The 57086-nt window shown below is 69.5% G+C and carries 45 protein-coding genes, 1 tRNA gene and 6 pseudogenes; 33 read left to right on the top strand and 19 right to left on the bottom strand.

Annotation, left to right across the window (positions count from 1 at the left end; translation table 11 throughout):
• Positions 1–34: 34 nt before the first annotated feature.
• Both ACIP8W_RS04680 and ACIP8W_RS04685 read left to right on the top strand, forming a co-directional pair.
• Positions 35–433, top strand: a complete 399-nt coding sequence (locus ACIP8W_RS04680; protein WP_401952983.1) for a hypothetical protein — start codon at positions 35–37, stop codon at positions 431–433.
• Positions 434–501: 68 nt separating this feature from the next.
• Entirely contained in the window at positions 502–681 is a 180-nt protein-coding gene (locus ACIP8W_RS04685) for a hypothetical protein (RefSeq protein ID WP_401952984.1), read from the top strand.
• Here ACIP8W_RS04685 and ACIP8W_RS04690 read toward each other — a convergent pair.
• Positions 637–987: a hypothetical protein gene (locus ACIP8W_RS04690; protein ID WP_401953517.1), complete on the bottom strand. Its 351-nt coding sequence runs from the start codon at positions 985–987 to the stop codon at positions 637–639. The genes ACIP8W_RS04685 and ACIP8W_RS04690 overlap by 45 nt on opposite strands.
• On the opposite strand from ACIP8W_RS04690, the gene ACIP8W_RS04695 reads away from it, so the two are divergent.
• Positions 962–1135 carry a hypothetical protein gene (locus ACIP8W_RS04695; protein WP_402149673.1) on the top strand — a complete coding sequence of 58 codons (174 nt, stop codon included), beginning with the start codon at positions 962–964 and terminating at the stop codon, positions 1133–1135. The two genes, ACIP8W_RS04690 and ACIP8W_RS04695, sit on opposite strands and share 26 nt — an antisense overlap.
• On the opposite strand, the gene ACIP8W_RS04700 is transcribed toward ACIP8W_RS04695, so the two are convergent.
• Entirely contained in the window at positions 1102–1386 is a 285-nt protein-coding gene (locus ACIP8W_RS04700; protein ID WP_402149652.1) for a hypothetical protein, read from the bottom strand. The two genes, ACIP8W_RS04695 and ACIP8W_RS04700, sit on opposite strands and share 34 nt — an antisense overlap.
• A 680-nt stretch (positions 1387–2066) precedes the next feature.
• Between ACIP8W_RS04700 and ACIP8W_RS04705 the strand changes: the two genes are divergently transcribed.
• Positions 2067–3359: an ABC transporter substrate-binding protein gene (locus ACIP8W_RS04705; RefSeq protein ID WP_401952990.1), complete on the top strand. Its 1293-nt coding sequence runs from the start codon at positions 2067–2069 to the stop codon at positions 3357–3359.
• Positions 3360–3478: 119 nt separating this feature from the next.
• Here the strand turns inward: ACIP8W_RS04705 and ACIP8W_RS04710 are convergent.
• Positions 3479–3836, bottom strand: a pseudogene (locus ACIP8W_RS04710) (transcriptional regulator); the annotation flags it as partial.
• 131 nt (positions 3837–3967) lie between these two features.
• Between ACIP8W_RS04710 and ACIP8W_RS04715 the strand changes: the two are divergent.
• Positions 3968–4273 carry a 4a-hydroxytetrahydrobiopterin dehydratase gene (locus ACIP8W_RS04715; RefSeq protein WP_402149653.1) on the top strand — a complete coding sequence of 102 codons (306 nt, stop codon included), beginning with the start codon at positions 3968–3970 and terminating at the stop codon, positions 4271–4273.
• A gap of 63 nt (positions 4274–4336) precedes the next feature.
• Here ACIP8W_RS04715 and ACIP8W_RS04720 read toward each other — a convergent pair whose 3' ends face one another.
• From ACIP8W_RS04720 to ACIP8W_RS04730, 3 genes are all read right to left on the bottom strand, one after another.
• Positions 4337–5167, bottom strand: coding sequence for an aldo/keto reductase (locus tag ACIP8W_RS04720; RefSeq protein WP_402149655.1), 831 nt, complete (start codon positions 5165–5167; stop codon positions 4337–4339).
• Positions 5168–5248: 81 nt separating this feature from the next.
• Complete coding sequence (locus tag ACIP8W_RS04725; protein WP_401952998.1) at positions 5249–7072, bottom strand: AMP-dependent synthetase/ligase; 1824 nt, start codon at positions 7070–7072, stop codon at positions 5249–5251.
• 226 nt (positions 7073–7298) lie between these two features.
• Entirely contained in the window at positions 7299–8189 is an 891-nt protein-coding gene (locus tag ACIP8W_RS04730) for a LysR substrate-binding domain-containing protein (RefSeq protein ID WP_401953001.1), read from the bottom strand.
• A gap of 124 nt (positions 8190–8313) precedes the next feature.
• Between ACIP8W_RS04730 and ACIP8W_RS04735 the strand changes: the two genes are divergently transcribed.
• Positions 8314–9369 carry a bile acid:sodium symporter family protein gene (locus ACIP8W_RS04735; protein WP_401953003.1) on the top strand — a complete coding sequence of 352 codons (1056 nt, stop codon included), beginning with the start codon at positions 8314–8316 and terminating at the stop codon, positions 9367–9369.
• A gap of 307 nt (positions 9370–9676) precedes the next feature.
• Here ACIP8W_RS04735 and fdhD read toward each other — a convergent pair whose 3' ends face one another.
• The 3 genes and pseudogenes from fdhD to ACIP8W_RS04750 form a co-directional block, all read right to left on the bottom strand.
• The gene (fdhD, locus tag ACIP8W_RS04740) at positions 9677–10516 is read right to left on the bottom strand and encodes a formate dehydrogenase accessory sulfurtransferase FdhD (RefSeq protein ID WP_402149658.1); all 840 of its coding nucleotides are present in this window, start codon (positions 10514–10516) and stop codon (positions 9677–9679) included.
• Positions 10517–10567: 51 nt separating this feature from the next.
• A pseudogene (locus ACIP8W_RS04745) lies at positions 10568–10750 on the bottom strand (Fe-S-binding domain-containing protein); the annotation flags it as partial.
• Positions 10751–10957: 207 nt separating this feature from the next.
• Positions 10958–11065 (bottom strand): annotated as a pseudogene (locus ACIP8W_RS04750) (oxidoreductase); the annotation flags it as partial.
• A 53-nt stretch (positions 11066–11118) separates the two neighbouring features.
• Here ACIP8W_RS04750 and ACIP8W_RS04755 point away from each other — a divergent pair.
• The 3 genes and pseudogenes from ACIP8W_RS04755 to ACIP8W_RS04765 all read left to right on the top strand — a co-directional run.
• Positions 11119–11604, top strand: a pseudogene (locus ACIP8W_RS04755) (MFS transporter); the annotation flags it as partial.
• Between the two features lie 222 nt (positions 11605–11826).
• Complete coding sequence (locus ACIP8W_RS04760) at positions 11827–12774, top strand: beta-ketoacyl-ACP synthase III (RefSeq protein ID WP_401953009.1); 948 nt, start codon at positions 11827–11829, stop codon at positions 12772–12774.
• A gap of 96 nt (positions 12775–12870) precedes the next feature.
• The gene (locus ACIP8W_RS04765) at positions 12871–13548 is read left to right on the top strand and encodes a GntR family transcriptional regulator (RefSeq protein ID WP_401953011.1); all 678 of its coding nucleotides are present in this window, start codon (positions 12871–12873) and stop codon (positions 13546–13548) included.
• Between the two features lie 176 nt (positions 13549–13724).
• On the opposite strand, the gene ACIP8W_RS04770 is transcribed toward ACIP8W_RS04765, so the two are convergent.
• The gene (locus ACIP8W_RS04770; protein ID WP_402201937.1) at positions 13725–14903 is read right to left on the bottom strand and encodes an LLM class flavin-dependent oxidoreductase; all 1179 of its coding nucleotides are present in this window, start codon (positions 14901–14903) and stop codon (positions 13725–13727) included.
• Between the two features lie 256 nt (positions 14904–15159).
• Between ACIP8W_RS04770 and ACIP8W_RS04775 the strand changes: the two genes are divergently transcribed.
• The 15 genes and pseudogenes from ACIP8W_RS04775 to ACIP8W_RS04845 all read left to right on the top strand — a co-directional run bounded on the left by ACIP8W_RS04775 (position 15160) and on the right by ACIP8W_RS04845 (position 35107).
• Positions 15160–16341 (top strand): ROK family protein, encoded by a 1182-nt coding sequence (locus tag ACIP8W_RS04775; protein ID WP_401953016.1) that lies wholly within the window; start codon positions 15160–15162, stop codon positions 16339–16341.
• Between the two features lie 354 nt (positions 16342–16695).
• Complete coding sequence (locus ACIP8W_RS04780) at positions 16696–18231, top strand: sugar ABC transporter ATP-binding protein (protein WP_402149661.1); 1536 nt, start codon at positions 16696–16698, stop codon at positions 18229–18231.
• Positions 18228–19304, top strand: coding sequence for an ABC transporter permease (locus ACIP8W_RS04785; RefSeq protein ID WP_402201939.1), 1077 nt, complete (start codon positions 18228–18230; stop codon positions 19302–19304). Before ACIP8W_RS04780 ends, ACIP8W_RS04785 begins: the two co-directional genes overlap by 4 nt.
• A 64-nt stretch (positions 19305–19368) precedes the next feature.
• Positions 19369–20406, top strand: a complete 1038-nt coding sequence (locus ACIP8W_RS04790; protein WP_401953024.1) for a substrate-binding domain-containing protein — start codon at positions 19369–19371, stop codon at positions 20404–20406.
• Positions 20407–20525: 119 nt separating this feature from the next.
• Positions 20526–21683 carry a Gfo/Idh/MocA family protein gene (locus tag ACIP8W_RS04795; RefSeq protein WP_402202039.1) on the top strand — a complete coding sequence of 386 codons (1158 nt, stop codon included), beginning with the start codon at positions 20526–20528 and terminating at the stop codon, positions 21681–21683.
• An 11-nt stretch (positions 21684–21694) separates the two neighbouring features.
• Complete coding sequence (locus ACIP8W_RS04800) at positions 21695–22699, top strand: sugar phosphate isomerase/epimerase family protein (protein ID WP_402149666.1); 1005 nt, start codon at positions 21695–21697, stop codon at positions 22697–22699.
• A gap of 354 nt (positions 22700–23053) precedes the next feature.
• Positions 23054–26677, top strand: a complete 3624-nt coding sequence (locus tag ACIP8W_RS04805; protein WP_402202041.1) for a ThuA domain-containing protein — start codon at positions 23054–23056, stop codon at positions 26675–26677.
• Positions 26678–26767: 90 nt separating this feature from the next.
• Positions 26768–27919: an inositol-3-phosphate synthase gene (locus tag ACIP8W_RS04810; RefSeq protein WP_402201941.1), complete on the top strand. Its 1152-nt coding sequence runs from the start codon at positions 26768–26770 to the stop codon at positions 27917–27919.
• Positions 27916–28878 (top strand): SCO3242 family prenyltransferase, encoded by a 963-nt coding sequence (locus tag ACIP8W_RS04815; protein ID WP_402201943.1) that lies wholly within the window; start codon positions 27916–27918, stop codon positions 28876–28878. Before ACIP8W_RS04810 ends, ACIP8W_RS04815 begins: the two co-directional genes overlap by 4 nt.
• Positions 28875–29709, top strand: a pseudogene (locus ACIP8W_RS04820) (sugar phosphate isomerase/epimerase family protein); the annotation flags it as partial. The gene ACIP8W_RS04815 and the pseudogene ACIP8W_RS04820, both read left to right, overlap by 4 nt.
• Positions 29710–29816: 107 nt before the next feature.
• Positions 29817–30569, top strand: a complete 753-nt coding sequence (locus ACIP8W_RS04825; protein ID WP_402202043.1) for an EboA domain-containing protein — start codon at positions 29817–29819, stop codon at positions 30567–30569.
• Entirely contained in the window at positions 30569–31417 is an 849-nt protein-coding gene (locus tag ACIP8W_RS04830; protein WP_402149478.1) for a TatD family hydrolase, read from the top strand. Before ACIP8W_RS04825 ends, ACIP8W_RS04830 begins: the two co-directional genes overlap by 1 nt.
• Positions 31418–31420: 3 nt before the next feature.
• A complete protein-coding gene (gene eboE, locus ACIP8W_RS04835; RefSeq protein ID WP_402149477.1) occupies positions 31421–32590 on the top strand; it encodes a metabolite traffic protein EboE in 1170 nt (389 codons plus the stop codon).
• Positions 32587–34002, top strand: coding sequence for an alkaline phosphatase family protein (locus ACIP8W_RS04840; RefSeq protein ID WP_401953039.1), 1416 nt, complete (start codon positions 32587–32589; stop codon positions 34000–34002). Before eboE ends, ACIP8W_RS04840 begins: the two co-directional genes overlap by 4 nt.
• Positions 34003–34033: 31 nt before the next feature.
• The gene (locus ACIP8W_RS04845) at positions 34034–35107 is read left to right on the top strand and encodes a sugar phosphate isomerase/epimerase family protein (protein WP_402201946.1); all 1074 of its coding nucleotides are present in this window, start codon (positions 34034–34036) and stop codon (positions 35105–35107) included.
• 113 nt (positions 35108–35220) lie between these two features.
• On the opposite strand, the gene ACIP8W_RS04850 is transcribed toward ACIP8W_RS04845, so the two are convergent.
• The 5 genes from ACIP8W_RS04850 to ACIP8W_RS04870 all read right to left on the bottom strand — a co-directional run bounded on the left by ACIP8W_RS04850 (position 35221) and on the right by ACIP8W_RS04870 (position 43215).
• Positions 35221–36591 carry an OFA family MFS transporter gene (locus ACIP8W_RS04850; RefSeq protein ID WP_402149473.1) on the bottom strand — a complete coding sequence of 457 codons (1371 nt, stop codon included), beginning with the start codon at positions 36589–36591 and terminating at the stop codon, positions 35221–35223.
• A gap of 1 nt (position 36592) precedes the next feature.
• Entirely contained in the window at positions 36593–37981 is a 1389-nt protein-coding gene (locus ACIP8W_RS04855; RefSeq protein WP_401953047.1) for an OFA family MFS transporter, read from the bottom strand.
• Positions 37982–38122: 141 nt separating this feature from the next.
• Entirely contained in the window at positions 38123–40255 is a 2133-nt protein-coding gene (locus ACIP8W_RS04860; protein ID WP_401953528.1) for an acetate--CoA ligase family protein, read from the bottom strand.
• Positions 40256–40263: 8 nt separating this feature from the next.
• Positions 40264–41520, bottom strand: a complete 1257-nt coding sequence (gene frc, locus ACIP8W_RS04865) for a formyl-CoA transferase (protein ID WP_401953050.1) — start codon at positions 41518–41520, stop codon at positions 40264–40266.
• 12 nt (positions 41521–41532) lie between these two features.
• On the bottom strand, positions 41533–43215 hold the full coding sequence (locus ACIP8W_RS04870) for a thiamine pyrophosphate-binding protein (protein ID WP_401953052.1): 1683 nt from the start codon (positions 43213–43215) through the stop codon (positions 41533–41535).
• 145 nt (positions 43216–43360) lie between these two features.
• On the opposite strand from ACIP8W_RS04870, the pseudogene ACIP8W_RS04875 reads away from it, so the two are divergent.
• The 3 genes and pseudogenes from ACIP8W_RS04875 to ACIP8W_RS04885 form a co-directional block, all read left to right on the top strand.
• Positions 43361–44453 (top strand): annotated as a pseudogene (locus ACIP8W_RS04875) (ATP-grasp domain-containing protein); the annotation flags it as partial.
• 429 nt (positions 44454–44882) lie between these two features.
• Positions 44883–44970, top strand: a tRNA-Leu gene (locus ACIP8W_RS04880).
• 156 nt (positions 44971–45126) lie between these two features.
• Positions 45127–45372, top strand: a complete 246-nt coding sequence (locus tag ACIP8W_RS04885; RefSeq protein WP_402202054.1) for a hypothetical protein — start codon at positions 45127–45129, stop codon at positions 45370–45372.
• 274 nt (positions 45373–45646) lie between these two features.
• Here the strand turns inward: ACIP8W_RS04885 and ACIP8W_RS04890 are convergent, their stop codons facing one another.
• Positions 45647–45817 (bottom strand): hypothetical protein, encoded by a 171-nt coding sequence (locus tag ACIP8W_RS04890; RefSeq protein WP_401953055.1) that lies wholly within the window; start codon positions 45815–45817, stop codon positions 45647–45649.
• 771 nt (positions 45818–46588) lie between these two features.
• On the opposite strand from ACIP8W_RS04890, the gene ACIP8W_RS04895 reads away from it, so the two are divergent.
• The 5 genes from ACIP8W_RS04895 (at position 46589) to ACIP8W_RS04915 (ending at position 50997) form a co-directional block, all read left to right on the top strand.
• The gene (locus ACIP8W_RS04895) at positions 46589–47101 is read left to right on the top strand and encodes a flavin reductase family protein (RefSeq protein WP_401953058.1); all 513 of its coding nucleotides are present in this window, start codon (positions 46589–46591) and stop codon (positions 47099–47101) included.
• A 270-nt stretch (positions 47102–47371) separates the two neighbouring features.
• Positions 47372–47917, top strand: coding sequence for a nucleoside 2-deoxyribosyltransferase (locus ACIP8W_RS04900; protein WP_401953061.1), 546 nt, complete (start codon positions 47372–47374; stop codon positions 47915–47917).
• A 43-nt stretch (positions 47918–47960) separates the two neighbouring features.
• Entirely contained in the window at positions 47961–48824 is an 864-nt protein-coding gene (locus tag ACIP8W_RS04905) for a dihydroorotate dehydrogenase (RefSeq protein ID WP_401953064.1), read from the top strand.
• Complete coding sequence (locus ACIP8W_RS04910) at positions 48821–49687, top strand: creatininase family protein (RefSeq protein WP_402149469.1); 867 nt, start codon at positions 48821–48823, stop codon at positions 49685–49687. The genes ACIP8W_RS04905 and ACIP8W_RS04910 overlap by 4 nt, the downstream gene beginning before the upstream one ends.
• The gene (locus ACIP8W_RS04915) at positions 49684–50997 is read left to right on the top strand and encodes an NtaA/DmoA family FMN-dependent monooxygenase (protein ID WP_401953070.1); all 1314 of its coding nucleotides are present in this window, start codon (positions 49684–49686) and stop codon (positions 50995–50997) included. Before ACIP8W_RS04910 ends, ACIP8W_RS04915 begins: the two co-directional genes overlap by 4 nt.
• Positions 50998–51367: 370 nt before the next feature.
• Here the strand turns inward: ACIP8W_RS04915 and ACIP8W_RS04920 are convergent, their stop codons facing one another.
• Positions 51368–51769, bottom strand: coding sequence for a winged helix-turn-helix transcriptional regulator (locus ACIP8W_RS04920; RefSeq protein WP_401953073.1), 402 nt, complete (start codon positions 51767–51769; stop codon positions 51368–51370).
• Between the two features lie 89 nt (positions 51770–51858).
• On the opposite strand from ACIP8W_RS04920, the gene ACIP8W_RS04925 reads away from it, so the two are divergent.
• On the top strand, positions 51859–53403 hold the full coding sequence (locus ACIP8W_RS04925) for an MFS transporter (protein WP_401953076.1): 1545 nt from the start codon (positions 51859–51861) through the stop codon (positions 53401–53403).
• A 744-nt stretch (positions 53404–54147) separates the two neighbouring features.
• Here ACIP8W_RS04925 and ACIP8W_RS04930 read toward each other — a convergent pair.
• Positions 54148–54399, bottom strand: a complete 252-nt coding sequence (locus ACIP8W_RS04930; protein WP_401953081.1) for a hypothetical protein — start codon at positions 54397–54399, stop codon at positions 54148–54150.
• 140 nt (positions 54400–54539) lie between these two features.
• The gene (locus ACIP8W_RS04935) at positions 54540–56810 is read right to left on the bottom strand and encodes a LuxR C-terminal-related transcriptional regulator (RefSeq protein WP_402201951.1); all 2271 of its coding nucleotides are present in this window, start codon (positions 56808–56810) and stop codon (positions 54540–54542) included.
• Positions 56811–57086: the final 276 nt, after the last annotated feature.

Consider the following 57086-nt stretch of genomic DNA (forward strand, 5'->3'; position numbering starts at 1 on the left):
TGGGCAGGGGTCGCATGTCCAGGAGGTCGTGCCCATGCGCCGTACCGCTTCCGCACCCCCGTGCACCGCCGCGGCGGCCGCCCGCGCCGCGGGCGCACGCCGGGCCGCGCTGGCGGGCCTGCTGGCCCTGACCATCCTGCTCGGCCTGTCGCTGGAGTCCGGCGCCGCGCTCGCGTGGGGCGCGCAGCCCCCGCCGTCCGCGTCGGGCCCCTGCGACCCGGGGAGCGACGGCCGGGGCGAGATGCAGCGGGACACCCCCGAGACCGAAGAGGTGACCCCCGCCAGGACCGAGCGGCCGGGCCGGGCGCGGGTGGATGCCCCCGACCTCCTCTGCACGTACGGGCCGAGGCTCCCCCCGTACCCCGGCCGGTGTGTGCGGGACGCGCTCCCGGCGGCCCCCGGCGCCGCCCGCTGTGCGGTGCTGCGCTGCTGACAGGACCCTGCCCGGTCCCGTACGTCCAGCAGCCGATCCAGCACCGTCCCACAGTGAGGAACACCGCCATGCCCATCGACCTCTTCGCCGCCCTCAACGCCATGATCCGAGCCGAGGCCGCCCGTACCGACGAAGCTGCCACCCGGCTCCGCCCCCCGAGCAAGGGAAGGCCGGAACCGGTCACCGCGTCCGCGTCGTCCGTGTCATCGGACTCCGAGCCGGACGAGAGCGGTACGGCGGCGCGCTAGCCGCCCCCGGCCGGCCGCGCTCGCACGAGGGCGTGGCCGGCCGGACCACTTCACCCGCGCGCCGCCGCCGGGCTCCCGCGTTCGACCAGCGCCGGGAGCGGCAGCCGTACGGTCCCGCCGCCGCCGTCGGGCAGCGTGGCCGGCTCCCGCGCGGCGGTCCCGCCGCCCCGACCGGATCGCGGGAGAGGCCGTCAGCCCGGGGCGGACCGGTCGGCGCAGGGCGGAGTCCTCCCGGGAGACCACCGAGACATCGCCGGGTACGGAGAGACCGAGCCCGGCCATGACGGCCGTTCCGGCCACGGCCATCACGTCGTTGTCGTGGACCAGCGCGGTCGGCGGGCGCTCCTCCGCCGGCACCCCGGCGGGTCGCCGCCGTGCCCTGGGGGTCGGAGCGGTCGGTGGCCAGGACGCGGACCTCGGTCAGGCCGTACCGGTCGGCCTCGGCCCGCAGTGACCTGACGCGCCGTTCGGTGCGGGCGGGCGACGGCGGCCCCGCGACATGCGCGATCCGCCGGTGCCCAGCCCGTACAGCCTGCCGAGGACGGCCGCCATGGCACCCGCGTCGTCGGCCCGGACCTGCGAGAGCCCGGGGTGCGGCGCGCCGCCCTCGCCGGACGGCGCGCCGATGACGACGGCGGGCAGCCCCAGCTCGGCCAGGAGCGCGGACCCGAGGATCTGCGGTCCTCGGGTCCACGACGAGGACACCGTCGACCCGCTGCTCCGCCCACCAGCGGCGGTGGACCGCGCACTCCGCGCGCACATCCTCCACGACCTGGAACAACAGGACCAGTTGACGGTCTGGCAGGATCTCCTGGAACACGGAGACCGACGGGAGGAAGAACGAGTCGACGCCCAGGGTCGCGGCGGGCCCGGCCGGCATCAGCACCACGGTCGCGGCGCCCTCCCCGGAGAGCGCTCGGGCGGCGGCGCCGGGTCCCCGGCCCAGCTGTTCGGCCACTCGGCGGACCCGGTCGCGGGTCACCTCGCAGACCCCGGGCGGTCGTTGAGCGCGAAGGACACGGCGCTCTCCGACACCCCGGTGCGCCGGGCGATGTCTTCATCGTCGGAGGGCGCGCCGGGGTGCGCCCGGTCACCGGGGTCTCCCCGGCCGCCGGCGGTCCGCTGCCACCCGCGTACCTCTCGACAGGGGGGCATCACAGGGCTTTTCCGGTTGTACCGGACGAGCTGTGTGCAACCCCGGACCCATGCGCTTGAGGCGTCACGCCAAAGCACATGAGTCAACTGCCGCAAGAAAAGCGAAAAGCTGGCCCGAGCTGCCGCAAGGCGGGCGGGACAGGGGTTTCGCGCCAAGAGTCTGTTGACTTTCCAGCCAGCGCCTTGCAGGGTCTGCTGGGCATAAGCAACGAGCGAAGGAGCCGTTCACCGTGCGCATCTCCCGCAGAGCAGTCGCCGTAGCCACTGTTCTCGCCACCGTCCTGCCGCTCAGCGCCTGCGGCGGAGGATCGGACGACGAATCCTCCGACTCCTCCGGCGCGGTCGAGGGGCAGATCACCTTCCAGACCTGGAACCTCCAGGCCAATTTCAAGGACTACTTCAACGGAGTCATCAAGGACTTCGAGAAGAAGTACCCGGATACGGAGGTGAAGTGGGTCGACCGGCCCGCCGAGGGCTACGCCGACAAGCTCAGCGCGGACGCCGCCGGCGGCACCCTGCCCGACGTCGTCAACGTCTCCCCCGACCTGGTGGCCCCGCTGGCCAAGGCGGGGATCGCGCTCGACCTCGACAAGGACAAGACCGCGGCCTCCTACGGCAAGGAGTATCTGCCGGGCGCCTGGAAGAGCCATCGGATACCGGGCCTGGAGGGTACGTACGGCTTCCCCTGGTATCTGAACACCGGCCCGACGTTCTACAACAAGCGCCTGTTCAGCGAGGCCGGTCTCGACCCCGAGCAGCCGCCCACCACCTACGACCAGCTCTTCGAGGACGGTCTGAAGCTGGCCGAGCGGAGCGGTGGGAGGATCGCCGCCCTCGCCCAGGTGCCCACGATCGAGGACTTCGGCCGCTACGGCGTCCAGCTGATGAACGAGGAGGGTACGGGCTTCGCCTTCAACGACGCGAAGGGCGTCGAACTCCTCACCCGCTACAAGAAGTTGTTCGACAACAAGGCACTCGACTCGCAGGCGCTCACCGCGACCCCCGAGTCCGCGGGCACCAAGTTCCTCACCGAGTCCGTGGCCATGAACCCGGGCAGCGCGTTGGACCTGGAGAACTTCAAGAAGAAGGCCCCGAACCTCTACGAGAACATCGGGATCACGGACCAGATCAGCAACACCGGCAAGGCCAATATGTACGTCATGGGCGTCATGGTCAACTCCCGTACCAAGGAGAAGCCCGCGGCCGTGGAGTTCGCCCACTTCGTCACGGACGCGACGCGCCAGATGTCCTTCGCCAAGAAGGTCGCGATCTTCCCCAGCACCGAAGGCTCGCTGGACGACCCGTACTTCACCGAGGAGGACGGCACCGATGTGACCCGGGTCAGGGTCGCCGCCGCCAAGTCCCTGAAGAACGCGGTCAATTACATGCCCGTCCTGTTCAGTGAGCAGATGAAGACCGAGCTGCGCAACCAGGTGGCGAAGGCGCTTCAGGGGAAGCAGAGTCCGCAGGAGGCGCTCGACCAGGCCGTACGCGCCTGCGACCGGCTTCTCGAGCAGAGCTGAGAGCCGGGCCCCACGCGCCATGACAAGCCCCACCACCGGGCCGCACCGCCCGGCCGCCGCCTTGGCGGGGACCACGCACCGGAGCAGCCGCTCCGGCCGTGGTCCCCCGAGCGGCCGTGGGCGACGCCCCGGTCGGCGGACACCACGGTGCACGTCGCGTCGACGATCGGCGCCGGATACGGCTCGTACCCCCGCGGCAGCCGGTCGAGTGTCTCGCGCGGTGTGTCCATGGCCGGGTCGCCCAGCGCGGTCCCGGTGAACCGGGGCACGTAACCGGCTTCCGGCAGAAGGGAGTTGCGCTCCCGCGCCGGCACATCGAGATGCTCGGCCAGCCGTAGCACCATCTCCTCGACGGGTTGGTCTCGATGAAGCTGATGTGCCGCGCGGACGAGTCGGCCCGGAGCGCCGGCTCCAGCCGGCCCACCCGGCGCCAGTCCCACGCGGCAGGGGGCCGATCGTGGGAGTGGGAACCGTCATGGGAGGACCGTAGGGGAGCGGCCGGACAGGGTATTCGAGTGGTGTGTACGGTACGGCGTGTCGGTTCGGGGGTGGTGGTGCGGCGTAGGGTCGGCCGCGTTGTCGCCCGCACCAGCCGAGGAGCCCCGGCCATGGCCGCAGAGCCGCTGTCGCAGCACGAGACCGAGGACCGGCTGGGGGCGCTGCCCGGCTGGTCGCTGACGGACGGGCGCCTCGCCCGGACGTACCGGCTCGCCACCCACTTCGGCGCGGCCGCGATGACGGTCCATATCGCCCGGATCCAGGAGGAGTTGAACCACCACTCCGAGCTGACCCTCGGCTACTCCACGGTCGCGCTCGCCGTCAGCACCCATGACGCGGGCGGCGCCGTCACCGCGCTGGACTTCACTCTCGCCGCCCGCGTCGAGGAGATCGCCCCGGCCCACGGCGCGCGCTGACCACAGTGCCCTCGGTCCCGCGCGGGGATCCGAGGGCGCTGTGGTGTGTTCGGTGTGTCCCGGTCAGACGTTGAGCGTGGCCGGATCGGGGCCGATGCGCTTGCCCTCGTCGAGCGCGGTGAACGCCGCCAGGTCGTCGGCGTCCAGCTCGAAGTCGAAGACCTCGATGTTCTCCCGGATCCGCGCGGGGGTCACGGACTTCGGGATCACCACATTTCCCAGCTGGAGGTGCCAGCGCAGCACCACCTGGGCCGGGGTCCGCTCGTGCTTGCGCGCGATGGCGACCACGGTCGGCACCTCCAGGAGCCCCTTGCCCTGCCCCAGCGGGGACCACGCCTCGGTGGCGATGGAGTGGCGGGCGTGGAAGGCGCGGGACTCGGCCTGCTGGAGCTGCGGGTGCAGCTCGATCTGGTTGACGGCGGGGACCACGGAGGTCTCGCCGAACAGCCGCTCCAGGTGCTCGGGCAGGAAGTTCGACACGCCGATCGACCGGGCGCGGCCCTCCGAGAGGATCTTCTCGAACGCCTTGTACGTGTCGACATAGGTGTCGGCGGCCGGCCTGGGCCAGTGGATGAGGTACAGGTCGACATGGTCCAGGCCGAGCTTGGCCAGCGAGACGTCGAAGGCGCGCAGGGTCGAGTCGTAACCCTGCTCGCTGTTCCACAGCTTCGTCGTGACGAAAAGCTCCTCGCGGGCGATCCCGGACGCGGCGATGGCCTTGCCCGTGCCCTCTTCGTTGCCGTAGATGGCGGCGGTGTCGATGCTGCGGTAGCCGGCCTCCAGCGCCGCGCCGACGGCCTGCGCCGCTTCGTCGTCCGGCACCTGCCAGACGCCGTAGCCGAGCTGGGGCATCTTGATGCCGTTGTTGAGCGTGAGGGCGGGGACCTTGGTCACGAGCGCTCGATCCTAACGTTGCCGGTTGCTTCCTTGTGGTCCAACGATCGTGGAGGCGGCCGGATTCCCCGACCCGCCCGTTCAACGGTAGAGCGCGTCGACCTCGGCCGCGTAGGCGGCCTCTATCGCCTTGCGCTTCAGCTTCAACGACGGTGTGAGCAGCCCGTGTTCCTCGCTGAACGGATGCGCCAGGATCCGGAACGTACGAATCGACTCGGCCTGCGACACCGAGGTGTTCGCCGCCACCACCGCACGCCGGATCTCCGTCTCCAGATCCCGGTCCCGCACCAGCTCGGTCACCTTGAGCGGTGGTTTGCGCCGGATGGTCAGCCAGTGCTCGACGGCCTCCGGATCCATCGTGATCAGCGCGGCGATGTACGGCCGGTCGTTGCCGACCACGATGCACTGGGCGACCAGCGGATGTGCCCGTACCCGCTCCTCCAGCGCCGAGGGCGACACGGTCTTGCCGCTGGAGGTGACCAGGAGGTCCTTCTTCCGGCCGGTGATGGTCAGATAACCGTCCTCGTCGAGGCTCCCCAGATCGCCGGTGGCCAGCCAGCCGTCGTGCAGGACGGCGTCGGTGGCCTTCCGGTCGTTCAGATACCCGGCGAAGAGATGGCCGCCCCGGAGCCATATCTCGCCGTCCTCCGCGATGCGCACCGACGTCCCGGGGATCGGCTGCCCGACCGTGCCGTACCGGGTGCGCTCGGGCGGGTTGGCCGTGGCCGCCGCGCAGGACTCGGTCAGCCCGTACCCCTCGTACACATTGACCCCTGCGCCCGCGAAGAACAGTCCGAGCCGCCGGTCCATCGCGGAGCCGCCGGACACGGCGTGCCGCACCCGCCCGCCCAGCGCGTCGCGGACCTTGCCGTAGACGGCCTTCTCGAAGAACTGGTGCTGGATCCGCAGCCCGGCCGAGGGGCCGGGGCCGCTGCCGAAGGCCCGGTCCTCCAGCGCCTCGGCGTACCGCACCGCCACCTCGACGGCCCGGTCGAAGGCGGCGGCCCTGCCCTCGGCCTGCGCCCGTCTGCGCGCCGCGTGGTAGACCTTCTCGAACACATAGGGCACGGCCAGCACGAAGGTCGGCCGGAGTGCGGCGAGATCGGGCAGCAGGGCGCTCGCCTGGAGCACGGGCTGATGGCCCAGCTTGACCCGGCCGCGTACCGCCGCGACCTGGATCATCCGCCCGAAGACATGCGAAAGCGGCAGGAAGAGCAGGGTCGACGCCTCCACGTCCGCCCTGGCGCGGAAGACCGGCTCCCAGTGCTTCAGCAGGGTGTCCGTCTCGAACATGAAGTGCGCGTGGGTGAGCACACACCCCCTGGGGCGGCCGGTGGTGCCCGAGGTGTAGATCACCGTGGCGACCGAGCCGGGCGTCACGGCCCTGCGGTGGCGGTGCACCGTCTCGTCGTCGATCCCCGCGCCCGCCGCGCACAGCTCCGCCAGGGCACGGGCGTCCAGCTGCCAGAGCCGCCGCAGCCGGGGCAGCCGCCCGATCACGGAGCCCACCGTCATCGCGTGGTCCTCGTGCTCGACCACACAGGCCGAGACCTCGGCGTTGTGCAGCGTCCAGTAGACCTGCTCGGCCGAGGACGTCGGATAGACCGGTACGGGCTGGGCGCCGACGGTCCACAGCGCGAAGTCGAAGAGCGTCCACTCGTACCGCGTACGGGACATGATCGCGACCCGGTCGCCGAACCGCACGCCCTGCGCCAGCAACCCCTTGGCCAGCGCGAGCACCTCGTCACGGAAGTCCGCCGAGGTCACATCCCGCCAGCGCCCCTCCGCGTCCTTGCGGCACAGCGCGACCCTGTCCGGATCGGACCGGGCATGGTCGAACACCATGTCGGCGAGCCCACCGACCTGAGGGGCGGCCGGCAGAGGGGGGACGGTGAACTCGCGCAATGACTCGCTCCTTGTGGCGCTCCGCACCAGCGCCGGTGACGGTACCCCACCACGCGGCCTCGGGGCAGAGCCTGTACACAACCTGGACAGAGCCCCATCACCACAGGTCAGCAGGGTGAAAGACATGTAATCGGATGGCGGGAACCAGCCATCGGACCCCCGGGCGGGGGCTGTGCCGGGGAATCTCCACCGAATCCGTACGCCGCGATCACCACCGCTCTACCCCCTACCGCCATGGAACCGGACCCACCGGCTCCCGGAGCCGCTCGCCGCCCGCCAGCACCGCCGCCGCCAGCGCGTCCGCCGCCTCCCGCGTCGCGCCGTGCCCGGGGGCCCGGCCGTGCAGCAGGACGAAGTCCATCTCGCCCAGCTCCGGCAGCCCGGCCCGCGCGGGCACCGGCACCAGCCCCGGCGGGATCAGCTCCCGGGTGTGCGCCATCACCCCGAGCCCCGCGCGGGCCGCCGCGACCAGCCCGTTCAGGCTGGTGCTCGTACACGCGATCCGCCACCCCCGGCCGTGCGCCTCCAGCACCTCCAGCGCCCTGGCCCGGGTGAGCGCGGGCTGCGGGAAGACGACCAGCGGGACCGGTCGGCCGGGGTCCAGCCGCAGCCGCGGCGCGCCTATCCAGGTCAGGGCGGAGCGCCGGACCAGCTCGCCGTGGGTGTCCCCGGTGCGCCGCTTGGCGAGCACCAGGTCGAGCCGGCCGGCCGCCAGCCGTTCGTGCAGGGTGCCCGACAGCTCGACCGTCAGCTCCAGATCGACCTCCGGATGGTCCCGCTGGAACGACTCCAGGACCTCCGGCAGCAGGGTGAGGACGAAGTCCTCCGAGGCACCGAACCGCAGCCGCCCGCGCAGCCGGGTCCCCGCGAAGAAGGCCGCCGCGCGGCCGTGCGCCGCCAGGATCGTCCGGGCGAAACCGAGCATCGCCTCGCCGTCCTCGGTCAGCTCCACGCGGTGGGTGTCCCGGCTGAACAGCGGCCGCCCCGTCTCCCCCTCCAGCCTGCGGATGTGCTGGCTCACCGTGGACTGGCGCACCCCCAGCCGACGGGCCGCCTGCGTGAAACTCAGCGTCTGCGCCACGGCGAGGAAGGTGCGCAGCTGCCCCGGGTCGTACATGGGCGCCAGGCTATCGCGTAACGCGATGACAGTAAGAGCGGTATGCGGGATTCCCGATCAAGTCGCACAGGTGGACCATGGGGAGGCCCGATCCGTACCCCGAAGCGCGTCAGCAGTGGAGCACATGAACCGCCGCACGTCCCTCATACCGTCCTGGCTGCCCGTCGACCCGTACGTCCTCGCCCTCCTCGCCACCGTCGGACTCGCCGCCCTCCTCCCGGTCTCCGGCGCCGCCGCCGAGGCCGCGGGAGGCGCCTCGACCGGTGCGGTGGCGCTCCTGTTCTTCCTCTACGGCGCCAGGCTCTCCACCCGCGAGATCGTCGAAGGACTGAAGCACTGGCGGCTCCACCTCACCGTCCTGGCCTGCACCTTCGTCCTCTTCCCGGTCCTCGGGCTGGCCGCCCGGGGACTGGTGCCGTACCTCCTGACCCCCCAGCTCCACAGCGGGCTCCTCTTCCTCTGTCTGGTCCCGTCGACCGTCCAGTCGTCCATCGCCTTCACCTCCATCGCCCGCGGCAACGTCCCCGCCGCGATCTGCGCGGGCTCTTTCTCCAGCCTGGCCGGCATCGTGATCACTCCGCTCCTGGCGGCGCTCCTCATCGGCGGTACGACGGGCTTCTCCGCGGACTCCCTCGTCAAGATCGTCGCCCAGCTGCTGCTCCCCTTCGTCGCGGGCCAACTGCTGCGCCGCTGGCTCACCGGCTTCCTCACCCGGCACCGGAAGGCGCTGGGCCTGGTCGACCGGGGCTCGGTGCTGCTGGTCGTCTACACCGCGTTCAGCGAGGGCATGGTCACCGGCATCTGGCACCAGGTGACCCCCGCGAGGCTGGCCGCGCTGCTGGCGGTGGAGGCGGTGCTGCTCGCGGTGATGCTCTCCGTCAGCTGGTACGGAGGCAGGCGGCTCGGCTTCGACCGGGCGGACCGGGTCGCGATCCAGTTCGCGGGCTCGAAGAAGAGCCTGGCGGCGGGGCTCCCGATGGCGAGCGTCCTGTTCGGCGCCCACGCGAGCCTGGCGGTGCTGCCGCTGATGCTCTTCCACCAGATGCAGCTGATGGTCTGCGCGGTCCTGGCGAAGCGCCGGGCGAAGGACGAGGAGGCGCAGGAGGCGCAGCCGACCGGGACCCCGGATGCCCCGGTGCCCACCTCGGAACCTGCCGGGGTACCCACTCCCGGCCGGTGACCACCTGGGCCCGCCGACCCGGTGCCCCACCCCCGGCCGGTGACCATCTGGGTCCGTATCTCCGGTGTCCGCCCTCGCCCGGCGAGCGAGCCGAAGGGGCGCGTCGCTCTCAAAGGGAGGCCGTGCTCGATATGCGGCTCCGCCGGGTGGGCGGAGGTTTCCGAGGTACGAGGAAACCGAGCACGGTCGACCGTCGGCGCCGGCCGAGACGCCCCGGAGGCGAACCGAGCCCCCCAGAGAAGGGGCCCAGCCGGCGCAGGGGGCGCTTCCCGCCGGCCGGGCCCTGATCCCGTGCAGCGGGGGAGCGTCATACCCCGGTGGGCAGGGCGATGCGCTGGTCGCCCGCGTACACGTTCATGGAGGTGCCGCGCAGGAAGCCGACGAGGGTCAGTCCGGTTTCGGCGGCGAGGTCCACGGCGAGTGAGGAGGGTGCGGAGACGGCGGCGAGGACGGGGATGCCGGCCATGACGGCTTTCTGGGCGAGTTCGAAGGAGGCGCGGCCGGAGACGAGCAGGAGGGCGCGGGAGAGGGGGAGCAGGTCCTGCTGGAGGGCCCGGCCGACGAGTTTGTCGACGGCGTTGTGGCGGCCGACGTCCTCGCGGATGTCCAGCATGTCGCCGTCCTCGGTGAACAGCGCGGCGGCGTGGAGGCCGCCGGTCCGGTCGAAGACCTGTTGTGCGGCCCGGAGCCGGTCGGGGAGGGCGGCGAGCAGCGCGGGGTCGACCCGGACCGGGGGAGTGTCGGCGATCGGGTGGCGGGTGGCGGTGCGTACGGCGTCGAGGCTGGCTTTTCCGCAGAGGCCGCAGGAGGAGGTGGTGTAGACGTTGCGCTCAAGGGTGATGTCGGGGACGGGGACGCCGGGGGCGAGTTGTACGTCGACGACGTTGTAGGTGTTGGTGCCGTCGGCCCGGGCGCCCGCGCAGTACACGATGGACCGCAGGTCGGCGGCGGTGGCGAGGACGCCTTCGCTGACGAGGAAGCCCGCGGCGAGTGCGAAGTCGTCGCCGGGGGTGCGCATGGTGATGGCGAGGGGTTTGCCGTTGAGCCGGATTTCCAGCGGTTCCTCGGCCACCAGGGTGTCGGGGCGGGTGGTGACGACCCCGTCCCGGATGCGGATGGTGCGGCGGCGCTCGGTGACCCGTCCCATGGTGATCAGTCCTACTTGTCGAGTCGAGGGGCCCGGTCCGGGGAGCTGGGCCTAGTGCTGTTGTACGTGCTGGAACCCGAAGCGGCACTTGATGCAGAGGTTGCCGTGGGCCACCGGGTTGTCGTGCGGGGAGGTGGCCTTCACGACCTCATTGTCCTGTACGCGCAGGGTGAGGTTGCGGCCGACGCCGTAGTACGCGCAGATCGTGGTGGTCCCGGTCCGGGCGGGTTCGTTCCGGGTGGCCCGCTTCTCCATGCGCTTCACGATGCGTTCTCCTCGACGCAGTGGCATGCATACAGCATTCTGTAGACGGGTGCGGAGCGGAAGCCCCCGGGCGTACGGGATTCATCAAGTCCCGTACACCAGAGGCGAGTTCAGTCAGCCGGGCCCCGGGCCGGCAGGTCCGGGATCGCGCCCACCGCGCGCGGCGTCGGCAGCGGCTCGGGTGCCTTCGAGGTGCCGTACGGCGCCGGGTTCCGTCAGTTCCGTAGCGGCGCGGACCACGCACCCGATCGCACGCTCGGGCGGCAGCGCGGCGCTGACCGCGCCGCGTGTGGGCGGCGCTGACCGCGCCGCCCACACGTTCCGTTCGGCATCTTCCGATCGGCTGGTCCTCCACCTCGGACCTGATCGGCCGCAAGAACATCCACCGCGTCTATCTCGGGGTCGGCGCCGTGATGTATCCGCTGATCGCGTGGTTCGGCGACCCCTCCAAGCCGCTGTTCGTCATCTGCGCGCTGGTGATCCTCTCCTGCTACGGAGGCGGCTTCGCCACCATCCCCGCGTACCTCAAGGATCTCTTCGGCACCTACCGGGTCGGCGCGATCCACGGCCGGCTGCTCACCGCCTGGTCGACCGCCGGAGTGCTCGGCCCGCTCATCGTCAACAAGGTCGCGGACAGTCGGGAAGCGGCGGGGAAGAGCGGCGCGGGGCTGTACGGTCTTTCGTTCACCATCATGATCGGGCTGCTGGTCGTCGGCTTTGTCACCAATGAACCGGTCAGGCCCGTATCCGCCCGTCATCACGTACCGAACCCGAAGGAGACAGCCGATGACCAGGTCAGCAGCGACCGGCGAAGCGCCGCCTGAGCCCCGTCGTGCCGGTCTGATCGCCTTCGCCTGGCTTTGGGTGGGCATCCCGCTCGCGTACGGTGTGTATGAGCTCGTCCTGAAAGCAGCCCAGCTGTTCACCCGATGATGTGGAGTCTCCAAATGGCGCGGGTGAATCCTGTTGGTTCACCTGCACCCGTACCGGTGAGTCGCTGACGAGACTGGAGAATTCCTGACGTCGACAACAGAGGGGGTCCGGGCATGACCGGCACTCGTATCGCCGCGCTCGGGCACTATCAGCCCGCCAAGGTGCTCACCAACCACGATCTGGCGGCCATCGTCGACACCAACGACGAATGGATCAGCAGCCGGGTCGGTATCAAGACCCGGCATGTGGCGGGTCCGGACGAACCGGTGGACGAGCTGGCCGCGCACGCGGGCGCCAAGGCCCTCGCGTCCGCCGGCCTCACCCCGGCGGACATCGACATGGTCCTGGTGGCGACCTCCACCGCCATCGACCGGTCGCCGAACACGGCCGCGCGGGTCGCGGCCAGGCTCTCCATGGGCTCGCCCGCCGTGATGGACCTCAACGTGGTCTGCGCGGGCTTCACCCACGCCCTGGCCACGGCCGACCACGCGGTACGGGCGGGCTCGGCCTCCCGGGTCCTGGTCATCGGCGCCGACAAGATGGCCGCCATCGCCGACTGGACGGACCGCACCACCTGTGTGCTGCTCGGTGACGGCGCGGGCGCGGCGGTCGTCGTGGCGACCGGGGACGACGAGGAGCCGGGCATCGGTCCGGTGCTCTGGGGCTCGGTGCCCGAGATGGGCCACGCGGTACGGATCGAGGGCACGCCCCCCGTCTTCGCCCAGGAGGGCCAGTCGGTCTACCGCTGGGCCACCACCCAGTTGCCGCCCCTCGCCCGCAAGGTCTGCGAGCGGTCCGGGATCACCCCCGAGGAGCTGGGCGGGGTCGTGCTGCACCAGGCCAATCTGCGGATCATCGAGCCCCTCGCCCAGAAGATCGGCGCGGTCAACGCGGTGATCGCCCGCGATGTGGTGGATTCCGGCAATACGTCCGCCGCGTCGATCCCGATGGCGCTGTCCAAGCTCGTGGACCGGGGGGAGATCCCGTCGGGTGCTCCGGTGCTGCTCTTCGGCTTCGGAGGAAACCTCTCGTACGCCGGGCAGGTCATCCGCTGCCCGTGATTCCCGGCCACCCCGCCATGATCCTCCGGGGATCTCGGTAGACTGTAGACGATAGCCAATTTGTCATCGTCGCCACCGGCCAGGAGGGGGACCACGATGCTGTCCGCGAAATTGGCACAGGGATCTGTGCCCAAGCTCGAACGACCGGGTCCACTGCGTGAGCGTGTGTACGAGGCACTGCTCGAACTGATAACGACCCGGGCGCTCCAGCCGGGCCAGCATCTGGTCGAGAGTGAGCTGGCGGGCCATCTGGGGGTGTCGCGGCAGCCGGTGCGCGAGGCTCTCCAGCGGCTCAACACCGAGGGCTGGGTCGATCTCCGCCCCGCCCAGGGGGCGTTCGTCCACGAACCCACCGAGGACGAGGCGGACCAACTGCTGTCGGTCCGTACGCTGCTGGAGGCGGAGGCCGCCCGGCTGGCCGCGGCGAACTCCGGCGCGGCGGGTATCGCCGCGCTGGAGGAGCTGTGCGACCGGGGCGAGCGGGCGGTGGCCGACGACGACGTGGATCTGACGGTCGTCCTCAACGCGGCCTTCCACGCGAAGGTCATGGAGCTGGCGGGCAATGTCGTACTGGCCGAGCTGGCCGCGCAGGTGGGCCGCAGGGTCCGCTGGTACTACACCCCGGTCGCGCGGCAGCGCGGCAAGCGCTCCTGGATCGAGCACCGGGAGCTGATCGCCGCCGTCGCCGCGCGCGACGAGGGGCGCGCCACCGAGATCATGAGGGCGCACACGGAACACACCCGCACCACCTATCACCAGCGCGAACGCGGCTGACCGCACGACCGGCCGTGCGGTCGGCGCAGGTGTGCTCCGGTGTTTTCGCCCGGCCGTCCCGTACGAAACGGGACGGCCGGGATCCTCGCGGTCACACGTCACATGTCGCGCACCCGTAGGCGTACGTCACACGTCACACACCTCACGTATCCGCAGGCGCACGTCATGCGGCACACTCACACGTCGAATTCCTCGATCAGACCGCCGATCAGCCGGATGCTCTTCATGACCTGGTCATGGGGGAGGCCGCCGACCTGCTGGAAGCACATCAGCCGGTCCACCCCGAGATCGGCGTAGGCGCGGAGCTTCTCGCGGCAGGTCTCCGGGCTTCCGATGATCAGCGAGTGCTGCGAGTTGAGCGCTTCGTAGATCTCGTCCGCGGGCACCTCCTCGCCACCGAGTATCCGGCCGATGACCAGCTGGGCATCGCTGGGAGCGGTCCCGGCGGCGGCCTCCGCCCGCAGATAGGCCCCGGCGAGCCCGCCGCCGTCCGGCTGGGCCAGCAGCTTCTCCTGGTGCCGGGCCGACTCCAGGAACCCTTCCTGCGCCTCGAAGAAGGTGAGCGCCTTGGCGGTGTACCAGGCGGCGGCCGAGGCCGCGCCGTTGCGGATGGCCTCCTCGTCGGTGTCGGCGCAGTGTACGAAGGTGAAGAAGGCGACCTGGTCGTTGACGAGGGTGCCCGCCGGGCTCTCGCAGGCGCGGACCGCCGCGCGGTAGAGGTCGATCGACCGCCGCACCTCATCCATCGCCGTCCACACCGTCGTGCCCAGCACCCCCACCCCGTTGCGGCCCGCCTGCTCGAAGGAGGACGGGCTCGAAGCGGCCTGCCACAGCGGCGGGTGCGGGTTCTGGTAGGGCTTGGGCAGTACGGGGACATCGGTGATGTCGTAGTGCGGGCTGTGCCAGGAGAAGCGCTCGTCCGTCCACATCCGAGGGATCATCCGGAACGCCTCGGCGGTCTGCTCCCGTACCTCGGCGGGGTCGACACCGAACAGCCGCCACTCCGGAGGGGTGGAGCGGGTCAGCCCCAACTCCACCCGGCCGCCGCTGAGATGGTCCAGCATCGCGGCGCGCTCGGCGATCCGGATCGGGTGGTTCAGCCGGCCGGGCGCCAGCACCGCGGCATGGCCGAGACGCATACGGCTGGTCGTCTGGGAGAGGGCGGCGAGCATGATCTCGGGGGCGGAGGACAGGCTGAACTCCTCCGCGCCGTGGTGCTCGACCTGCCACCAGCAGCCGTAACCCAACTCGTCGGCCAGCCGCGCCTGTTCCATCGCCTGGGTGATGCGCAGGTGCTCGTGCCCCTCCTCCCAGGGGCGGGGGTCCTGGATCTCTGTGAACATATCGAGCTTCATGAGCTGTGTGGTACCTCTCGTGGGGGATGGCGCAATGCGCGTGTTATTCGGGCGCTGTTCACTGAATCATCCTTGTTCATAGAGCTTTCGGTGGATTCCGCGACGATGCTCCACGCCATCTCCACTTTGTCCTTGCTGTGGATAAAGTTGACACGGATTCCTGCGCAACTTCTTCCCCCTGCGGGCAAGCACTGCTACGTTCCCCTCGAAAGCCCGGTAGGCGCGGCCGAGAGGCGGGGAGGGGCGAGTGAGGCGTATGACCGCACGACCCGCAAACGCCCACCAGGCGCGACTGCTGCGGCTGTTGCGCGACGGCGGCCCCAGCTCCCGCGCCCAGCTGGGCGATCAGGTGGACCTCTCCCGCTCCAAGCTCGCCGTCGAGATGGACCGGCTGCTGGAGACCGGACTCGTGGTCGCCGACGGACTCGCCGCTTCGCGCGGCGGCCGGCGCTCCCACAACATCCGGCTCGCGCCCGCCATGCGCTTCCTCGGTGTGGACATCGGCGCCACCTCCATCGATGTGGCCGTCACCAACGCGGAGCTGGAGGTGCTGGGACATCTCAACCATCCGATGGACGTACGGGAAGGCCCGGTCGCCGTCTTCGAGCAGGTGCTCGCGCTGGTGGCCAAGCTCAAGTTGTCAGGACTGGCCGAGGAGTTCGACGGCGCGGGCATCGGAGTGCCGGGTCCGGTCCGCTTCCCCGAGGGCGTCCCGGTCGCCCCGCCGATCATGCCGGGCTGGGACGGCTTCCCCGTCCGGGAGGCGCTCAGTCAGGAGCTGGGCTGCCCGGTCATGGTCGACAACGATGTGAACCTGATGGCGATGGGCGAGCAGCACGCGGGTGTCGCCCGCTCCGTGGCCGACTTCCTCTGCGTCAAGATCGGTACGGGCATCGGCTGCGGCATCGTCGTCGGCGGCGAGGTGTACCGGGGGACGACCGGCAGCGCCGGGGACATCGGCCATATCCAGGTCGAGTCGGACGGCCGGTCCTGCGCCTGCGGCAACAAGGGCTGTCTGGAGGCGTACTTCAGCGGCGCCGCGCTCGCCCGCGACGCCGAGGACGCCGCCCGCACCGGCCGCTCGCCCGAACTGGCCGCACGGCTGGGGGCCGGGGGCCGGCTCACCGCGGTGGATGTCGCCGCGGCCGCCGCGGCGGGGGATCCCACCGCGCTCGGGCTGATCCGCGAGGGCGGGAACCGGGTCGGCCAGGTCATCGCCGGACTCGTCAGCTTCTTCAACCCCGGGCTGGTGGTGATCGGCGGTGGGGTGACCGGCCTCGGCCCCACACTGCTCGCCAGCGTCCGCACTCAGGTCTACCGCCAGTCGCTGCCGCTGGCCACCGGCAATCTCCCCATCGTCCTGGGCGAACTGGGCCCGACCGCCGGGGTCACCGGCGCGGCCCGGCTCATCAGCGACCACCTGTTCTCCCCGGCCTGAGCGGCCGGGGCGTACCACCCGTACCACTGGCACCACCCGTACCACCGGCAGTAACGCGACACCGCACGCAGCACGAGCCGCACCCGTACGAGCCGCCCTCACGTCACACGCGCAGCCGCACCACGTACGAGCCGCACCATGTACGAGTAAGCCGCACCACGTACGAGCCGCCCGAAGCACGAGCCGCCCTCACACGTCACGCGCATCCGCACTGCGTACGAGCCGCACCAGCCGCGTCACTTCCTGTTTCCGTACGCGCCCACCAGCCCGCGCCGTACCGGGTCCTGCCCCGGCACAGCGCTGCCCGGCACCGCCCTGCTCGCTCACCGGCCGCACCCGCCGAGGGGATACGTCATGGCACCATCACCAGAAACCCCGCTGCTCACCATGGACGGCATCGTCAAGACCTTCCCCGGTGTCCGCGCCCTCGACGGTGTGGACCTGGAGGTCAGGGCAGGGGAGGTCCACTGTCTGCTCGGCCAGAACGGCGCCGGGAAGTCCACCCTCATCAAGGTGCTCGCCGGAGCGCACCAGCCGGACGGCGGTGTGATCAGCTGGCGCGGCGAAGAGGTCACACTGAAGTCGCCCATCGCCGCCATGCGGCTCGGTATCGCGACCATCTACCAGGAACTCGACCTGGTCGAGGGGTTGTCGGTGGCCGAGAACATCTTCCTCGGCCATGAACCCACCACCGCCGGATTCGTGGTCAGGAGCCGGGCGGCCCGCACCGCGGCCACAGCGCTGCTGGCCCGCCTCGGCCACCCCGAGATCCAGGCCACCCGGGCGGTGGGCACGCTCTCCGCCGCCCAGCAGCAGATCGTCTCCATGGCCCGCGCGCTCTCCCACGACGTACGCCTCATCGTGATGGACGAGCCGTCCGCGGCCCTCGACCCCGACGAGGTCGACAACCTCTTCCGGGTGGTCGCCACCCTCACCGCCGACGGTGTGGCGGTCATCTACATCTCCCACCGGCTGGAGGAGATCCGGCGCATCGGCGACCGGGTCACCGTCATCAAGGACGGGCGGACCGTGGCCGTCGCACTGCCCGCGAAACAGACCCCGACCAGCGAGGTCGTGGCACTGATGACCGGCCGCGATGTCGAGTACGTCTTCCCCGGGCGCCCCGCCGGACCCGCCCCCGGCGACCCGCGCGCCGAGCCCGTACTGCGGGTCGAAGGGCTCGCCAGGAAAGGGGAGTTCGCGCCGGTCGACCTCGAACTGCGGCCGGGCGAGATCGTCGGTCTCGCGGGGCTCGTCGGATCCGGCCGCTCCGAGATCCTGGAGACGATCTACGGGGCGCGCAGACCCACCGCGGGCCGGGTCCTCGTCGACGGAACACCACTGCGGCCCGGCAGTGTGGGCGCCGCTGTCCGCGCCGGACTCGGTCTCGCGCCCGAGGAACGCAAGGCCCAGGGCCTGTTGATGCTCGAATCCGTCACCCGCAATGTGTCGGTGTCGTCGCTGTCCCGCTTCTCCCAGGCCGGCTGGCTCGACCACGCGGCCGAACGCGCCGCCGCCCGCGCCGCCACCAGGGAACTCTCCCTGCGCCCGGACAACCCGGACGCCCGTATCCGCACCCTCTCCGGCGGCAACCAGCAGAAAGCGGTCCTCGCCCGCTGGCTGCTGCGCGGCTGCCGGGTGCTGCTGCTCGACGAACCGACGCGCGGTGTCGATGTGGGTGCCCGCGCCGAGCTGTACGCCGTGATCCGGCGCCTGGCCGACGAGGGGCTCGCCGTCCTGCTCGTCTCCAGCGAGGTCCCCGAAGTGCTGGGCCTCGCCGACCGTGTGCTGGTCCTGCGCGAGGGGCGGGTCGTCCACCGGGCGCCCGCCCGGGAGCTCGACGAGCACCGAGTCCTCGATCTCGTGATGGAAGGGAGCCCGACGCCATGAAACCGCCAGCCTCCGAAGAACGGCAGGGCGGGCCCGACGCCGTGGCCGCGCCCGGTCCGGCCGCACCGCCCGCCCTATCCGCAGAGCCCGTCAAAAAGCCTCCGGGGCAAGGAGATCGGCGATCGTTCGGGATGCGGCTCGATGTCCGTAACCTCTCGCTGCTGGGTGTGCTCGCCGCGCTGATCGTCGTCGGTGGGATCACCAAGCCGGACCAGTTCCTGGACACCAACAACCTCCAGCTCGTCCTCACCCAGGCATCGGTCATCGGTGTGGTCACGGTGGGCATGACCTTCGTGATCACCAGCGGTGGCATCGATCTGTCGGTGGGCGCGATCGTGGCCCTGGCCTCGGTCTGGGCCACCACACTGGCCACCCAGGAGTTCGGGTTCGCCGGGATCCTGTTCACGGCCGTCGTGGTGGGTCTCGCCTGCGGTCTGGTGAACGGTGTGCTGATCGCGTACGGCGGGATGGTGCCGTTCATCGCGACCCTCGCGATGCTTGCCTCCGCCCGGGGCCTCGCGCTGATGATCACCGATGGCAAGACCCAGATCGTCACCGTGACCTCGGTGCTCGACCTCGGCGTCCCGGACTCGTACGTCCTGGGGATCCCGCCGCTGGTGCTGGTCTTCGCGGCCGTCACCGTCGTCGGCTGGCTGATCCTCAACCGTACGACCTTCGGCCGGCGCACCGTCGCCGTCGGCGGCAACCCGGAGGCCGCCAGGCTCGCCGGTATCGATGTCCGCAGACAGCGGCTGTACCTCTATCTGTTCTCCGGGCTCTGCTGCGGCATCGCCGCCTTCCTGCTGGTCATCCTGGCCGGCTCGGGACAGAACACCAACGGAAACCTGTACGAGCTGGACGCCATCGCGGCCGCGATCATCGGCGGCACCCTGCTCAGCGGCGGGCGCGGCACGATCGTCGGCTCCGTACTGGGTGTGCTCGTCTTCACGACCATCACCAACATCTTCGCTCTCAACAATCTGCAGAGCGACGTCCAGCAGATCGCCAAGGGCGCCATCATCGTCGCCGCCGTACTGGTCCAGCGCCGCACCGCACGCAACGGCGAGGTCTGACTTCCGCTCCGGCCCCGCACCCCGTCACCCCGTTGTACCGCCCTATGCGAAGGGTTGAACCACCATGACAGAAACCAGCCGCAGAGGAATCCTGTTCGGCACCGCCGCCCTCTCCGCAGGTGCTCTCCTCACCGCCTGCACCAGCAACGAGCCCAAGGCGCAGGCGAATTCGGCCGACAACGCTCCCGCCGCCTCCGAGACCCCTGGCAAGGCCCTCACCATCGGCTTCGCCGGGCCCCAGGCCGACCACGGCTGGCTCAACGCCATCAACGTACAGGCCAAGGCCAGAGCGGAGAGATACCCGGAGGTGACACTGGACATCACCGAGGGCTCCAACGACATCGCCGCGCAGATCGGCCAGGTCGAGACGCTCATCAACAAGAAGGTCGACGTCCTGGTGATCCTGCCGGCCGACGGCAAGGCCCTCACCCAGGTCGGGCTGAAGGCCATGCGCGCCGGAATCCCGGTCATCAACCTGGACCGGATCTTCTCCAACCCGCAGGCGTACCGCGCCTATATCGGTGGCGACAACTACGGCATGGGCGTCAGCGCCGGGAACTACATCGGCGAGAAGCTCAAGGGCAAGGCCAACGCCAAGGTCATCGAACTGGCGGGCGTCGACAGCCTGGAGCTGACCCAGCAGCGCACCCAGGGCTTCGACGACGCCCTGAAGAACTACCCGAACATCAAGAAGGTCGCCCGCCAGGCCGCCGACTTCACCGTCGAGTCCGGCCAGGCCAAGATGGCCCAACTGCTCCAGGCGCAGCCGTCCTTCGACGCCCTGTGGAACCACGACGACGACCAGGGCGTGGGCGCGCTGCGCGCCATCCAGCAGGCGGGCCGCGACAGCTTCCTGATGGTCGGCGGCGCCGGGGCGAAGTCCGCGATGGACGCCATCAAGGCCGACAACGGTGTGCTCAAGGCCACCGTCCTGTATCCGCCGACGATGGCCGCCTCCGCCATCGACCTGGCCCGCGCGCTGGGCAACGCGAAGGGCATCAACGGCATGTCGGAGCTGGAGATCCCGGCCTCCGTCACGCTCTACTCGGCAGTGGTGGACAAGGACAACGTCGACCAGTACCTGCCCACCGGTTTCAGCTGACAGGCCCCGTGCCTGGCCGCCCCCACCGAGCGACACGACGAGGAGTACTCCGTATGACCCTCAGTCCCACGGAAGCGCCGGCGAAAGAAGTCGGCCCGCCACCGGCACTCGGCATCGGCATGGTCGGATACGCGTTCATGGGCGCCGCCCACTCGCAGGGGTGGCGCACCGCGGGACACGTCTTCGACCTGCCGGCCAGGCCCGTACTCGCCGCGATCTGCGGTCGGGACGGGACCGCGGTACGGGCGGCTGCGGACCGGCACGGCTGGGCGGCCGCCGAGACGGACTGGCGGGCGCTCATCGCGCGTGACGATGTGCAGGTGGTCGACATCTGCACGCCCGGGGACAGCCATGCGGAGATCGCGGTCGCCGCGCTGGAGGCGGGCAAGCACGTCCTGTGCGAGAAGCCGCTCGCCAATTCGGTGGCCGAGGCCGAGGTCATGGCCAGGGCCGCCGAAGCCGCCGCTGCCCGTGGCCAGTTGGCCATGGTGGGCTTCAACTACCGCAGGGTGCCCGCTATTTCGTACGCACGAAAGCTCATCGCGGACGGCAGGCTCGGCCCCCTGCGCCATGTCCGGATCGCCTATCTCCAGGACTGGCTGGCCGATCCGGCGGCCCCGCTGACCTGGCGGCTCAAGCGCGAACGCGCCGGGTCGGGGGCGCTGGGCGATCTGGGGGCGCACATCGTCGACCTGGCACAGTTCCTGACGGGCGAGCCGCTGGCCGGGGTCTCGGCGCTCACCGAGACCTTCGTACGGCAACGGCCGGTCGTCAGCGGTACGCCGGCGGGGGCGTCGGGCACCGAGTTCGGCGAGGTCACCGTGGACGACGCGGTGGTGTTCACCGGGCGGCTCGCCTCGGGCGCGCTGGCCGGCTTCGAGGCGACCCGGATGGCCTCGGGGCGCAAGAACGCGCTGCGTCTGGAGATCAACGGGGAGCGCGGTTCGCTCGCCTTCGATCTGGAGCGCCTCAACGAACTCTCGTTCCACGACCACACCGAACCCGCGGTCTCGGCGGGCTTCCGCCGGATCCTGGTCACGGAACCGGAGCATCCCTATCTGGAGGCGTGGTGGCCGCCGGGTCACGCGCTCGGCTACGAACACACCTTCGTCCACCAGGTCCGTGACCTGGTGGAGGCGATCGTCACCGGCACCGCCCCGGTGCCGTCCTTCGCGGACGGGCTCCAGGTGCAGCGGGTGCTCGCGGCGGTGGAGGAGAGCGCGGAGAAGAACGCCGCGTACACGCCCGTAACGTCCCTGTCCGTACATCACGCGTAGCGGAGGACCGCATGCCACGTCCGTTCACACTCTTCACCGGCCAGTGGGCCGACCTTCCCCTGGAGGAAGTGTGCAGACTCGCCCGTGACTTCGGCTACGACGGTCTGGAACTCGCCTGCTGGGGAGATCACTTCGAGGTCGACAAGGCGCTCGCCGATCCCGGATATCTGGCGGGCCGTCATCAGCTGCTCGACAAGTACGGGCTCAAGTGCTGGGCGATCTCCAACCACTTGGTGGGCCAGGCGGTCTGCGACAACCCCATCGACGAACGGCACCAGGGCATCCTGCCCGCCAGGATCTGGGGCGACGGCGAGCCCGAGGGTGTCCGACAGCGCGCCGCCGCCGAGATCAAGGACACCGCACGGGCCGCCGCCGCCTTCGGTGTGAACACCGTCGTCGGCTTCACCGGCTCGTCGATCTGGCATCTGGTCGCGATGTTCCCCCCGGTGCCGCCCGGCATGATCGACCGGGGGTACGAGGACTTCGCGGAGCGCTGGAACCCGATCCTGGACGTCTTCGACGCCGAGGGGGTGCGCTTCGCCCACGAGGTCCACCCGAGCGAGATCGCGTACGACTACTGGACCACCCACCGCGCACTGGAGGCGGTCGGCCACCGGCCCGCGTTCGGGCTGAACTTCGACCCGAGCCACTTCGTCTGGCAGGACCTCGACCCGGTGGGTTTCCTCTACGACTTCCGGGACCGGATCTACCACGTCGACTGCAAGGAGGCCCGCAAACGCCTCGACGGCCGCAACGGCCGGCTCGGTTCGCATCTGCCCTGGGGCGATCCCCGGCGCGGCTGGGACTTCGTCTCGGCAGGTCACGGAGATGTGCCGTGGGAGGACGTCTTCCGGATGCTCCGGTCGATCGCGTACGAGGGCCCCGTCTCGGTCGAGTGGGAGGACGCCGGTATGGACCGCCTGACCGGCGCCCCGGAGGCCCTCGCGGGCCTCAAACGCTTCGACTTCGAGCCCCCGTCGGCCTCCTTCGACGCGGCCTTCGGCGGCGGTGACTGACCCGGAGCCCTCGGATCGTACGACGAGCGAGTTCGGACGCCCCGCACAGTGAGAGTGTGCCGGGGCGCCCATCCGGGCAGTGTGACCTGGTGCCGCCCCGGGGGCCGGTGAGCATGCCGAGGCCCGGGACGGCCACCTGGGACGGCGAGTGAGCCGGGACGCTCACTTCCGGACGGCGAGTGTGCCGGGTGCCCACTCTTGCCCGGCGGGCGAACCGAGCAGGGTCGACCGTCGACAGCGGCAAGAGCGCCCCGGAGGCGAACCGAGCCCTCAAAAAAGCAGTAGGAGGCTTTCGTGCACGGAAAACGTTCCAGAGCCAGATCCCTCCTCGCGCTCCTGACGGGCGCCCTGCTCGTGGGATCGAGCATCGGCGCCCTGCCCGCGGGCGCCGCCGACCCCGCTCCGCCGGTCGCGGCGGAGAGCTTTCAGCAGGTGACGCTGGCGAAGGGCGCCGACGAGGTGGGCGAGCCGATGTCACTCGCGGTCCTGCCGGACCGGCGGGTGCTGCACACCTCGCGCGACGGCACACTCCGTATCACCGACGCGGGCGGCGACACCACGGTCGTCGGCAAGCTGGACGTCTACAGCCACGACGAGGAGGGGCTCCAAGGGGTCGGGGTGGATCCCGGCTTCGCCGAGAACCGGGCCATCTATCTCTTCTACGCTCCCAGGCTCGACACCCCGGCCGGTGAGGCCCCCGAGAGCGGGACGCCCGCGGACTTCGCACCGTACGACGGATACAACCGGCTGTCGCGCTTCACGCTGAAGGCGGACGGCACACTCGACCCGGCGAGCGAGAAGAAGGTTCTCGACGTCGCCGCCTCACGGGGCATCTGCTGCCATGTCGGTGGTGACATCGCCTTCGACGCGGACGGCAATCTGTATCTGTCGACGGGTGACGACACCAACCCGTTCGCCTCGGACGGCTACACACCGATCGACGAACGGCCGGACCGTAACCCGGTGTTCGACGCACAGCGCAGCGCCGCCAACACCAATGACCTCCGGGGCAAGGTGCTGCGGATCAAGGTCGCCGACGACGGTTCGTACACCATTCCGGACGGCAATCTCTTCGCCCCCGGCACCGCGAAGACTCGGCCCGAGATCTACGCGATGGGTTTCCGCAACCCCTTCCGGATCTCCGTCGACCAGCGGACCGGTGTGGTGTACGTGGGGGATTACGGCCCCGACGCGGGTGCCGCCTCCCCGACCCGGGGGCCCGGCGGGATGGTGGAGTTCGCCCGGGTCACCGAGGCGGGCAACTTCGGCTGGCCGTACTGCGTGGGCAGGAACGAGCCGTTCGTGGACTACGACTTCGCGACCGGGCTCTCCGGCGACGCCTTCGACTGCGCCGCGCCGAAGAACACCTCGCCGCACAACACCGGACTGACCGACCTGCCGCCCGCGCAGCCCGCCTGGATCGACTACGACGGCGGCAGCGTACCGGAGTTCGGCAATGGCTCGGAGTCCCCGATGGCGGGTCCCGTCTACCGTTACGACGAGGCGCTGGACTCCCCGGTGAAATTCCCGGAGGCGTACGACGGGGACTTCTTCGCGGGTGAGTTCGGCCGCCAGTGGATCAAGCGCATCGAGCAGGACGGCGACGGTACGGCCGGCTCCATCAACCCGTTCCCGTGGACCGGTACCCAGGTCATGGACATGGAGTTCGGCCCGGACGGCGCGCTCTACGTACTCGACTACGGTCTGTCGTGGTTCGGCGGTGACGAACACTCCGCGCTCTACCGCATCGAGAACTCCACCGGCGGCAAGTCCCCGATCGCGGTGGCCACCGCCGACAGAACGTCCGGCACCGCGCCGCTGAAGGTCAGCTTCTCCTCGGCCGGCACCTCGGACCCGGACGGCGACACTCTCACCTACGCGTGGGACTTCGGCGACGGCGGTACGTCCACCCGGACCGACCCCACGTACCGGTACCGGAAGAACGGCACCTACACCGCCCGGCTCACCGTCACCGACCCCACCGAGCGGACCGCCACGGCGTCCGTACGGGTGGTCGTCGGCAACACCGCCCCCACGGTGACGCTCCAACTGCCCACTGATGGAACCCTGTTCAACTTCGGTGACAAGCTGCCCTTCGCGGTGCGGGTCACCGACCCGGAGGACGGCACGATCGACTGCTCCAAGGTCGTCGTCCGCTATATCCTCGGCCACGACCACCACGGCCATCCGATCACCTCCGCCAACGGCTGCGAGGGTACGATCACCGCGCCCGCCGACGCGGAACACGACCCCAACGCCAATATCTTCGGTGTGATCGACGCCGAGTACACCGACGGCGGAGGCGGCGGTCAGGCCCCGCTCACCAGCCACGCCCAGGCGCAGCTCCAGCCCAGACACCGGCAGGCCGAGCACTTCAACGGCTCCTCGGGTGTCAGTGTCATCGAAAAGACCGGGGCCAACGGCGGCAGGACCGTCGGCGACATCGACAACGGCGACTGGATCTCCTTCAAGCCGTACCACCTGGCCGGCTCGAAGACGCTCACCGCCCGGATCTCCTCCGGTGGCGCCGGCGGGTTCCTGGAGGTGCGGACGGGCTCGGCCAACGGCACACTGCTCGGTTCCGCGCCGGTTCCGGTGACCGGCGGCTGGGAGATCTTCCAGGACATCGATGTGCCCCTGCGCTCCGTACCGAAGAAGACCACCGAACTGTTCCTGGTCTTCAAGGGCGGCGCGGGCGCGCTCTACGACGTGGACGACTTCACGATCTCCACGGCCGTCCCGGGCAGGACCGAGAAGCGGGTACTGGTCTTCTCCAGGACCGCCGGATACCGGCACGACTCCATCCCCGAGGGCATCGCCGCGCTGAAGGAGCTGGGGCGGACCACGGGCATCACCGTCGATTCCACCGAGACCGCGGCCCAGTTCACCACCAGCAATCTGGCCCGGTACGACGCGGTGGTCTTCCTCTCCACCACGGGCGATGTCCTCGACGCCGACCAGCAAAGGGCGTTCGAGAACTTCATCGCGACCGGCGGCGGCTACCTGGGCGTGCACGCCGCCGCCGACACCGAGTACGACTGGCCGTTCTACGGCGGTCTGGTGGGCGCGTACTTCGCCAGCCATCCGGCGAACCAGTCCGCCACCGTACGCGTCGAGGACAAGGGCCACCCGGCCACCGCCCATCTGGACGACGAGTGGCAGCGCACCGACGAGTGGTACAACTACCGCACCAACCCGCGCGATCGGGCCAGGATCCTCGCCACCCTCGACGAAACCACCTACCAGGGCGGCACGATGAAGGGCGATCACCCGATCGCCTGGTGCCGGACGTACGAGGGTGGCCGGTCCTTCTACACCGGGGGCGGTCACACCAAGGAGTCGTACGCCGAACCCGCCTTCCGCACCCATCTGCTCGGCGGACTGCGGTACGCGGCGGGCCAGATGAAGGCCGACTGCGAGCCGAGGACCGATTACCGACCGCTCTTCAACGGAAAGACCCTGGAAGGCTGGAAGCAGGCGGGACCCGGCAAATTCACTGTCGTGGAAGGGGAGTTGCGCTCCGAGGGCGGCATGGGGCTGCTCTGGTACCAGGCCGGGGAGTTCGCCTCGTACTCCCTGAAACTCGACTGGAAACTGACCGGGGACGACAACTCCGGTGTCTTCGTGGGCTTTCCGCCCTCCGACGACCCCTGGTCCGCGGTGGACAACGGCTATGAGGTGCAGATCGACGCCACCGACACCCCCGACCGCACCACGGGCGCGATCTACGGCTTCAAGTCGGCGGACCTCAAGGCCAGGGACCGGGTCCTGCGGCCACCCGGCCAGTGGAACAGCTACGAGATCAAGGTCAGGGGCGAACGCCTCCAGGTCTTCCTCAACGGCGTGAAGATCAACGACTTCACCAACACCGACCCCGCGCGCAGCCTGAAGAACGGCCATATCGGCCTCCAGAACCACGGAGCCGACGACAGAGTGGCCTTCCGCGACATCCAGCTCAAGGAGCTGCCGCCTTCCTGAACCGGGCGGCCCGCCAACCGATGACGGGCGGGGGACACCGTACTCCCCGCCCGCCGTCCCCACCCGTAACCACCCGCAGGGAGGCAGCACATGACGACGTCCGGTGCCGGAACGGCACACCGCACGGGAACGACCGCAGCACGCACCGGAGTCTGGTTCGTCGGAGCACGCGGCTCCGTCGCCACCACGGCCGTCGCGGGATGCGCGGCGGTCGCCGCAGGACTCCATCCCCCGACCGGCATGGTCACCGAGAGCCCGCCCTTCGCGGAATCGGGCCTTCCCGCCCTCTCCTCGCTGGTCTTCGGCGGACACGACACGACGAGTTGCCCCCTGCCCAAACGCGCGGAGGCGCTGACCGCCGCAGGCGTGCTGCCGCACGGACTTCCCTCCGCGATCCACACCGAACTGGACGCGGCGGAACGGGAGATACGGGCGGGCGGACCGCAGCCCGGCGAAGCCAGGAGCGACGAGGAACTGATCGGATCCTTCGCCGCCGACCTCGTCGACTTCACCCGCCGTACCGGAGCCGCCCGGACCGTCGTCGTCAACGTCTCCTCCACGGAACCCGACCCGGGCCCCAACGCCCCTCGCATGCGAGCCAGTTCGCTCTACGCGGCGGCGGCTGTCCGGGCCCGCTGCCCGTACGTCGACTTCACTCCCTCCACCGGGCTGCGCACCGCCTCCCTCATGGCCGCCGCCGAGGCCGCCGGACTGCCCCACGCGGGCCGCGACGGCAAGACGGGCCAGACACTGCTGCGCTCCGTACTCGCCCCGATGTTCGTCCAACGGACCCTGGCCGTAAGGGCCTGGTCCGGCACGAACCTGCTGGGCGGCGGGGACGGCGCGGCGCTGGCCGACCCGGCGGCCGCGGCGGCCAAGAACGCGGGCAAGGAGCGCGTACTCACCGACATCCTGGGGACGGCGCCCGAGGGCGAGGTCCACATCGACGACGTCCCGGCGCTCGGCGACTGGAAGACCGCCTGGGACCACATCGCCTTCGACGGCTTCCTCGGCTCGCGGATGATCCTCCAGACCATCTGGCAGGGCTGTGACTCGGCGCTCGCCGCCCCACTGGTCCTCGACCTGGCCCGGCTGACCGCTCGCGCGCACGAGACGGGACTGAGTGGAGCATTACCCCAACTGGGCTTCTACTTCAAGGATCCGGACGGCGGCCCGGCCGCTCTCGCCGAACAGTACGCCGCGCTCCTCGCCTTCGCCGGCAGACTGGCGGAGAGCGGATGAGCCCGCGCGCCGACCTGCGCCCCACCCTCGCCGCCTGGGCCGAACTGCTGCGGGTGTCCGCGCTGTTCACGGTCCCCGGTGACGCGCTGGCGGGCGCCGCCGCCGTCTCCGTACGCCCCCACCGGTCCACCGCCCTCGCCCTCGGCGCCTCGCTCTGCCTGTACGAGGCGGGCATGGCCCTCAACGACTGGGCGGACCGCGAGGAGGACGCCCGCGACCGGCCCCACCGCCCCCTTCCCTCGGGCCGGATCCGCCCCGCCGCCGCCCTCGCCGCGGCCGGCACACTGACCGGTGCGGGCCTTGCCCTCGCAGCCCTCGCGGGCCGCCCGACGCTGGCGGTGGGCGCGGCCCTGGCCACGACGGTGTGGGCGTACGACCTGGGGCTGAAACACACCGTGGCGGGCCCGGTCGCGATGGGCGCGACAAGGGCGCTGGACCTGCTGCTGGGCGCGACGGCGACCGCGGCGGGCACGGCTCCGGAGCGCGCGCCCGGTACGGGTACGGGCACCACGGCGCGGTCCGTACGGGAACGGTTCCCCCGGGTCGCGCTGCCCTCCGCCGTGCTGCTCGGGGCGCACACCACCGCCGTCACCACCGTCTCGCGCCGCGAGGCCGAGGGCGGCTCGACCGCCGCGCCGCTCGCCGCCCTCGCGGCCACCATGACCCTGGGCGCGCTGGCGGGCCGCTGCCGCCGCGCCGCCGACGGCTCACGGACCGGGCCCGTGCTCGCCGGGGTGTGCGCCGCGCTCTACGCGGCCACCGTCGGACGGCCGCTCCTGCACGCCGCGCTCAACCCGTCCCCGCCACTGACCCAGCGCGCGGTCGGCGGCGGTATCCGGGCGACGATCCCGCTCCAGGCCGCGCTGGCCGCGCGCGGCGGCGCGCCGGGGATCGCGCTCGGCGTCATGGCGCTGCTGCCACCGGCCCGCGCACTCGCACGGAGAGTGAGCCCCACATGAGTCTGCGTTTCGGATACGGCACCAATGGCCTCGCCGACCTGCGGCTCGACGACGCGCTCGCCCTGCTCGCCGATCTCGGGTACGACGGCGTCGGACTGACCCTCGACCATATGCACCTCGATCCGATGGCCCCGGATCTGGCCGCCCGCACCGGGCGGGCCGCCCGGCGGCTGGCGGAGCTGGGGCTCGACGTCACCGTCGAGACCGGCGCCCGCTATGTGCTCGACCCGCGCCGCAAACACGGCCCCTCCCTGCTGGACCCGGACCCCGAGGGACGCGCCGCCCGCACCGGGCTGCTGGTCACGGCCGTGCGGGTCGCCGCGGACCTGGGGGCGCACGCCGTGCACTGCTTCAGCGGGATCACCCCGGAGGGCACGGACCCCGACACCGCGTGGAAGCGGCTCGAACAGGCGCTGGGCCCGGTGCTCGACGCGGCGGACGCCGCCGGTATCCCCCTCGCCGTCGAGCCGGAACCCGGCCATCTCGTCTCCGACCTCGCCGGATTCCACCGGCTCGGACAACGGCTCGGTGACCCCGGTCCGCTCGGGCTCACCCTCGACATCGGCCACTGCCAGTGTCTGGAACCGGTGTCGCCCGCCGACTGCGTACGGGACGCCGCGCCCTGGCTGCGGCATGTACAGATCGAGGACATGCGGCGCGGGGTCCATGAGCACCTTCCGTTCGGGGACGGCGAGATCGACTTCCCGCCCGTCCTCGACGCGCTGGCCGCCATCGGCTACCAGGGGCTGACCGTCGTCGAGCTGCCCCGCCACTCGCACGCAGGCCCCGAACAGGCCCGCAGAGCCATCGACTTCCTCCGCGCGACGGAGGCGACGGGCGCGACGGAGGCGACGGGCGCGACGGAGGCGACGGAGGCGACGGGCGCCCCGAGGGCGACGGGCACGGCGGGGGCGACGGGCACGGCGAGGGCGACGGGCATGACACAGCCCCCGGCACCGGACCCGAAGCCCGCACCAGACCCCGTACCCCCGACGCCCGCGCCCTCGGTGGCCGTACCCCCGGCGCCGAACCGTGCGCACATCCCGAACCGTGCGCACATCCCGAACCGTGCGCACATCCCGAACCGTGCGCACATCCCGAGCCCTGCGAACCTCCTGCCCCTGCTGGACGCGGACGCCGGCGTCTGGCTCCACACGGCCCTCGCCGAGGCGGCGGCGGCCAGGCCCGCGCCCGGTGACACCTCCGAGCCCTGGGAGCTGCGGTTCGCCGCCGCGGGCCGCCACTGCGGACCCGGCCACGCCGACTCCGTACGCGTCCTGCTCCTCCGGGAGGCCGGCGCGGGCCTCACCACGCTCACCCGGCTGTACCAGCGGGGCACCGCGGCCGAGCGGCGCGCCGTACTGCTCGCACTGGAGCGGTGCGTCCCGGGCCCCGAGGCGCTGCCGCTGGTGGAGGACGCGCTGCGGACCAACGACACCCGCCTGGTCGCTGCCGCCCTAGGCCCGTACGCCGCCGCCCATCTCGGCGCCCACGCCTGGCGGCACGCCGTCCTCAAGTGTCTCTTCACGGGGGTGCCCACCGACGCGGTCGGCGGCCTGGAACGACGCGCCCGGGGGGACGCCGAACTGGCCAGGATGCTCGCCGACTTCGCGGCCGAGCGGACCGCCGCGGGCCGTTCCGTACCGGCCGATCTGCACCGTGTGATCCATCTGACCGGCGAGGAGTCCTGATGCGTATCTTCGATCCCCATATCCATATGACCTCCCGCACGACCGACGACTACCGTGCGATGTACGCCTCCGGGGTACGCGCCCTGGTCGAGCCGTCCTTCTGGCTGGGCCAGCCCCGCACCTCTCCCGCCAGCTTCTTCGACTACTTCGACGCGCTCCTCGGCTGGGAGCCGTTCCGCGCGGCCCAGCACGGCATCGCCCACCACTGCGCGCTCGCCCTGAACCCCAAGGAGGCGAACGACCCGCGCTGTGTCCCGGTCCTGGACGAGCTGGGCCGCTATCTCGTCAAGGACGGTGTCGTCGCCGTCGGCGAGATCGGCTACGACTCGATGACCCCGGCCGAGGACACCGCCCTGGCCGCACAGCTCCAGCTGGCCGCCGAACACGGGCTGCCCGCGCTCGTCCACACCCCCCACCGGGACAAGCAGGCAGGTCTGCGCCGCACCATCGCCGTTGTCCGCGAGTCCGTCCTCGCCCCGGACCGGGTCCTGCTGGACCATCTCAACGAGACGACGGTCAAGGAGGCAGCCGACAGCGGCAGTTGGCTCGGCTTCTCCATTTATCCGGACACCAAGATGGACGAGGAGCGGATGGTCGCCGTACTCAAGGATCATGGTACGGAGCGGGTCCTCGTCAACTCGGCGGCGGACTGGGGGGACAGCGACCCGCTCAAGACCCGCAGGGTCGCGGACGCGATGCTCGCCGCGGGCTTCACGGAGGACGACGTCGACCGGGTCCTGTGGCGCAATCCGGTCGCCTTCTACGGGCTCAGCGGCAGACTCCAGCTCGATGTCCCCGCCCCCGAGCCCCTGCACGAGGGCAACTCCATTCTTCGCGGAGGGGAGTGAACCATGCGCTTCCGCCATCCCGACGGGTCCACCGTCCATCTCTCGTACTGCACCAATGTGCACCCGGCGGAGACACTCGAAGGTGTCCTCGCCCAACTGCGCGACCACTGCGAACCGGTACGCAAACGCCTCGGCCGAGACCGACTCGGCATCGGCCTCTGGCTCGCCAGGGACGCCGCCCGCGCCCTGACCAACGACCCGGCGACACTGCGACGGCTCCGCGCCGAACTGGAGAGGCGGGGGCTGGAGGTCGTCACACTCAACGGCTTCCCCTACGAGGGGTTCGGGGCCGAGGAGGTCAAGTACCGGGTGTACAAGCCGGACTGGGCCGATCCCGAGCGGCTCGCCCACACCGGCGATCTGGCCCGGCTGCTGGCCGCCCTGCTGCCCGACGATGTCACCGAGGGCTCCGTCTCCACCCTGCCGCTCGGCTGGCGCACCACCTGGACCGACGCCGGGGCCCGCACCGCCAGGACCGCGCTGACCACGCTCGCCGGGCGGCTCGACGCGTTGGAGGAGCTGACCGGGAAATCCATCAGGATCGCCCTGGAACCGGAACCGGGCTGCACCGTCGAGACCACCGCCGACGCGATCGGTCCGCTCACCGATATCGGCAGCGGCCGGATCGGTATCTGTGTCGACACCTGCCATCTGGCGACCTCCTTCGAGGACCCGGCCACCGCGCTGGCCGCGCTGGAGGCCGCGGGGGTGGTCATCCCCAAGGCCCAGCTCTCCGCCGCGCTGCACGCCGAGCATCCGCATCTGCCGGAGGTACGGGAGGCGCTCGGCGCCTTCGCCGAGCCCCGCTTCCTCCACCAGACCCGCACCAGCACCGCCGCCGGACTGCGCGGCACCGACGATCTGGACGAGGCACTCGCCGGGGAGTCCCTGCCGGACGGCGCGCCCTGGCGGTCGCACTTCCACGTCCCGCTGCACGCGCCGCCCGCCCCACCGCTGGCCTCCACCCTGCCGGTGCTCCAGGACGCCCTGACCCGGCTGGTCGGCGGGCCCGTACCGCTCACCCGCCATCTGGAGGTCGAGACGTACACCTGGCAGGCGCTCCCGGCGGAGCTGCGGCCCCGCTCGCGCGGACAGCTCGCGGACGGGATCGCCGCCGAACTGGCCCTGGCCCGCGATCTGCTGGTCGACCTCGGTCTCAAGGAACTGCCATGACACAGCGCCCGACCCCCCTTCTGGTCGTGGATGTCGTCGGTCTCACCCCCCGGCTCCTGCACCACATGCCGAATCTGCGGAAGCTGGCGGGCACCGGCTCCCGGGCCCCGCTGACCACGGTGCTGCCCGCCGTCACCTGTAGCGCCCAGTCCACTTTCCTGACCGGGACGCTCCCGGCCGAGCACGGCATCGTCGGCAACGGCTGGTACTTCCGCGAGCTGGGTGACGTACTGCTCTGGCGCCAGCACAACGGGCTGGTCGCCGGGGACAAGCTCTGGGACGCCGCCCGCCGGGTCCACCCCGGCTATACCGTCGCCAATATCTGCTGGTGGTACGCGATGGGCGCGGACACCGACTTCACCGTCACCCCCCGCCCCGTCTACTATGCGGACGGCCGCAAGGAACCCGACTGCTACACCCGCCCGCCCGCGCTGCACGACGAACTCACCGAGCTGTTCGGCACCTTCCCCCTCTTCCACTTCTGGGGACCCGGCGCGGATCTCGTCTCCTCCCAGTGGATCGTGGACGCCACCCGCCATGTCATCCGCACCCGCCACCCCGATCTGGCGCTCTGCTACCTCCCCCATCTCGACTACGACCTCCAGCGCTACGGCCCCGACGACCCGCGCTCCCACCGGGCCGCCGCCGACCTCGACGCGGCCATGGGCCCACTGCTCGACGACGCCGCCGCCGAGGGCCGTACCGTTGTCGCGCTCTCCGAGTACGGCATCACCCGGGTCTCCCGTCCCGTCGACATCAACCGGGCGCTGCGCAGGGCCGGCCTCCTGGAGGTCCACACCCAGGACGGCATGGAGTATCTGGACCCGATGGCCTCCCGGGCCTTCGCCGTCGCGGACCACCAGCTCGCCCATGTCTACGTACGCCGTCCGGAGGACCTCGACGCCACTCGCGAGGCGCTGAGGGATCTCCCCGGGATCGACGAACTACTCGACGACGAGGGCAAGAAGGCGCAGGGCCTCGACCATCCCCGCTCGGGGGAGCTGGTGGCCGTCGCCGAACCGGACGCGTGGTTCACGTACTACTACTGGCTCGACGACGACCGGGCGCCCGATTTCGCCCAGCTGGTCGAGATCCATCGCAAACCCGGCTACGACCCCGTCGAGCTGTTCATGGACCCGCTCGATCCGTATGTACGGCTCAAGGCGGCCAAGGCGGTCGCCCGCAAGAAGCTCGGGATGCGCTACCGCCTCGCGGTCGTCCCCCTCGACCCCTCGCCTATTCGCGGCAGCCACGGCCGGCTGCCGCCGAGCGACGACGAAGGTCCGCTCATCCTGTGCTCCGTCCCCCGTGCCGTCGGTGACCGCGTGGCGGCCACCGATGTGAAGTCCCTGCTCCTCCAGCTTGCCGGACTGCATCGCCAACCGGAACACATTGGCGACTACACGACATAAGTGGCGACCACGCGACACAAGGAGTTTCGTCATGAGCCGCAAGAAGTCAGCAGACCCCGAACTCGCGCGCAGGATCGGCAGACGCGGCATGCTCGGTGTCGCCGCCGGAGCCACCGCCGCGGCGGTCGTCGGCGTCTCGGCGCTCCCCGCCGCCGCACACAGCACGGGACAGAACACGGGACACGGCGGCCCCCGCACCGGCCACGGCCACGGCCAGGGCGGTGTGCCCGTCCTGCCTCCCGGCCGGCTCGGCATCCAGCTCTACTCACTGCGCGACAAGGTGTCCACGATCGGTTTCGCCAAGGTCTTCGACGAACTGGAGCGCTTCGGCTACGACGAGATCGAGTTCGCCGGCTATACCCAGGGCGGCGCCGGCGCGATCACACTGCCGCAGCTCAAGCGACTGGTCAGGAACCACGGGCTCAAGGCCATCGGCAGCCATGTCAACTACTACGACGACAACAACCCGAACGCCTACAGCTTCGCCCAGAACCTCACCAAGGTCCTCGACGACGCCCAGGCGCTCGGCCTGGAACACATCGGGACCGCCTCGGCCCCGTTCCGCTACGGTTCCACCGTGGACGCCTGGAAGCGGGCCGCCGCGGACTTCAACATCTATGGCGCGGCAGCCAAGCGCCGAGGCATGAAGTTCTACCAGCACAACCACGCGGAGGAGTTCTCCTTCGCCACCGACCGGCCGAATGTCCGGCTCTACGACGTCCTGTTGGCGGAGACCGACCCCGGGCTGGTCTATCTGGAGATGGACATCTACTGGGCGTACGCGGGCCAGTTCCGTTTCAGCAGGACCGTCGAGGGCAGGCCCGCGCCCTTCGATCCGCTGCGCTACGTACTCGAACAGCCCCACCGTTACCCGCTGTTCCACGTCAAGGACGGTGTCGAGGACATCGCCGCCCGCGACGGCTACCGCATGGTGGACGTCGGCGACGGCGACATCGACTACCAGCGCTTCATCTCGGCGGTGAACAGGACCCCCGGCGGCCGCAGGAACCACCACTGGCAGGCCGAGCACGACCAGCCGGTGGACTCCCTGGCCTTCGCCCGCAAGTCGTCGGCGCATCTGCACGCGCTGCGCGAGAGGCGCTGACCGGCACCTGACGAGAAGCGCGGACCGCGATCTGACGAGAAACGTTCACGACGTACCTGACGAGAAGCGCTGACCTGCTACCGGCACGGATACCGGTAGCCGGTCAGCGCGGCTCAGACGCTGCGTGGCGGGGAGCCCGGCTGCCGCAGCAGCAGCGAGATTCCCGCCGCGATCAGGGACACCACACCGGAGGCCACGTACGCGCCGACGTACCCCCACGACGCCACCACCATGGCGCCGAGCCCGCCGCCGAACAACCCGCTGACCAGCTTCGCGCTGTAGACCATGCCGTAGTTCGACGCGTTGTTGTTCTCCCCGAAGTAGTCGGGGACCAGCGTGGCGAACAGGGGATAGAACGCACCACCGCCGAAGCCGGACAGGAACGCGAAGACCAGGAACAACATCTGATTCCTTACCTCCCCGGCCCAGAGGACGCCGAACTGTGCCACGGCCAGCATCAGACACACGTACGTCAGTGTGGTCCGCCGGCCGAGCCGGTCCGACAGCCAGCCCACCACTCCGCGCCCGGTGCCGTTGATCACCGACATCACACCCATGGACGACGCCGCGATCAGTGGGCCGAAGCCCATCTCCTTCGCGAACGGCACCTGGAACGAGATCCCGAAGATGGAGACGCCCGCGCAGCACAGCATGCACAGCCACATCAGCGGTACGGTTCCGGTGCGTAACGCCTCCTGTGGTGTGAACTGCCGTACCGCGGGCGGGTTCTTGACCAGGGCGGCCGAGGACTTGGTATCGCCCGCGCGGTTGACCGGATCGATGTGCTCAGGCCACCAGTTCTTCGGCGGATCCTTGAAGAACAGCCCCGCGACCAGGGTCAGCAGGAGTACGTACACACCGACGAGATCCAGCACCGTATGGTAATTGGAGGTGTCGAAGCCGTACGTGAACAGGAAGATGAACGGCACCGCGCCATAGGCGAACGCGCCGTTGACCAGACCGGTCTTGCCGCCCCTGCGCTCCGGGTACCACTTCCCGACCATGTTCACACTGGTCGAGTAGATCAGCCCCGAACCCACTCCGCCGAGCAGGCCGAAGCCCGCGACCGCGAGCCAGAAGTTCGGCGCGTGGCTGAGGCTGACGAACCCCAGCAGCGAGCAGACCGAGCCGATGAGCATGGCGGCTCTGCTGGTCAGAATCCCTTTCTCACGCATCCGTCCGGCGGGGAAGGACACGGCGGCCTGGAAGAAGATCCAGACGCTGAGTACCCAGAAGGTGTTCGTCGAGGTCCAGTGGTGTGCTCTGGAGAGGGTCTCCTCGGCGGCTCCGAAGGCGTACTCGAACACACTGATGGCGAGCATGGCAAGCCATGGCAGTGCCACCATCGTCCAGCGGGGGAGGCCGAGGATCTGCCGGTCGGACTCGCCGACCCGGTAGATTCGGCCATGGGCGTCGGTGATTTCGCGGTAGCCCGCGTCGGCCGGAGCCGGCGCGGACGTACCTGAGAGAGGTTCTGCGGTCATATCAGACGATCTCCCGGCCGATGGGATGGGGATTGGGCTGGATTTTCCTGGGATCCGGTCGTCCCGGTGCTTTCAGGAACAGCGCCAGTACGGCGGAGGCGAGGCCGATGCAGCCCGCGATGACAAACGCGCCCCGATAGCCCCAGGAGGCCACCACGACGGCTCCCATACCGGAGCCGACCAGGCCCGATATGAGTTTGGAGCTGTAGACCATGCCGTAGTTCGAGGCATTGTTGTTCTCTCCGAAGTAGTCCGCCGTCATCGCCGCGAACAGCGGGAAGATCGCGCCGCCGCCGAAGCCGGAGACCATCGAGCAGAAGAGGAAGAACGGCATACTTCCCACGGATCCGGAGATCAGCACACCGAACTGCGCGCAGCCCAGGACGAGACAGACGAAGACCAGTGTGTTGCGGCGCCCGTACCGGTCGGAGATCCAGCCGATGACACCGCGGCCCGTGCCGTTCACGATCGCCTTGAGCGACATCGCGGTCGCCACGATCCCGCCCGCGAACCCCATGTCCTTGCCGAAGGGCACCTGGAAGGCGATCCCGAAGATATTGATCCCGGCGGTGCAGAGCAGACAGAACCACATCATCCACATCACCGGGGTCCGGGCCGCCTCCCTCGGTGTGTACTGCTTCACCGCCGGCGGGTTCTTCGCCAGCGCCCGCCGGACCCGGGGGTCCTCCGAGACCTTCAGCGGATCGGCGCCCGCCGGCCACCAGCACTTGGGCGGGTCCTCGAAGAACCACCCCGCGCTCGCGACGACCAGACAGCAGATCAGCCCGACCGCCACCAGCACACCCTGGTAGTTGCTCAGGTCCATGTACGAGGTGAAGAGGAAGACGAAGGGCACGGAACCGTAGGCGAAACCGCCGTTGACCAGGCCGGTCTTGCCGCCCTTGCGCTCCGGATACCACTTGCCGACCATGTTCACACAGGTGGCGTAGACCAGACCGGCGCCGATGCCGCTGAACATCCCGAAACCGATGTACGCCACGATCACATGCGGCGCGAAGGCCAGCGAGAGATAGCCCAGTACGGTGCCCAGCGCGCCGAGCATCATGGAGTGACGGGCGGGCAGCCAGCCGCTCTCGCGTAACCGCCCGGCGGGGAAGGCGATGGCCGCCTGGAAGAAGATCCAGACGCCCATCAGCCAGAAGATATGCCCGCTGTCCCAGAGATGGGCCTCGTGCAGAGTGTCCTCCGCCGAGGTGAACGCGTACTCCGACGAACTGATACCGAGCATGCCCATCCAGGGGAAGAGCACCATCGTCCAACGTGGCCGGCCCATGATGTCCCGGTCGGACTCGCCGATCCGGTACACCCGGCCGTTGCGGTCCGTCACCTCTTCGAAGGGGACGGGGCCCGAGATCTGAGTGGTTGTCATGTGGTGTCGCATCCCTTGCATCGAAAGAACTGGCCAGCGCCCCCTGTCCAAAACCTTCGTGCTCACCCGGGTGGGGATCAGATCATCGACCGCCTCCCCTCAACTCTCCTGTGGCCGGACATGGTTGGCCGTGGTGAAGGATCACAGCAGTCCCGCCGCCCGCGCCCACCGGTACTTCGCCCCCAGCACGGCGACCGGCTTCTCCGTGGTGTACGGATAGGCCACCACCCCGTGCTCGAAGAGGTACTGGCACGCCTCCTCGACCTCGACATCGCCCGCCAGCGATGCCACCACCGGCTTCTCGATGCCGCGCTCCCGGAACTCCGCCACGACCCGCGCCGTCAGTTCGGCGAAGACCATCGGCGGTGTGACGATCGTGTGCCAGTAGCCCAGCACCAGCGCGTGGATCCGCGGGTCCTCCAGACCGAGCCGGATCGTCGCCTCGTACGTGGACGGCGGCTCGCCCCCGGTGATGTCCACCGGGTTGCCCGCCGCCCCGAAGGGCGGGATGAAGGCGCGGAACGCCGTGTCCAGATCGGGCGGGATCTCCATCAGGGAGAGCCCGTTGTCGACGATGGCGTCCGACAGCAGCACCCCCGAGCCGCCGGCGCCGGTGATGATGACGACGTTGTCACCCTGTGGAGTGGGGAGCACGGGCAGCGCCCGCGCGTACTCCAGCATCTCGTTCAGCCCCGGCGCCCGGATCACCCCGGCCTGCCGCAGGATGTCGTCGTACACCGCGTCGTCCCCGGCCAGCGCGCCCGTGTGCGAGCCCGCCGCCTTCGCACCGGCCGCCGTGCGCCCGGCCTTGAGGACCACGACCGGCTTTCCGGGTACGGTGGCACGCGCCGCCTCCACGAAGGCGCGGCCGTCCTTGAGGTCCTCCAGGTGCATCGCGATGCAGTCGGTGCGGGGGTCCTCGCCGAACCAGGTCAGCAGGTCGTCCTCGTCCAGGTCGGACTTGTTGCCGAGCCCGACGATGGCGGACACCCCTGTCCTGGTGCTCCTGGCGAAGCCGAGAATCGCCATCCCGATGCCGCCGGACTGCGAGGTCAGCGCCACACCGCCCTTGACGTCGTACGGGGTGCAGAAGGTGGCGCAGAGGTTCTGCCAGGTGGAGTAGTAGCCGTAGATGTTGGGGCCCAGCAGCCGCACCCCGTACTCCTGCGCTATCGCCACGATCCGTTCCTGGAGGGCGTGTTCGCCGGTCTCGGCGAAGCCGGAGGGGATCAGCACGGCGTTCGGTATGCCCTTGCGGCCGACCTCCTCCAGCGCCGCGGGAACGAACTGTGCGGGGATCGCGAAGACCGCCACATCAGGCTCACCGGGAACGTCCATCACGCTCTTGTACGCCTTGCGGCCGAGAATGTCATGGGCCCTGGGGTTCACCGGGTGTATCTCGCCCGGAAAACCTCCGTCGATAAGGTTCCGCATGACTGAATTACCTATTTTGCCCTGCTCGTTGGAGGCTCCGATCACCGTCACCGAGCGGGGCTCCATCAGCCGCCGCATCGAGACGAGGATCTCCTCGCGGGTGTACGTACGTCGCGCGGCCGGGACCTCGGCGGTCAGCAGGATCCGTACATCGGCGGCCACCACCCCGTCCGGCGAGGCGAACACCGGATTGAGGTCGATCTCGGCGATCTCGGGGAAGTCGGCGGCGAGTCGGGACACCCTGACGATCAGCTCCGCGAGCGCCTCCCGGTCGACGGCGGCGGCGCCGCGTACCCCGCGCAGGATCTCCGCCGCGCGGATCCCGTCGAGCATCGACAGCGCGTCGTCCCCGGAGGCGGGGGCGAGCCGGAACGTGACGTCCTTGAGGACCTCCACCAGCACTCCGCCGAGGCCGAAGGCCACGATCTTCCCGAAGGTGGGGTCGGTGACGGTGCCGATGAGCACCTCGGTACCGGCGGGCACCATCCGCTGGATCTGTACGCCCAGGATCCGGGCGTCCGGGGCGTACGCGCGGGCGTTGCCCACGATCGCGGTGAACGCCCCGCGCACCTCGGCGGCGGACCCCAGTCCGATCCGTACACCGCCCGCCTCCGTCTTGTGCGTGATCTCGGGCGAGACGATCTTCATCGCGACGGGGAAGCCGATCCGGGCGGCGAGCGCCACGGCCTCGTCGGCGGACTCGGCGAGCCCCTCGGCCGGGGTGGGGATGCCATAGGCGTCGGTGACGGCCTTGCCCTCGGGCGCGGTCAGCACGGTACGGCCCTCGGCGAGCGCGGCGTCCACCAGGGTGCGCACCGCCTTGCGGCTCTCTTCTGTGATGTCCACTGCTAGATGACTCCGTCCGTCTTGAGAACCCGCAATTCCTCGTTTCCCAGGCCCAGTTCACCGACGTATATCTCCGTGTTGTGCTCGCCGAGCAGCGGCGGGGTGACCACGTCCACGGGGGAGTCGGAGAGCTTGAGCGGGGAGCCGACGGTGGTGAAGGAGCCGCGCTGGGAGTGGGGAACATCGACGATCATCTCGTTGGCGGCGAGCGAGGCGTCCTCGATGATCTCCTTGGTGGAGAGGATCGGGCCGCAGGGGATGTTGTGCGCGTTGAGCTTCTCCAGCACCTCCCACTTGGGGAGGGTGGCCGTCCACTCCTCGATGAGCTGGAACATCTTGCCGAGCTTGGGCAGCCGGGCCTCCGGGGTCGCCCACTCGGGGTCGTCGGCCAGCTCGGGGCGGCTCATCAGCTCGGTGACCGGCCGCCAGCCGACCGGCTGCACGATCACATACACATAGTCGTTGGGCCCGCCCGGCGCGCACTTGACGGCCCAGCCGGGCTGTCCGCCGCCGCTCGCGTTGCCACTGCGCGGCACCTCGTCGCCGAAGTCGTCGTTCGGGTACTCGGCCAGCGGGCCGTGGGACAGCCGCTGCTGGTCACGGAGTTTCACCCGGCAGAGATTGAGCACGGCGTGCTGCATCGCGACATTGACGCGCTGGCCGCGACCGGTGTGTTCGCGCTGGAAGAGCGCGGCGAGAATCCCCGCGACGGCGTGGACACCCGTCCCCGAGTCGCCGATCTGCGCCCCGGTGGCGAGGGGCGGGCCGTCCTCGAAGCCGGTGGTGGCCATCGAGCCGCCCATGGCCTGCGCGACCACCTCGTACGCCTTGAAGCCGGTGTACGGGCCTTCACCGAAGCCCTTGATGGAGGCGTAGACGATCCGCGGGTTGATCTCCTGGATACGTTCCCAGGTGAAGCCCATCCGGTCGACGGCGCCGGGGCCGAAGTTCTCCACCATGACATCGGAGCGGCGGATGAGTTCGGTCAGGAGCTCCTTGCCGCGCTCCGTCTTGGTGTTGAGGGTGATCGACCGCTTGTTGCAGTTGAGCATGGTGAAGTAGAGCGAGTCGACGTCGGGTATGTCGCGCAGCTGCTTGCGGGTGATGTCACCGCTCGGCGCCTCCAGCTTCACCACGTCCGCGCCGAGCCAGCCGAGCAACTGCGTTGCGGAGGGCCCCGACTGAACATGCGTCATATCGAGGACGCGGATGCCGGAGAGTGCCTTGGTTCCCCTTGAGGTGTCGAGAGCCTGGGTCATGGGAGGGCTCCTTTACTTGTACATGGTCTGGTTCATGGTTCCGGGGGCGTAGGCGTCGGGGTCGACCCAGACGTTGATCAGCGACGGCAGCCCGGACTCGCGGGCCCGCCGGAGCGCGGGCGCGATGTCGGCGGGGTCGCGTACCTCTTCGCCGTAACCACCCAGCATTTGGGCGAACTTGTCGTAGTGCACATCGCCGAGGGTGTTGCCGACCCGCTCCCGCTCGTCGCCGTACTTGGCCTTCTGGCCGTAACGGATCTGGTTCATCGAGGAGTTGTTGCCGACGATGCCGACGAACGGCAGGTTGTAACGCACCAGCGTCTCGAAGTCCCAGCCCGTCAGGGAGAACGCGCCGTCACCGAAGAGCGCCACGACCTCCTTGTCGGGCCGTGCCTTCTTGGCGGCGAGGACGAAGGGCACACCGACGCCGAGGGTGCCGAGCGGCCCGGGGTCCATCCAGTGTCCCGGCGACTTGGGCTGGACGACCTGACCGGAGAAGGTGACGATGTCCCCGCCGTCACCGATATAGATGGAGTCCTCGGTCAGGAAGTCGTTGATCTCGCTGACCAGCCGGTACGGATGGATGGGCGAGGCGTCCGACCGCAGCTGCGGCAGCCGCTTCGCCACCGCCGTCTGCTCGGCGGCGCGCAGCTCGTCCAGCCAGGCCTTGCGCCCGACGGCGCCGCCGTTGATACGGCCGCTCGCGGCCTGTGTCGCCGACGCCAGGACCAGCCCGGGGTCGCCGACGATACCGAGGTCGATGTCCCGGTTCTTGCCGACCGTGCGGTAGTCGAGGTCGATCTGGACGACGGTCGCGTCCGGGGAGAGGCGTTTGCCGTACCCCATCCGGAAGTCGAACGGCGTGCCGACGATGACGATGAGATCGGCGTTGGAGAACGCGTAGCGCCGGGAGAGCTGGAAGTGGTGCGGGTCGCCGGGCGGCAGTGTGCCGCGTCCCGCGCCGTTCATGTACGCGGGGATGTTGAGGGTACGTACCAGCTCGACGGCCGCGTCGGTGCCCCGGGTTGTCCAGACCTGGCTGCCGAGCAGGATCGCCGGCTTCTCGGCGTGGACCAGCAGATCGGCGAGCTTCTCCACGGCCTCGGGGTCCCCGGCCGAACGGGTCGAGGCCCGGTAGTGGCCGGCCGCGGGGATCCGCGCCCGGTCCATCGGGACCTTGGCGTCGAGCACATCGCGGGGGATCTCCAGGAAGGACGGCCCCGGAGCGCCGTGGTAGCACTCGCGGAACGCCATGGACACCATGTCGGCCGCGCGCGCGGTGTCCGGCACGGTGGCGGCGAACTTGGTGATCGGCGTCATCATGTCGACGTGCGGCAGGTCCTGGAGCGACCCCATCTTGTGCTGGGTGTGGGCGCCCTGTCCGCCGATGAGCAGCATGGGCGACTCGGCGCGGAACGCGTTGGCGACCCCGGTGACGGCATCGGTAGTACCGGGCCCGGCGGTGACCACCGCGCAGCCGGGCTTCCCGGTGATACGGGCATAGCCGTCGGCGGCGTGGGCGGCCACCTGTTCATGACGTACGTCGACGACCTCGATGCCCTCGTCGACGCAACCGTCGTAGATATCGATGATGTGGCCGCCGCAGAGGGTGTAGATGACCTCGACACCCTCCGCTTTGAGCGCCTTGGCGACCAGATGTCCACCGGAGATGAGTTCCTGGCTGTCGTCGGGCATGGCGTCCTGTCCCTTCGTAGCAGAGGGCCGGTCACCCTCCACGTCTATTGTATACAGTCGACGGATACTGTATGAACCTTGTTATCCTCCATTCGGTGGGCGGTGTCCAGAGGGCGTGCGACATTTTCGGCGGAGGGGGCCGGCTGTGGATCTGTACGAACACCGGGCGAGGGAGCTCTTCGCGGATCGCGGCATCGCGGTACCGGCGGCCGAGGTGGTGGCCGCGGCCGAGAGGCCGGCCCGGCCGCCGAACGGCTCGGCGGCCGGGCGGTCGTCAAGGCGCAGGTGAAGACCGGCGGGCGGTGTGAAGCTCGCCGCCGGCCCGGCCGCCGCCGTACTGACCATCCGTCAGATGCTCGCCACGGACATCGAGGGCCATGCGGTCGGTGCGGTGATGCTCGCCCAACCCGTGCACATCGAGGCCGAGTTCTGCGTCGACTACGTCCTCGACCGGGCGGCCGGGAGGTTCCTGGCCATCGCCTCCGCCGAGGGCGGCATGGAGAGCGAGGAGGTAGCCGCCACCCGCCCGGAAGCGGTGGCCCGTATCCCCGTCGACCCGGCGGAAGGCGTCACCGAGGCCGTCGCCACCCGGATCGCGGCGGCGGCCGGACTGCCGCCCGGCGCCGTTCCCGTACTCCGCGCGCCCTGGCAGGCGCTGATCCGCGAGGACGCCCTGCCGGTCGAGGTGGATCCGTTGGTACGGACCTCGGGCGGGCTGCTGCCCGCCCTCGACGGCAAAGTCACCCTGGACGACAACGCCCGCTTCCGGCAGGCGCGTTGGGGCGGCGCCGAGCCCGACCCGCACGGGGACCCGCTGGAGGCCGCGGCAGCCGCGAAGGGGCTCGGCTACGTCAAGCCCGACGGCACGGTCGGCGTCATCGGTAAATGGCGCCGGCCTCGGCATGTCCACCCTCGACGCGGTCGCGGGCTGCGGCGCCCGCCCCACCGGCTTCCTCCACATCGGGGGAGGGGCGTCGGCCGGGGTGATGGCGGCTGTGCTCTCCGTCATCCTCTCCGACCCGGACGTCAGGTCCGTCCTGGCCAGTGTCCTCGGTGGCATCGCCGCCTGCGACGCCGTCGCCGAGGGGATCGTCCGGGCCCTGGACTCCGTAACGCTGACCAAACCGCTGGTCGTACGCCTGGACGGGAACAGCGCGGCCCGTGGCAGGGCGATCCTCGCAGGCCGCGCGCATCCGCTCCTCGAACCGGGAACGGCCTGGTCGGACGCCTGGCGGCGCTGTCTCGCCGCCAGGCCCGAAGCCTTTCGCGACGACCGGGTACGCGTCTCTGGGCATCGCCCTGGCAGCCCGACGGCCGCCGGCTGCCCGCCACCACCGCCCGCCAGGCCGTACGCGCGAGCCTCGCCGCACACGCGTCTGGTGCCACACCCCCCTGCTCCGTTAGCGACCGCGACGAGCTGTTCGGCGGCTTCGGCCACTCCTGGCGCGGCGCCTTCGTCGGCGGCGAACCGTTCGTCCGTACGGTCGCCAACGGCCCCCCGGACGAACGCCCCCGGGCAACTTCCCTCACCACCGCCTGATGCCCCGACCGCCACCCCGCTGCTCCCGTCCCATCGCTGACCACCGGATATACGGGTGAGAGCCCCCTCGATCCCCTGGTATTGTTGACTCTGTCGCCGCGACCGAAAGGTTGCGGTTCGACCACTCGTCCGGGTGGCGGAATGGCAGACGCGCTAGCTTGAGGTGCTAGTGCCCTTTATCGGGCGTGGGGGTTCAAGTCCCCCCTCGGACACCAGGGTCATCCGACCAAGTGAAGCCGGTCAAACCGACGTTATGTCGTTTTGACCGGCTTTGTGTTGTGCTGGATGTGATCTGGCCCTCTGCGGGTTCGCAGAGGGCCAGATGCGTTTGTACTGGTCAGGCGGCGCGTGCGTGGATGCGGGTGTGCCAGGTGGCCTGGTCGATCTTCTTGGTCAGGAGGTCGGCGGTGGTGATGAGGGTCGAGGAGGCTGGGGCAGTACCAGGTGCCGTCGATGAGGAGAGCGTCGGCGTGGGATTCCTGGATGCCGAGCTGGTCGGTGCGGTAGTCCCAGACGGGTTTGTATCCGAGGTCGCGGACGGGGATGTGGAAGTCCTCGGGCTTGGCGGCGTTGTAGGCCTTGTATATCGGGTCGTGGTCGCTGAGTGGTTTGGGTGAGGTCGTTGATCCAGATCATGGAGGCGCGGAGGTGGAGTGCGGCGAGGTGGCTCTCGGGTGTCTTGTCGTAGCGAGTGGCGATGCCGCGCCATGCTTTGAGCTTGTTGGTTGGATGGGCCGCGCGACGAGGTGCCTGCCATGTGCAGGTCCTTTTCCGTACGGCCCCCTCCGAGTGAAGTAGGCCGCCGACGAGGTGCCCGTGGCGCGGGTCCTTTCCGACGGCCCCTTCCCGAACCGGACGGGCCCGATTTCCAGGCATCCGGCTCTCCAGTGATCACTTCCGTAGTACTGCGGTGGGACGCCCCGCGTGGATGTCTTCATGACAGCGACGACAGATCACCAGGGTCTTGCGCCGTCGCATCGCCATCAGATGGACCCATGCGGGTTCTCCCGGCGTCCGGGCCGGTTGAGATCGGCGAGTGTCCGCGTACTCGTTTGAGTTCACGTGTACGCCGACACAGCACGGTGACCATCGTGGCGAGGGCCGTGGCCGCAGAAGGTGTGTTTCTGGAGTGGACTTCGGCCTGCGGCGCGGGTCGGTATTCGGGTTTGTGGCAGGTAGGCACAGGGCGAAGACGCTGCCCGGGTGACGGGTTCATCGGCCCGGGTGGCGGGTTCATCGGCCCGGGTAGAGGGAGAGCGTGCGGCGTTCGCGCAGAGAGGTTCCCCGATGATCCGGGGAGGCCGTGGAGAAAACGAGCCGTTTCGGGTTCGGGCAGCGTGATCCGGCCCGTCCCGACAGGGTATTCGGTTGATTTTTCGCTCGCAGAAGCTTAATTCTCGGCGATCCCGAAGCAGGAAAGTGGCTTGATTGTTTTGGGTGACAGCTGGCTGAATTTCTTCTCCAGGAAAAGCGGGGCGTGTCATTCCGCCACGGCTGCACGAGTGTCGAACATCGAGATGGGCGCCATTATTCTCGCCTGCGACGGTATCCTGATCTCTGCTTTTCGGAGTATGTAAACCTGTGTCTCGTGGCTGGATCCACTCCATGAGATTCTCGCCAGCAGGTGTAAATCTCTTGGCATATACGTTCAGACCGTGCATGCTTGTTGTCGCCCGGAGGAGTCCGCCGGGCGGATGGACGTCGGCAACTTGGAAATCTGAAGTGGGTGTTTCTATTTCCATATTCTCGTCTCCCTACGTTGCATTCCAGTACGGAATAATATTCCGGCGCCTTCCTTAAGGCATTGTTGCATTTTTTATGAACGGGGATAAAATGCCTACAGGCGACGCGCCTAAGGTTTTATGGGAACAGGCTTCGGTTCCCTTCCGGTCCGTGCTCGGTAACTTCTGTTCCGGTATTACGGTTGTTACGGCGACAAGCCCTGACGGGCCGGTTGGATTCACTTGCCAGGCATTCTCTTCGCTCTCTCTGGACCCGCCGCAGGTGATGCTGTGCGTCAGCCGCACCTCGACCACCTGGCCGGTGATCAGCCGACTCCGGAACTTCTGCGTCAACATCCTCGCGGAGGATCAGCAGCGGTTGAGCGAGAGGTTCGCGCGTTCCGGAGGGGAGAAGTTCGGCGGCGTCAGCTGGGACGGGTCGCCCTGCGGATCCCCGCTGCTCACCGGCGCGTCCGCGTGGATCGAATGCGAGCTGAACGCCGAATACCCCGGTGGTGACCATGTGATCGTGGTCGCGGACGTGCGCTGGCTCCACGCCGGCCTGTCCGAGCGGCCGCTGCTGTACCACCGAGGCCGTTACACCGGCCTTCGCGCCACCGGCTGATCGGTCTCCGCTACCGGCACCCCGGATGCCCGCCGTTCGGTTCCGCCGCCTGTCGGCGTTCCCACGCCTCTCACCGATCACCCGTCGTCTGCACCTGTGCGGGCCGTTCCTTCTCCCCCGAGGCAGGCCCGTCCGGTCGTGTGCCTCGTACCAAGCAACTGATCAGTCAATCTCGCCGCCTTGAAACGCTCCGCCCGGCGCTTCCCGGAGGTGGGATGAGCCATGCCGCACGCCGCTGTGGCGCATCGCGGAATACTGAGGAGAACTCACATGCCGGAAACCGCCTTTTCGTCCGGACTGCTCGCCGGCCTCGACGTTTTTGTCGGAGGCCCGATCCAGCACGCCATCCTCCCCAACGGATTCGTCCACCAGCTGCAGGACGCCATCCAGACGGCGATCTCCGTCGCCGAGGAGAACGGAGCCAACACCTTCTCCGCCCACCGCGTGGAAGAGTTCGGCGCGCAGACCGCCGCGTTCACCCCGGAGCAGGTCTCCGTCCGGGACTTCCGCTGGATGCGCAAGTGTGATGTCTTTGTCCCGGTTCTGCCCGTCCTGGAAGACCTGACGCTGCGCCGCACCGACGGCACCCATGTGGAACTCGGGTGGGCGACTGCCCTTGGCCGCCCGATCGTGATGATCACCAAGCAGCCGTTCGTCGAGTCCGCCAGCCACCTCCTCAAGGGGCTGCACAAGGTCGGCTCCGTACGGACCATCAACTTCGACGAGTTCCTCGACAAGCCGAGCCTGCTGACCGAGACCATCCTTGCCGCCACCGAGCAGCAGCGCGAAGCGGTCAACGCCGGCTTTGTCGCCTGACAGTCGTTCCGGCCATCGATCAACTACCGCACCGGAGGACTGTGTGTCTGATCTATCCATATTGGGCATACCGATAGCCAACCCTGTGATTGTCGGTTCCGGGCTCCTGACCGATCAGGAGCGCAACATCCGTAAACTGATCGAAACGGGCGCGGGAGCCGTCGTCACCAAGACCATTCACCCGAGCCCGCCCACCGGACTGGACGAACGCATTATTCGGCTCCCGGTCGGAATGCTCAACAGCACCACCTACTCGAAGCGCTCGGTCAGCCACTGGCTGGGGGTGCTGCGCTCGTTCGCGGACGACGCGCTGCCGGTGATCGCCTCGATCCACGCCGACACACCGGCGGAACTCGCAGTCCTGGCGGCCGAGGTACAGGCCACCGGCTGCCGCGGGCTTGAACTCGGTATCTCCTGCCTCAATGAGGAGTCCGGGCTCCCAGACGACACCGCGGATCGGGTGTACTCGTACGCCTCCGAAGTCCGGGCCCGCACCTCGCTGCCCATCTCGGTCAAACTGGCCATCGGGGAGGGGCTGGAAGACCGGGTCCGTGCCGCCATCGCCGGCGGTGCGGACGCCGTCACCCTCAGCGATACCATCTCCGGGGCCGCAGTGGCCCCGGAGAGCGGCGAGTTGGAACTCGGAGGCGTGTACGGCTACTCGGGGCCCGGGATTAAACCACTGGTGCTCGCGGCGATCTGGCAGCTGCGCCGTCGGCGGTTCACCCTCCCGATCATGGGGGTCGGCGGCATCGCTTCCGGACGCGACGTTGCCGACTATCTCCAGGTCGGCGCGGACGTGACCCAGGTGTACACCGCGCTGCACACCGATATGTACGCCACCCTGGACCGGATCGTCACCGAGGCCGTAGCCATCACCGCGGTGCCGCAGGAGGCGCTGGCATGACCGGCTCGCGTCCGGGCTCCCGCTCCTACGCGGACCTGACCAGCGCCGAGGCGGCCGGCGTCCTAAGCGGTCACACCGTTGTATGGCCGGTCGGAGCCACGGAACAGCATGGGCCGCATCTGCCGCTGTCCGTCGACTCCGTGCTTGCCGAAGAGTTCGCCCGCGCGATCGCGGAGGAACTCGACGGCTTCGTGCTTCCGGTGCAGTCGGTGGCGGCCCGCTCGCTGCCGCAGAGCGGCGGGGGACTGTCCTTCCCCGGCACGCTGCACGTCAACGGCGACACTCTCATCCGGTTCCTGCGCGAGGCGCTGCTTTCGCTCACAGAGCTGCCCTTTTCGTGCCTGCTGGTGGTGAACGGCCACTTCGAGAACGAGCCATTCATCTTCGAGGCGCTGGACCAGGTGCGCCAGCAGGGCGCGCTCGATGGCAAAGAGGTACTCGCTTTCAGCTGGTGGAGCCTGGTCCAGGAGTCCTGGCTCCGAGCCGAGCTGCCGGAATTCCCCGGCTGGCACGCCGAGCATGCCGGGGTCACCGAGACCAGTCTGATGCTGTATCTCCGGCCCGATCTGGTACGAGAGGCCAGGCCAGGCCATGACAGGCCGCCGCGCAGTGGCGTCTACCTGCACCCCATCGACGTTGCCCGGACCACCAACGAGGGCGTGCTGTCGTCCACGAGCGGCTCCAGCAGAGCCCTCGGCGAAAAACTCTTCCACCACGTGGTTGCCGAGGCACTAGCCCTGATCCGCAGCGGCGAGGGACTGCTCGCCCGGAGTTGGCCGGAGCACCGGGGAGACTCGGCCGCTCCCGACGCCCACACCGTACCGACCACCACCATCAGAACCGAGGAGTCAGAGACATCATGAGCCGTCCGTTCCACCTCGCCTTCATCTTCAACTTCACCCCGGACGACTGGCAAGGCCCTTTCGGCTCGGGGGGCACGCCGTGGGACGGAAAATTCCACACAGAGGTCGCTCAGGCACTGGAACGTGCCTGCTTCGACTACGTCATCATTGAGGACAAGCTGATGGTGCCAGAGAGTTACGGCGGCTCCGCCGAGGCCGTGCTCAAGCAGGCCATGGTCGCGCCCAAGCATGACCCGGTGCCGCTGGCGGTCGCGATGGGGCTGGCGACACAGCACCTGGGCATCGTCGCCACCCTGTCCACAATGGCCTATCCGCCCTTCATGACGGCCCGGCTCTCCTCCACCATGGACAGCATGCTGGGCGGGCGGTTCGGCTGGAACATCGTCACCAGTGCCGAGGATCTGGCCGCGCAGAACTTCGGCATGGATGTACTGCCGCCACGTGATGTGCGGTACGAGATGGCCGACGAGTACGTGGACGTGGTCAAGCAGCTCTTCGAGTCCTGGGACAAGGACGCGATCGTCATTGACCGGGAGAAGGGGGTGTACGCCGACCACACCAAGGTCCGCCCGGTGCACTTCAAGGGCAAACACTTTTCGGTGCGCGGCCCGCTGAACACCGTACCTTCGCCGCAGCACCGCCCCGCGTTCGTCCAGGCGGGCGCGTCACCGCGCGGCCAGCGGTTCGCGGCCCGCAACGCCGACTCGATCATCGCGATCGGCAGCGGGATCGAGAGCATGCGGGAATTCCGCGAGAACATCCGCCAGTACGCGGCCGAGGCCGGCCGGGACCCCGACGAGATCAAGGTGCTTTTCTGCGTCACGCCCACCCTGGGGGAGACCCTGGAAGAGGCCGAGTCCAAACAGGCCCGGATGGTCTCGTCGCCGAGGTTCACACAGAACATCCTGGCCCAGATCTCCTCCCTCACGGAGATCGACTTCATGCAATTTGAACTGGACGAGCCGCTGCCGCGCAAGCTCACCACCAACGGTGAGCAGGGCTCACTGGACAAGTTCCAGCAGTGGGGCAGCGGGAAGACCCTGCGCCAGCTGGCGGTGGACGGAGCGGGCGGTTTGGTCTCGTCGGTCGAACTGATCGGCACCCCGGACCAGGTCGCCGAACGGATGGGCGAGATCATGGAAGAAGTGGGCGGCGACGGTTTCATGATCACGACGCCGCTGCTCCGGTTGAACCGGCGCTACATCACGGAGGTCGCGGACGGTCTCGTGCCTGCCCTCCAGCGCCGTGGCCTGACCCGCTCGGTGTACTCGCCCGGCGCGACCCTGCGGGAGAACCTCATGGAGTTCTGACCGGCCCTGGGCGGGACGTCGGCGCCGCAGGGGGAAACTGGCGCCAGCGATTCCGCCCGGCTGGTCCCCGCCGCAGAGGAACAGGGATGACACACAACCGCGCCACCGGGCTCGCCCTGGACGCTGCTGCCCAGGACCCCCTCTTCAAGGAGGTGTGCACGACCAAGTCCTTCGCCCCGATCCCTTCTCCGACGAGACGATCCGGGCTGTCCACGACCTGGTCAAGTACGGGGCCAACGGCGTTCGGCCAACAGCAACTGTGCGTGTTCGCATACGAGTTCTTCCTGGCGGCCATCGTGCCGTGCGCGTGGTCGTCAGCATCGGCCTCCTGGCCGAGGAAGGCGCATCCTTGCCACGGGCCGGGGCTGGATTACGAGAGGGCTTTCTCCGCCAGGTGATCGGACGACTGGCCGGTAGGTGGCCGCAGTGCGCTCGGCGGCCTCCCGTGGACGTCCAAGTACCAGCGGCCCCAGGTATCGAGCATGCCCGCTATGGAATCGAGGCTGCGGCCGGTCTCGGTCAGCGTGTATTCCACCCGGGGCGGCACCTCTCGGTAGACCGTGCGGTCGACCAGCCCGTCGGCCTCCATCTCGCGCAGCTGACGGGTGAGCATCCGTGCGGTGATACGCGGCAGACCACGCTTCAGCTCGCTGAACCTCTGTGTGCCGCACAGAAGTTGTTTGAGGATCGCCAGCTTCCAGCGGCCGCCGAGTACCTCCATTGCGATTTCGATCGCGCAGTAGTTCGGTGTGTCGTCGACGGGGCTTCGCATCGACAGCTCCCTTTGGTATACGGATTGGGACTATGGCACATGAATGACCGTACTTGCCAAGGCAATACCGAGCGAACGATAGTGCTGCCATGACCAACAGCACAGCATCGTTACGCTCTTCCCCGCCGCCGACGGAGAGGACCGCGAAGCAGCGCTGGCTGGTGCTGGCCGTGGTCTCCACCAGCCTTCTGCTGTGCGGGATTGACCTGACCGTGCTCCATGCGGCGGTGCCGAGCATGAGCATGGAGCTGCACCCCAGCAGCAGCGAACTGCTGTGGATCGTCGACATCTACTCGCTCACCCTCGCCGCGCTCCTGGTGACCTTCGGGACGCTGGGGGACCGGATCGGACGCAAGCGGATGGTGCTGAGCGGCTTCGCGCTGTTCGGACTCGCCTCCGCCGCCGCGGGTTTCTCCACCACCACCTCGCAGTTGATCGGCGCGCGCGTGCTCCTGGGCATCGGCGCGGCGATGATCATGGCGTCCACCGTCGCGATCATCCGGGTCGTCTTCACCGACGACCGCGAGCGCACCCTCGCCATCGGCGTCTGGACGGCCGCTCATAGCGTGGGCGCGACCCTCGGCCCGCTGGTGGGCGGAGTGCTCACCGAGCAGTGGGGCTGGGGGGCCGCCTTCCTCGTCAATGTGCCGATCGCGCTGATCATCCTGATCGTCGGTGCATATGTTATCCCCGAGTCGCGTAACCCCCGCCCCCGGCAGTGGGACCTCGCCAGTGTGGCGCTCTCGGTCACGGGTCTGGCCGGCGTGGTATACGCCCTCAAACAGGGAGGCGAGCATGCCGGCGTCGACACGGTGATCGTCCTCACCGCGGTCGGCGGCGCGGCCCTGCTGTACGTCTTCGTCCGCCGCCAACGTCGGCTCACCGAACCGCTCTTGGACTTCTCGCTCTTCTCCGACCGCCATTTCGCCGCCGCGACACTGTGCGTCATCGGATGCTTCGGCAGCTATGTGGCGCTGTTGTTCTTCCTCACCCAGTGGCTCCAGAACGTCGGTGGCTTCTCCCCGGTCAATGCCGGCCTGGCGCTGATGCCGCTGGCTGCCGCCAACGCCGTCGGCGCGATCACCGCCCCCTGGCTCTCGGCCCGCTGGGGCAACCGCTGGGTGCTCACCGGAGCGCTCGGTGTCTTTGCCCTCGCCATGGCGTTCATGGCGCTGGTGGGCGATACCGGAGCGTACCCCTTGCTCATCGCACCCCTCGTGGCTGCTGGGTACGGGGCGGGCATCGTTATGACGCTGGGCGCGGATTCCATCATGTCCGCCGCCGACCCGGACCGCTCGGGCGAGGCGGCCGCCATTCAGGAGACGTCCTTCGAGCTCGGAGCCGGTCTTGGCATCGCGGTCCTCGGCACCACGATGACCGCTGGCTACCGGCTCGCGATGCCGGATACCCCGGGCCTGAGCGAGTCGGACCGAGAGGTGGTCAAGGAATCCTTCTCCTCGGCCGAGGAACTCGCAGAGAAGCTCGAACCGCAGGCGGTCGGCCAGGTGATCGACGCGGCCAGAGCCGCGTACGACCAGGGCTTCACCACGGTCGCCGTGTTCGCCGCGATCGGGCTGTCCGGCACCGCGGTCCTGGCGGCCGTGCTGCTGCGGCCGCGCCCCGCCGACGGCTGACCCGCGCTTTCCGGGCCGGGGTCGGCGCTGGGCTGGGCGGCCCGGCGCCCGGCTCAACGGGGCTGTCCTCCTGCTCATGGATGTCGTCCTCGGCCGGACCGCCGCCGTCACGATCACAACCGCCACACTCCTCATGTTCACCGGACTGTGGTTCATCCTCCCGAGAGCACTACACCCCGCCCGCCTGTGAAGGACGCGGCGGAGTCCCCCGGAGCGGCGCCGACTGACCGCCGAAAAGACCCGGCCAGGCGGACCGAGTACAGAACCCTCCACGTGGTGCGGGACAGGGCACGGGTAGCGTCACAATCAGCTTCGCTCTCACACGTGGCCGGCCGGGACCCCCGCTTCCCCCGACCGGCTCCTCCTGGACAAACCAGGTCGAGCGCTACTGACGGACAAACACATCCGCCACAGCGTGCACACCTCCGTCCAGACCCTGGACCGCGACATCCGTCACCAACGCTCTACCGGTGCGCCCCAACCCATCGAACATGCTGTCCACCACAAACGCTCAGGACGCTCATCATGGACTGATCGACGAAGATCGCCTCGTTGTCGCCGTCCGGCTGCGATCACGTGCGTGCCCTCGGCCGCGAAGGCCCGGGCGGTGCCCGGCCGATCCCGGTGCCGGCCCCGGTGACGGCGATGGTCCTGCTGTTCTGCTGCGCGGCACTGTTGTCCATGCCGGTCATCGTTCAACCCTGCCGCCGGTGACAAGGTCAAACAGCGCCTGATCGGCCGTGGTCACCGGGGGCGTACCCAGGTGCCACCAGCCCGGGCGGCGAGCGTGGTGGTGACCTGGTGGTGGCCCAGGGCGTCGGCGACCACCGGGGCCGGCATCTCCTGAAGTCGCTGACGGATGGCGGCGTCGCGTGCGGCAGCGGTCGGAATGCCGATCTCGTTGAGGAGCGCGGACAGGTGGTCGGCGCGGAATGGCCGGCCTGCCCGGCGGCCGGGGAAGAGTCGGCGGGAGGCCGAGTTGGTGGCCGTGTTCATGTTGTAACGGTGCCCGATGTACTCCAGAAGCAGGCCGGCAGCGGGTTTCGGGGACGGGCGAGGGCGGGTCGCCGTCCGTTGAAGCGCCGTGAAGTGCCCGCTCACGGCATCGGTCGGGCCCCCGGCGCCATGGAGTCGATCTATGACCTGATCTCCTGGTTGGCCGTCCACCAGGAAGCGATCTGGGCACGGGCACAGAAGCCGAACTTGGCCAGGATGTTCTCGACATGTCCGTCGACCGTGCGGGGTGAGCGTCCGAGCGTGGAAGCGATCTGTCGGTTGCTCATCCCCTTGGCCACCAACGCGGCCACTTCCTGCTCCCGGCGCGTCAGCGGGCTCAGGACGGGAACCAGGGCGGTCGGTACGGGTTCGCTGCGCAGGGCGTAGGCGATGGTCTCGTCGGGGCAACGATGGCTGCCGCCCTCCGTGAGGAGTTCCTCGTACGTCGCCGGGCCCAGGGCCCGTACGATCACTTCCTCGCACTGGGCGTGCTGGTCCACCATGTGGGGTCCGAACGTCGAGATGGGGGTGTCGGTGTCCTGCCACAGGGCGCGCGCGGCCCCCAACAGCCGCCCCGCGTACCGGTATTCAGTGCTCGCGGCGGTGACCCAGGCGAGCTGCTCGACCATCAGGGCGACTCTGAGGTAGTTGGTGAAGCCCCGTTCGTTCTCCAGCGCGGTCCGGATCATGAGCGCGGCCTCCTTCAGGTCGCCACGCATCCAGGCGTCGTAGCCGAGCGTCCACTGGGCGTGCGCGCGGACCAGCCGCTCGTCGTGCGCCTCGGCAAGTGTGACCGCCTCCCGACAGGTCTGCGTGGTGCGCGGATCCCCGAGGTGGGACTGAGCGGTGGCCAGCAGAATCAACGCGTAGACCGCCCCGATCTCCTCGTCCGTCCCCTTGTGGGCGGCCACCGCTTCCTCCAGCAAGGACACGGCGTCCGCCAGTCGACCGCCGAACAGCGCCAACGTGCCGCGCAGGCTTTTGACGTGGGCGCACACCACCCGGTCGGTCAGCTCCTCCCCCAGCTCCGCCGCCTCGTCCAGCCACCCGTACGCCGCCTCGTGATCGCGCTGCAGCACCGCGACCCAGGCCGCGACCCACAGGGCCCGGGCACGCGCCGGAGTGGGTTCGGGCGCGGCGGCGAGCGCTTGGTCGAGCCAACGGCGTCCCTCGCCGAGCCATCCGCCCTCGCACCAGTAGAAACGCAGCGCGGCGGCCAGCGCCAGAGTGGCCTGCGGTTCGCCGCCCAGATCCAGCGCCACGCGCAGGTTGGCGTACTCCGCGCGCATCCGCGTCAGGCTCTCCAGCTGGCCGGGGCCGTACCAGCCGTCGGCGATCCCCTCGGCGAGACCCAGGTAGAAGGCGTGGTGGCGGCGCCGTACCCGCTGTTCCTCGCCGGACTCCGCGAGCCGCTCCCGGCCGTACCGGCGGATGGTCTCAAGGAGTCGATAGCGCGCCAGACCCGCTTGCTCGCAGGGAAGGACCACGGACTGGACGACCAGGCGGTCGAGGAGATCGAGTACCTCGCCCCGCTCGATGCCGTCGCCCACGCAGACGGCCTCGGCCGCGTCGAGGCCGAAGTCGTAGGCGAAGACCGACAGCCGTCGCCACAGCAACCGCTCGGCCGGGGTGCACAGCTCGTGGCTCCAGTCGATCAACCCGCGCAGTGTCCGCTGGTGCGGCTGGGCGACCCGGCTGCCGTTGGCGAGCAGCCCAAAACGGTCCTCCAGCCGGTTCAACGCCTCGTCGAGGGTGAGGGTCCGCAGCCGGGACGCGGCCAACTCGATAGCCAGCGGCAGACAGTCCAGGTCGTCACAGAGTTTGCGGACCTGGGCGCGGTTGTCGTCGGTGATCCGGAACTCCGGACGCACCGCGGTGGTCCGGTCCCGCAGCAGTTCAACCGCGGCGTCCGGCGCCAGCGGAGGAACGGCGAAGACGTGCTCGCCGTAGATGCCCAGCGCCTGACGGCTCGTCGTCAGGATGCGCAGCCCGGGGCACGCCGACAGCAATCCATGCGCCAACTCGGCGCAGGCGTTGACGAGATGCTCGCAGTTGTCCAGCACGATCAGCGGACCGCGACGGGTCAGAAAGGCGGCGAGTTGGTCGATGACAGGTCGGGTGCCCAGGTCCGGCACCCCCAGCGCGGTCGCCATGGCGTTCGCCACCGACGTGGGGTCCCGCACCGGGGCCAAGTCCACCAGCCACACCCCGTCCGTGAAATCCGTCGCCGACGCGGCGGCCACCTCCAGCGCCAGTCGTGTCTTGCCCACCCCTCCTGCGCCGGTGAGTGTCAGCAGTCGTGTCGTCCCCAGACGGTGGCGGACTTCGGCGAGGGCCCGGCCCCTGCCCACGAACGTGGTCAGGGCCGCCGGCAGATTCCCCACGCCCACGCCCGGTATCTCGATGATCATGTTCCTTCTCGCCTTCAAACAAGCTCGCACCCGTCCTGGAACATCGAGGACGTCTGTGCGGTGGCAGCACGCTTCATTGCGGGCGGTCGGGGTCGGTCCTGTCGCCGTGCCCCAACTCTCCCACCCTGTCTCACCGATTGTTACGAAGGGGACATTCGGAACAATCTTGATGTCCGACACTCAGGGAAGCAGAACGGGACACGACGGCATGTATGCCACTGAACAGTATCCAGCGCACCAGCGGCCGGGAGCGAGCTGTGACTGACCTCTCATGAG

Origin of the sequence: Streptomyces sp. NPDC088554, from assembly GCF_044752945.1 — a bacterium.
Classification (GTDB): domain Bacteria; phylum Actinomycetota; class Actinomycetes; order Streptomycetales; family Streptomycetaceae; genus Streptomyces.

Coding starts and splice junctions, on each gene's coding strand:
- ACIP8W_RS04780 (WP_402149661.1), top strand. CDS start 16,696: ATGGCACCATCACCAGAAACCCCGCTGCTCACCATGGACGGCATCGTC.
- ACIP8W_RS04830 (WP_402149478.1), top strand. CDS start 30,569: ATGCGTATCTTCGATCCCCATATCCATATGACCTCCCGCACGACCGAC.
- ACIP8W_RS04695 (WP_402149673.1), top strand. CDS start 962: ATGACGGCCGTTCCGGCCACGGCCATCACGTCGTTGTCGTGGACCAGC.
- ACIP8W_RS04815 (WP_402201943.1), top strand. CDS start 27,916: ATGAGCCCGCGCGCCGACCTGCGCCCCACCCTCGCCGCCTGGGCCGAA.
- ACIP8W_RS04800 (WP_402149666.1), top strand. CDS start 21,695: ATGCCACGTCCGTTCACACTCTTCACCGGCCAGTGGGCCGACCTTCCC.
- ACIP8W_RS04775 (WP_401953016.1), top strand. CDS start 15,160: ATGACCGCACGACCCGCAAACGCCCACCAGGCGCGACTGCTGCGGCTG.
- frc (WP_401953050.1), bottom strand. CDS start 41,520: ATGACCCAGGCTCTCGACACCTCAAGGGGAACCAAGGCACTCTCCGGC.
- ACIP8W_RS04870 (WP_401953052.1), bottom strand. CDS start 43,215: ATGCCCGACGACAGCCAGGAACTCATCTCCGGTGGACATCTGGTCGCC.
- ACIP8W_RS04910 (WP_402149469.1), top strand. CDS start 48,821: ATGACCGGCTCGCGTCCGGGCTCCCGCTCCTACGCGGACCTGACCAGC.
- ACIP8W_RS04765 (WP_401953011.1), top strand. CDS start 12,871: ATGCTGTCCGCGAAATTGGCACAGGGATCTGTGCCCAAGCTCGAACGA.
- ACIP8W_RS04770 (WP_402201937.1), bottom strand. CDS start 14,903: ATGAAGCTCGATATGTTCACAGAGATCCAGGACCCCCGCCCCTGGGAG.
- ACIP8W_RS04715 (WP_402149653.1), top strand. CDS start 3,968: ATGGCCGCAGAGCCGCTGTCGCAGCACGAGACCGAGGACCGGCTGGGG.
- ACIP8W_RS04895 (WP_401953058.1), top strand. CDS start 46,589: ATGCCTACAGGCGACGCGCCTAAGGTTTTATGGGAACAGGCTTCGGTT.
- ACIP8W_RS04810 (WP_402201941.1), top strand. CDS start 26,768: ATGACGACGTCCGGTGCCGGAACGGCACACCGCACGGGAACGACCGCA.
- ACIP8W_RS04920 (WP_401953073.1), bottom strand. CDS start 51,769: ATGCGAAGCCCCGTCGACGACACACCGAACTACTGCGCGATCGAAATC.
- ACIP8W_RS04915 (WP_401953070.1), top strand. CDS start 49,684: ATGAGCCGTCCGTTCCACCTCGCCTTCATCTTCAACTTCACCCCGGAC.
- fdhD (WP_402149658.1), bottom strand. CDS start 10,516: ATGGGACGGGTCACCGAGCGCCGCCGCACCATCCGCATCCGGGACGGG.
- ACIP8W_RS04850 (WP_402149473.1), bottom strand. CDS start 36,591: ATGACCGCAGAACCTCTCTCAGGTACGTCCGCGCCGGCTCCGGCCGAC.
- ACIP8W_RS04900 (WP_401953061.1), top strand. CDS start 47,372: ATGCCGGAAACCGCCTTTTCGTCCGGACTGCTCGCCGGCCTCGACGTT.
- ACIP8W_RS04760 (WP_401953009.1), top strand. CDS start 11,827: ATGACCGGCACTCGTATCGCCGCGCTCGGGCACTATCAGCCCGCCAAG.
- ACIP8W_RS04795 (WP_402202039.1), top strand. CDS start 20,526: ATGGTCGGATACGCGTTCATGGGCGCCGCCCACTCGCAGGGGTGGCGC.
- ACIP8W_RS04680 (WP_401952983.1), top strand. CDS start 35: ATGCGCCGTACCGCTTCCGCACCCCCGTGCACCGCCGCGGCGGCCGCC.
- ACIP8W_RS04840 (WP_401953039.1), top strand. CDS start 32,587: ATGACACAGCGCCCGACCCCCCTTCTGGTCGTGGATGTCGTCGGTCTC.
- ACIP8W_RS04790 (WP_401953024.1), top strand. CDS start 19,369: ATGACAGAAACCAGCCGCAGAGGAATCCTGTTCGGCACCGCCGCCCTC.
- ACIP8W_RS04785 (WP_402201939.1), top strand. CDS start 18,228: ATGAAACCGCCAGCCTCCGAAGAACGGCAGGGCGGGCCCGACGCCGTG.
- ACIP8W_RS04685 (WP_401952984.1), top strand. CDS start 502: ATGCCCATCGACCTCTTCGCCGCCCTCAACGCCATGATCCGAGCCGAG.
- ACIP8W_RS04825 (WP_402202043.1), top strand. CDS start 29,817: ATGACACAGCCCCCGGCACCGGACCCGAAGCCCGCACCAGACCCCGTA.
- ACIP8W_RS04935 (WP_402201951.1), bottom strand. CDS start 56,810: ATGATCATCGAGATACCGGGCGTGGGCGTGGGGAATCTGCCGGCGGCC.
- ACIP8W_RS04690 (WP_401953517.1), bottom strand. CDS start 987: ATGGCCGTGGCCGGAACGGCCGTCATGGCCGGGCTCGGTCTCTCCGTA.
- ACIP8W_RS04855 (WP_401953047.1), bottom strand. CDS start 37,981: ATGACAACCACTCAGATCTCGGGCCCCGTCCCCTTCGAAGAGGTGACG.
- ACIP8W_RS04845 (WP_402201946.1), top strand. CDS start 34,034: ATGAGCCGCAAGAAGTCAGCAGACCCCGAACTCGCGCGCAGGATCGGC.
- ACIP8W_RS04730 (WP_401953001.1), bottom strand. CDS start 8,189: ATGTACGACCCGGGGCAGCTGCGCACCTTCCTCGCCGTGGCGCAGACG.
- ACIP8W_RS04735 (WP_401953003.1), top strand. CDS start 8,314: ATGAACCGCCGCACGTCCCTCATACCGTCCTGGCTGCCCGTCGACCCG.
- ACIP8W_RS04925 (WP_401953076.1), top strand. CDS start 51,859: ATGACCAACAGCACAGCATCGTTACGCTCTTCCCCGCCGCCGACGGAG.
- ACIP8W_RS04930 (WP_401953081.1), bottom strand. CDS start 54,399: ATGAACACGGCCACCAACTCGGCCTCCCGCCGACTCTTCCCCGGCCGC.
- eboE (WP_402149477.1), top strand. CDS start 31,421: ATGCGCTTCCGCCATCCCGACGGGTCCACCGTCCATCTCTCGTACTGC.